Source organism: Ruoffia tabacinasalis, from assembly GCF_042652985.1.
GTDB lineage: Bacteria > Bacillota > Bacilli > Lactobacillales > Aerococcaceae > Ruoffia > Ruoffia tabacinasalis.
In genome coordinates this window covers 1-42,318 of sequence record NZ_JBHSHQ010000045.1, presented here as the reverse complement: position 1 = coordinate 42,318, position 42,318 = coordinate 1, and the positions used below count along the sequence as shown (strand labels likewise).

Below are 42,318 nucleotides of genomic sequence, written 5' to 3'. Positions count from 1 at the left end.
CTCCTGTTACTACTGCAGGGTGGTCCCTTTTTCAACAGCAAGGTGGTCCCTTTTTCAATTGACATATACAAACAGAGATTATGCTCTGGGATATCGCATTGAGCGAGATAACAAAAGAGATGATAGTCATGGGTAAAAGTGAGCAAACGATACGGGATTATAACTAACACTTTAAGCGCATGGTAAACAGCTACGATGGCTTTATAAGCTCATGTAAATTTATTACATGGGACGTATTACTCAACTATTTAGCACTAGGAGATGTTTCAAACAACCCGAGAAGCATTAGACTAAAAAATGTACGTTCACTTTTGAAAGAGATGAACAAGAGAAATTATATTGCAACGGTGTTTTGGGAAGATATTACTATCGCAAAAACAAAAGATGTTCGAAAAGAATCAAAAACAGACGATATTAGCACGCTACTCAACCATCTTAATGCTGATGACTATGTAGAATTCAGAGACTACGTTTTTATCAAGATAGTATACGAAACTGGTCTGAGAGCTGGTACGATGTCACATCTCACATACGATATGTTTGACTTTAAGAATAATGTCATAAATGTATCTGCTACAATAATGAAAGGGCGAGTTGGTACAACTAAGCCTATTCCAGCAATCTTTGAGGAAATGGTGACACAGTTACACATGTGGAAAAAAAGTCTTGGAAGCAAATGAAATGGATACAGCATTTCTATTCTTGACAACAAACGGATTACCTTTTGAGAATGCCCCACGAAGCATTCAAACATAGCTAAAAGGTTCAATAAATACAATAAAAGATATGATATGCTTGTAACAACCCACGGTATACGTAGTAATTTTGCAACTCAATTAGCTTCAAATTGTGTAAGTCTAACTACGATTCAGAGCGCACTAGACTATCAAAGTTTAGAAACAACGCAAAGATATTTAGATATTGACACAGAAACTAAGAATGAAGAGATAAGCCAGTTTTTGAATAATAGATAGGTTGAACGAGTGCTCAGAAATGTAGTGAACCCCAATAATTGAGGTTTAATTGCTCTCTATCTGCTGATGCAACCAATCATTGATGTAAGAAAAAAATTCCTGGTTATTTAGTTCATTTACTAACTCATGCCGAGCATCTTTAAATAACTTAAGTGTTACATTTTCCAAATCTAATTGAACATATTGCTCATATAATGCTTGAACTGCTGTGCCATACTTACCAACAGGATCCATATCACCTGAAACAATTAAAAGAGGCAAATCCTTTTCAATTTTTTCTAGTCGTTTAGTTTGATATAACGATTTAAAAGCATGGAAGAGTTCATAGTAAAAATTTATCGAAGATACGAAACCAGACAATTCGTCTTTCTCATATTGTTCCACAACTTTAGCATCTCTTGTTAGCCAACTAGATGTTGGTTGCTGCTTTTTAAATTTCTTATTAAATGACCCAAAAGATAATTGATCAATCAATTTGGCTTCTTTTTTATCATCAAATACAGTATTTTGAAAGGTAGCTAATATTCTTCCCATTTTTACATCCAATCCATTTTGTTTGGCTGAACCAGAAAGAATCATTCCATCTATTTTTTCAGAATTTTGAATGATATACTCCTGCCCGATAAATGACCCAAAACTATGAGCAAAAACAAATAAAGGTAGCTTTGGATATTTTTTTTATCAACTCAGAAATCAGTTGTTGATCTTTAACAATTTTTTGAAAACCATCCTCACCAATATAGCCAAAAACTTCTTCTTCCGTCAAAGAATGTCCATGACCACGATGATCATCCGCATAAACAATATAACCTTGTTTATTTAAAAAAAGTGCAAACGCTTCATACCGTGCAGAATGTTCAGCCATTCCATGAATAATTTGAACGGCTCCTTTTGGTTTTTCTACTTGGTTCCATATACGTAAAAATATTTTTTGCCCATCATAAGAAGAAATATATGTAGTTGTATGTTCCATTTTCTGACTCCTATCCAACTTAATTTTATTTAGTATAATACAAATCAACTTTGAAATCCTTAAATATGTATTTTGTCAGTGGAGTAGGCAAGCATTGACTAGTATAATTTGTTTCTTCAAAATTCAAGGAACAACAGCTTCAGATAGATTTGGTATTATAGGATTATAAGGAGCAATTACTGGCTTCAGTTTTATGGAAGAAAATATTATGATTCTCTAGTGAATCTTATTGTTAAATATTTGGTTGTTCCATTAGCTATAGCATTTGTAACGTATAATCTATTCACACGCATGAGCTTTTACAGTGATGATGTGTTTAAATGTATTGTAGATGGATACTAATATCTTTTAGAAAGAGGAGATTACATGACTAAAATTGCTGTTTATCAAGTAAGAGAAGAAGAATTACCTATTGTTGAAAAATGGTCAAAAGATAATAATGTAGAAGTGAAAATTATTGACGGCCAAATAACTCCAGAAAATGTTCATTTAGCAAAAGGATTTGATGGGGTAACAACAAGTCAAAACACAAAAGTTTCGAGTGAAGTTTATGAAAAATTAAATGAGTATGGAATTAAACAAATTGCACAGCGAAGCGCGGGGTATAATTACTATGATTTAGACGAAGCAACTAAAAATAACATTATTATAAGTAACGTATCTGTCTACTCACCAGAATCAATTGCTGAATTCGTAATTACTCAAGCTTTGATGTTAATTCGAAAAGTTAATGAAATTGAAGAAAGAACAAAAGAAGGTGACTTCCGCTGGCAACCAGGCATTCGTGGAGGGTTACTTGGTGAAATGACAGTAGGAGTTATTGGTACGGGTCTATTGGTCGAGTCGCAGCAAAATTATTTAAAGGTTTTGATGCTAAAGTAATCGGTTATGATCTTTATCCAAATGACGTGGCGACAAAATATTTAGAGTATAAAGACAGTGTTGAAGAGGTTGTAAAAGAAGCAGATGTGGTGACTTTACATGTTCCAGCAACATCTGATAATCACCATCAATTTGATTATGAAATGTTTAAACAATTCAAACCAACTGCATATTTTATCAACGATGCTCGAGGAGCTATTGTGGATACTGAAGGATTACTCAAAGCTTTAGATGATGGCCTAATTGCAGGCGCTGCTTTGGATATGTATGAAAACGAAGGTTCATATATTCCAGCAGATAATCGTGAGAATGGAATTGATGATGAATTGTTCCAACGTCTTCTAGACCATCCAAAAGTAGTATTCACCCCACATGTTGCTTACTATACGGATGTGTCAGTGCGTAACATTATGAATATTGGGTTAGATTCTACTCTTGAAGTCATAAAAACTGGAGCTACAAAGAATCGTGTAAATTAAAAATGAAAAAATTAATATTTTAACATTAAAGACTATGGAATCTATTTTAAAATCCATAGTCTTTTTTAATGACTTGCGATAGTAGAGTCAAAATGAGTAGATGACTAAAATGTTTTTCTTAGCTGGATTACAGATAGTTGTATGATCTCATTGAACTCCTATTATATTTTCACAAATTATCTAGTAAAGATTGAAAAACTAGTCAAGATTTAATTGGGTATAATATCGAACAGTCTTAAGAGCGTTATGCCAGCCATTTAATTTTTTAATTCGCTCTATTTGAGCCATATTTGGTTGGAAAATTTCGCTCTCAGACACTAAAGCTTTTAATTCATTTAAATCTTTCCAATAGCCAACAGCTAATCCAGCAAGATAGGCAGCACCTAAACCTGTCGTTTCTAAACGTTCAACACGAGTTACCGTTTTATTAAGGATATCAGCTTGAAATTGGATAAGTAAATTGTTTTGAGCAACCCCACCATCAACATGTAAAATATCAAGCTCAATTTCTGTTTCTGATTCCATTAAATCGATAATATCATTAACCTGATAAGCTAAAGATTCAAATGTAGCAAGGACAAGTTCTCTTTTTCCAGTATGTTCATCCATTCCTAGAACAGCTCCTCTGACATCAGGTTCCCAATAAGGAGCTCCCATTCCTCGAAAAGTTGGAACAACATAGACAGGAGATTCTTCATTTGCTTGAAGAGCTAAAGTCTCAGAATCTTCAATGTTCTCAAATAATTCTAAGCCATCTTTCAGCCATTCAATTGCACTTCCAGAAATCAAAGCAGAACCTTCGAGAGCATAGTTAATTTGGCCGTCTATTGAATAAGCAATCGTTGTCAGTAAACGATTATTTGATAATTTTGCTTTGGAGCCAGTATTCATAACAATAAATGTCCCTTGACCATAAGTGCTTTTAACTTGTCCAGATCGGAAAGCGAGCTGGCCAAATAATGAAGCCTGCTGATTCCCAGCTACCCCACTAATTGGTATTTTTGTTCCTTCAAAAAAACTTGGATCTGTTTCACCATAATAAAAAGAACTTGGATAAACATTAGGGAGCATGGCTCTTGGAATATTAAAGAGTTCTAGTAAGTGATTATCCCATTCTAAACGGTGAATATTAAAAAGCATCGTTCTAGATGCATTGGTATGATCAGTAGCATGTAACTTCCCTTTAGTTAATTTCCAGATGATCCAACTGTCAATTGTTCCAAAAAGTAAATTTCCTTTTTCAGCTTCTGCTTGTGTTTCTTCGTTCTGGTCTAGAATCCAACGAATTTTGCTTGCTGAAAAATAAGAATCCATAACAAGTCCAGTATTTTTATGAATATACTCTTCGTTTGTATCGGTTTTCAATTGATTAATAATATTCAAAGATTGGTTAGAATTCCAAACAATTGCATTATAAATTGGTTTACCTGTTATTTTATTCCAGACAACGGTCGTTTCACGCTGGTTACTTATTCCAAGTGCTTTTATTTGAGAATAACTAATTCCTGATTTCTGGGTAACTTCTTCTATTACATTACAAACAGATTGCCAAATGACTTTCGGGTCATGTTCTACCCAGCCAGGATTTGGAATAATTTGTTGGAATTTTTGACTAGCTGTTCCTATGTAATTTCCTTTCCGGTCAATAATAAAAGCACGAGTCGTAGTTGTTCCTTGATCAATAGAAAGTATATATTCTGCCATTTTTTATCACTCCATTTATTCTATAAAAATAATAAATTGTTAATCAATTTGTAATTGGTATTTTACAAGTTTGACAAGCATTGCATGGTACTTCTGACTGTTTGGTCCGCAATTCTCTAATACCCAATGATAAAGGCTTTCAGATAAACCATAGCTATAAAAATCAGTTGCTGTTTGGATTAATTGTTTTTCATCTTGCGAAAGAGTCTGCTCTTTAAAGTAATCATTTGTCAACTCGTTAACTAGATTTTTAATCGAGTAAATAAAGTACTGTTTAAAAGAATCTAGTTTGGTATTCAAAAAAATCTTTTTGTAATAAATTTTATTTGATTCGAGATAAGTTAATAGATGCCACAAAATATCCTCCCAATTTTCCCAAGTCTTAATCGGATAAATAGATTTATTTAACTCCCAATAGAAAATCCAAGTAACTAAATCATATCTATCGTCAAAATAATCATAAAAAGTTTGGCGACGGAAACCAGCTTGCTTCATAATATCAGAGATTGAGATTTTCTCGATTGTTATTTTAGTTGTTAATTCTTGAAAGGCTAAAGCAATAATTTTTTTCGTGTTAGTTTCTTGTTCCATCTATTAAGACTCCTTTCACTAAAGAGTGGCAAGTAATTTATTATCTCAAGTATACGTTACAGAAAATATAAAGCAAAGCGGACAAAGTATAGGTTTTGTCTGTTGAGATGACAACGCTTACTTGATAATATTTATTCAAGAAGAAAGAAAACGCTTCAATTATAAATAGGAGGAATGACAATGAGAAAAGCATTTATTAGTCCAAGTAAGTACGTTCAAGGTGAAGACGAATTATTAAACTTAGGATTCTATATTCAATCTTTAGGAGAATCAGCCCTTGTTATCGGAAATAAAGAAGATATTGATCGAGTACAAGATAAATTAGATAAGACGGCAGAGAAATTTAATGTTAAACTGTATCGCGCAGATTTTGGTGGAGAAGCTACACGAGATGAAGTCGAGCGCTTGAAAAAAATAGCAGAAGAAAACGAGACAGATGTCATAGTAGGTTTAGGTGGAGGAAAAGCGATTGATACTTCTAAAGTGGTTTCAAATGGGCACAATGTGATTGTTTGTCCTACGATTGCCGCTCAGGATGCACCAACGAGCCACTCCGCTGTACTGTATACAGCCGATCATCAATTTGATGACTATGCTTATTTTATTAAAAACCCAGATGTAGTCCTAATGGATACAACAGTTATTGCGCAAGCGCCAAGCCGATTTTTAGTTGCGGGAATGGGAGACACCCTAGCTACTTATTACGAAGCGAGAGCAACCCGCCGATCAAACTCTAATGTGAATGCTGGTTTACCAAATGGTTATCATACAGGGGCAACAGGGCCAGCCAAAGGAACCATTGCAGCCATGACATTAGCCGAAAAAAGTTTGGAAATCATTCTTGAAAAAGGTTATGATGCAAAGATTGCGGCAGATAATAATATTGTCACTCCAGCCTTGGAAGACATTGTGGAAGCGAATACTTTATTATCTGGTTTAGGCTTTGAATCAGCAGGATTAGCAGCTTCCCATGCGATTTATAATGGTTTAACTGTTCTAGATGGCCCAGGAAATTACTACCATGGGGAGCAAGTTGCTTTTACAACATTTGTACAGTTAGTCCTTGAAAATGCACCAAAATCAGAAATTAAAGAACTGTTAGATTTTAGTATCTCTGTTGGATTACCAGTATGTTTAGCTGATTTGGATGTTGAAGAAGTGAAATATGATGAAATTTTAGAAGTAGCTAAAAAAGCATGTATCCCAGAAGAATCGATCCACTCAATGCCGTTTGAAATAACAGTTGAAGCTGTTGCACAGGTAATTATTGCAGCTGATGCGATTGGTCGAGACTATAAAGAAAAAATAAATAAACTGAAAAACTAAGATAGGGGTAGACATAGACATGATTAAGAAAATTTTAAATAATCCAGATTATATTGTTGATGAGATGATTGATGGAATGGTGCTAAGCCATCCAGAATTAATTAAAAGAGTTCCTGAAACAGGAATCATACAACGAACCCACGATAAAAAGGGAAAAGTGGCTATTGTTTCAGGCGGTGGAAGCGGTCATGAACCTGCGCACGCTGGGTTTGTCGGAGCAGGAATGCTGTCGGCAGCTGTCTGTGGAGCCGTTTTTACTTCTCCAACGCCCGATCAAATTTTAGAAGCCATTAAAGTAGCGGACGAGGGTAAAGGTGTATTTTTAGTCATCAAGAACTATTCAGGAGATATTATGAACTTTGAGATGGCTCAGGAACTCGCAGAGATGGAAGGAATTAAAGTAGATAGTATTGTAGTTGATGATGATATCGCTGTCGAAGACAGCCTCTACACACAAGGAAAACGTGGTGTAGCAGGTACTATATTTGTCCATAAAATATTAGGCTATGCAGCTGAAAAAGGCCAGTCAATTGAAGAAATTAAAGAATTAGCTGAAAATTTAATTCCCAATATGAAAACTGTTGGTTTAGCTTTAACGGGAGTGACTACGCCAGGAAGTAGTAAACCAAGTTTTGCATTAGCGGATGACGAAATTGAGTACGGAGTAGGGATTCATGGCGAGCCTGGATACCGGCGAGAAAAGCTACAAACTTCAAAAGATTTAGTTGATGAATTACTTAAAAAATTACTAGAAGAATTTGAAGCAAATTCAAACAATCGCTTTGCAATTATCGTGAATGGTTTAGGTGGAACACCTCTAATGGAGCAATATGTATTTGCAAATGATGTTCACAAACAAATGAAAGATAATAAGTTGGAGATTGAATTCTCAAAGGTAGGAAATCTGATGACATCATTAGAGATGCAAGGTTTATCTTTAACTCTACTTCGTCTAGAGGATGACTTCTATCTGGAAGCCTTAAAAGCAACTGTTGATACTATTAATTGGTAAATTTTTTAAAAACTGAAAGGAAATGTATTTTAATGAATATAGAGATGGGAATTCGTTGGATGGAATTATTCAATGAAAAAATTCAAAATGAAAAAGACTATTTAACCCAATTAGACACACCGATTGGAGATAGCGATCATGGAAATAACATGTCTCGTGGGATGGCGCATGTGGTTAAGGCGATTGAAGAACAAAAACCAGAGACTTTAAATGAGTTACTAAAATTAATTACAACAAATTTATTAAGTAAAGTAGGTGGGGCGTCTGGGCCACTTTATGGATCGGCATTTATGGGAATGATGAAAGCTGAAACAGCTGGTGAAGAATGGGCCAAGATTTTAAAAACAGGCTTAGAAAACATTCAAATGCGTGGAAAAGCAGAACAAGGTGATAAAACGATGGTGGATGTGTGGATAGCTGTTGTAGAAGCTGTTGAAAATGGTGAATTAACGCATGAATTGATTGACGAAGCTGTTGAAGCCACTAAGCCATTGAAAGCGAAAAAAGGTCGCGCATCTTATGTTGGTGATCGCTCCATCGGCCATATCGATCCAGGTGCTTATTCTTCAGGATTATTATTTCACACGATGTTAAGAGCGGAGGCAGAATAATGGAAAAAACAGGGATTATTATTGTTTCTCATGTCTATGAAATAGCTGAAGGAATTCATCGTCTAATTAAAGAGGTTGCAGCAGATGTTGATGTTCAAGTGGTTGGCGGAGTCGATACTAAAGAAATAGGAACAAGTTTTGATACAGCCTTAGCAGCGATTAATAATAGCTCAGCTAAAAACTTATTAGCTTTCTATGACTTAGGTAGTGCTAAAATGAACCTGGAAATGGCAATGGAAATGAGCGATAAAACAATTAAAATATACGATGTTCCAGTTGTTGAAGGGTCATATACCGCTGCTGCTTTATTACAAGCCGGTGTTAATCAGGAAAATATTGATGAGCAGTTAGAAGTAATGCATATCGTAAAGTAAATGATAAAGTAGCCTCTTAAAAATAATTAAATTTCAATACAGAAAAACCGTCCTTATGTAGATTCATAAGGACGGTTTTGATTAAATTACTCATACCCAAAGTCTTATTTATTGAATCGAACGTAGACAGAAGACCAATGGAAACCATTTCTTCTGAAACAAGTGTTGCTATATACGAGCAGTCTGTTTTGTCCGATGAAATAGGATAACCGGATGAAGCTGGCGATTCTTATATCAAATATCACTAGTGTTGCATAAAACTTAGAATAAATGATTTCCATAGATTGTTACTTTCGTCACAAATGGTTTTCGTTAAAATTTCCAAAAAAGTCAATTGCTGGTGCAAGAGATGACTTTTTCCAGAAATTTTTAGGGTTATTCAGTTGTGGATTAGTCCATTTATACTCTCTTTCACTTAACCAGGTGCGAACGATTCTTTGAAATACGCAAACGGTTCATACTGTAACGCTCTGATTTGTCTCAAAATAGTGAAGAGGCTTGATTTCAAGCGTAATTCCAGTTTCATCAGTAACGTCAGTGAGTAGACAATCATCGCAAGAATCACTTGATTCTCCACGCATTGTTCAGACTGTGAATAGTACGTTTTAATAGTAAAATGTTGTTTGATGTGCTTAAAAAACAACTCGATCTGGCATCTTGATTGATACATCTTTCCGATGGGCTTTATCAAATCCAGATAAGTTATTTCAGCCATAGTCTATTAGTATTTGCTTTAACTCTTCCCAAATAGCTGTATACTTGCGAAAATAGTGCAGGATATACGGCTATTTATATCTGCATTTTCGGGAGAACTGCTTGAGCAAACGTATGACTATACCTATAAGAATTAATAATATATGCATAAGTATTATGCACTTACTATCCTAAATCACAATATAAAATTTCTTAATTTCCTTTTTAAATTTATATAGAATTTTTAAGGGGTATATCAAACTCTCTATAGCCATCAACATCATCAGCTTTCATCTTTTATACCTCTTGTCTACAACTATTTATTCGACACTTACAACTTACATTCACAACACTAAAAAATGAATATTCCTTACTGCGAACTATGGGTACACCCCTAATCGACATAAGTGCACTATCTTACTTTTTTATTCCTAAATGTTCTAGTCTTCGGACAAATCAAAAAACTCTCTTTCCATTTTACCTAATTGGAAAGAGAGTAATAAGTGTTTTTATCAGGTTAGTATTGGGCTTAAATTTAATGCCTTATTTACTTCTGAAGTTAAACTGGTTCTTCAGGGGCCACTGGATCTACCGGCTCTTCTGGAGTCCCCCAACGCGGCAACCTTCTTATCTTGGATAAACTGAACAATCATCGCCTGTAATGTTCTTCACTAAATTACCTTAATAAAAAACTCTGTTTCGATACGTTGACACTCAACTGGCGAACTAAACAATCCAAGCTATAACCTTTTTAATTTAACGGCTTTTCATTAATAACTGAATTGCTTGTTCAACGCTTTCTTCTCCAGTACTACCATTTTTGATATTATCCTGTACACATTCTACTAAATTTTCAGCAACAATTAAACTAATCGCACGATCAATACTGGAGCGCACCGCTGATAATTGAGTAACAATATCCGCGCAGTCTTTTCCTTCTTCCATCATATTCAAAACCCCATGCAACTGACCATCAGAACGTTTCAAACGGTTCACAATTTTTTTATCGTATTCCATTAAACGATTTCTCCTCTCCAAGCAGAAATTCCTCCCATTAAATTTATCACTTTGTATCCTTCTTGTGCTAATTGTTGACAAGCCATTGAAGAACGCGCACCGGAGTGACACATTACATAATACTCTTGACTTTTATCCAATTTATTTTTTTCAGCTGAAAGATTACTTAAAGGAACATGGATTGCTCCGTCCAGGTGACCATTTTCCCATTCGTTCATTTCTCTAACGTCTACTAAAGGAAGTTTCTCTTTTTTCCATTTTTGTTCAAATTCTGGCATTGATATTGTATTGTACATTATTTTACCACCTTTTCTGGTTTTACTGTTGAGTAAAGAGCAAATGCTCCATCTAAATTTTTGGCTTTATAACCATTTTGTTTCAGCATTCTTTCCGCTATATAGCTGCGCAAACCACTGTGACAGCTCACAATAATTGGTTGATCTTTTGGCAACTCTGCCATGCGGTCTCGCAAACTATCTAAAGGAATATTGACTGCTCCTTTTAAACGGCCGTTTGTTTTCAGTTCACCTTCATTGCGAACATCCAGCAATAAATATCCTTCTGCTTGCTTGTCTTCTAATTCATACCATTGCACGGACTCACTAAGGCCTTCCATAAGATTTAAGGCTGTATAACCAGCCATATTGACAGGATCTTTAGCAGAACCAAATGGAGGAGCATAAGTGAACTCTAATTCCGGCAAATCTTGCACCGTCATTCCGGCTTTAATAGCTGTAGCAATGATATCAATCCGTTTATCTACACCGTCTTCTCCGATGGCTTGAGCGCCATAAATTTTACCAGTAGTCGGATGAAACAATAATTTTAAAACAATGTTTTTTGCATTAGGATAATAGCCAGCATGGCTTTTTCCTTGGATATGAATCACTTCATACACCTCATCAGCTTGTTGCAATTGGCGTTCATTCAAACCGGTCGCTGCTGCTGCCATTTTGAACACTCGTACAATTGCTGTCCCGATACTGCCTTTATTTTTGCGTTCCAATCCGCTAATGACATCAGCCACTTGACGTCCTTGACGGTTAGCTGGCGAAGCCAATGCAATCATTGTGTCTTCTTCGTTGATTTGTTGTTTAACGACAATCGCATCCCCAACAGCGTAAATATCTTTTTGGCTAGTTTCATATTGGTCATTGACGACTATTCCGCCACGTAAACCTGTTTCGACACCGGCTGTCAAAGCTACCGTTGTTTCCGGTTTTACGCCGACAGACATTAAAGTAATATCACTTTCTAAGCGTTCTCCGTTTTCCAATACAACGATTTTACCTTTTTCTTCAAATGATTCAGCCGCCAATCCTGTATATAATCTTACCCCATTAGCTGCTAATTCTTTCGTTACATAAGCCGCCATTTCTTCATCGAAAGGTGGCAGTACATGTGGCGCTTTCTCTACAATAGTAACTTCCATTCCTCGTTGGACTAAACTTTCTGCCATTTCTAGCCCGATAAATCCAGCACCTATGACAACTGCTTTTTTAGGGTTGTGTATATGGATAAAGTTGGAAATCGCATCGACATCTGGAACAGAACGCAAGGTAAAAATATTCTCTGCTTCTTCTAATCCGTTTGCTGGCGGAATAAATGGCTTTGCTCCTGGAGACAAGATTAATTTGTCATACCCCAGTGTGTATGTTTCTTGATCGGTTTGCACGACCACTTCTTTGTTGTCAGAGTCGATGGAAATAGCTTCACTATTTGGTCGTACGTCTAAATTGAACCTTGCTTGCAAAGCTTCTGGAGTTTGAACTAACAAATCCGTCCGTTCATCAATTTCTCCAGCGACATAATAAGGCAAACCACAATTAGCAAATGACACATAAGGCCCTTTTTCTAACACGATAACTTCTGCTCTTTCATCCAAGCGTCTTAACCGCGTAGCAGCAGACATACCACCTGCTACACCACCAATAATTACAATTCTCATTAATTCTTGCCTCCTTTTTTTGCTCCTGCCCATGCCATCATGCCGCCACGGACGTTGATAACATTATGTCCTTGTTTCAGCAATATTTTCGTCGCTCGTTTACTGCGCATCCCAGATTGGCACACTACGTAAACTTGACCCTTCGGTGTATAGGTAGAAACTTTAGCCAATGGAATATTTTTTGCTCCTGGAATATGACCATTTTTGAATTCATGCGGTTCTCTCACATCAATAATTCGCGGCTTTTCGGATAATTTATTCTCCAGTTCAGTAGTTGAAATCGTAGGTGTTTTTTTGAAAAACATATTTTCCCTCCTCATAATAGTAATTATTTTGCTGTTACTTTTTCCGTTAAATACTCTTTTAGTACTTCTTTTGGTTGGGAGCCAACTATCTTTTCAATCGGCTTACCATCTTTATATAAAACCATGGTAGGAATGCTCATAATGCCTAGTTGACTAGCTATTACATTGTTTTCGTCAATGTTCAACTTTGCAATTTTAATTACAGGTGCAAATTCTGCTTCTAATTCTTCTAATACTGGTCCTAACATCTTACATGGCCCACACCAAGGAGCCCAAAAATCGACTAATGTAATACCCTCTTTTACTTCTGATGCTAATGTTATATCAGTTACTTTTACTGTCATTTGATTGTTCCTCTCCTTTTATCTTATGTCTGTTATTTCTTTTCAATGAAAATGTACTTGGCACGGGATCATATCCGCCTTTAACAAATGGATGACACCGCATAATAAGTGCTGCTCCCATTAGAGACCCTTTTGCTGCTCCGTGTTTTTCAATCGCATCAACAGCATAGTGCGAGCAGGTGGGATAATAACGGCAACTCGGTGGAAACAACGACGAAATTCCTTTTTGATAACCTTTTATACTTAATAAAATGATATTTTACATTTATACACCCCCACGCGTATTTTGATTATACCCCCATACGTATTTTTTGTAAAGCATTTTTCAAAAAGAATAAAAACGACCATAATATGTCGGTATGTCCGAATTTTGTATTAAGAGCTAGTGGATAAAGTTACATGATCTTCCTCCCTATGAGCAAAAAAAACTATAGAGGATACTTTTTTTAGTGTCCACTATAGGGGTCCATTTTAGTTCACGAGAAAGTCTTTTTTATATTTATTTAGCAGCATCCACTACTTCTTTTAATGTTGATTCAACTTCTATAGCAATCACTATAACTATAAACATTGATGTGAAGGGGTTCAGGTGACTCCCCTCACTCCATAGTCATAAGAGAGCTCCACTAGGGAACAGCTTATTCCTGAAGTGGGGCTTTTAAATTTATATATATATTGAATCCTTACTTTTAACTACTAAACATTTTTGATAGCGCTTCAAAAAGATCTCTCCTATGGTATAATTATTAAAATAGTTTCAAGAGCATTAGGAGGACTCAAGATGATATTAATTGACGAATATAAGACATGGTCTAGCGAAAATTTAGGACAAGCAACTGGTAGATGGTACGGTGAACAATTAAGTCGGTTAGGGAAAGTCTTGGATGAGATTGGTATTGCATCCGACTATAAAGCGAATTTTTTTGACTATACAACCTATGATCAATTTAAAGAAGTGTATCAATCCTTAACGGGTGATTCAGATGAGGTCATTGAAGAAATTTTACTTGGTGTCAGTAAAAGATACCCTAAACCGTTCCGGAAGATGGATAAACAATATCGAGAAGGCATTGCTCAAAAAGAGTTTGACGAAGGGGTTCGATCGAGAAAAGATCATTACGGTGGCATACCAGCCCTTGGTACCGTATTAAGAAGTTATTTAAAGTTTCTTTACTATCATGAACATCCGGATAAGGTCTATCCAAGAAAACCACAAGATCAGCAAGACTTGGAATATATCGATTGGTCACAGTTCTATATGGAGTTAGCGGATGTGCTGTTAACCTTTAAAGATAATCGTCAATCGTTACTTGAAAAATTGCAAAATATATACCAATCTATCGATATCGATTTCCCCACATTAGAACGGGATGGTAGACCCATAGATATCGACCCTTTTACCGTATATGGCTTTTTTAATCATCAAGTCCCGAGACAACTGATTTTGAATGGATTTAAAGAAGAATTTAAGTTGGAGAGCTCAGTGCCTGAATCCGATGTGGGGGCGCCGACTGTCTTGCCCTTCAATTTTACCTATTTTAGATATGAAGATAAACGGGAAGAAGACGACATCGATAATTTGTGGGCATTATTTGAAACGGCTCTTAAATATTCTGAAAATCACACGCAGGATTTAGAAAATGATTTAATCGATCGCTTTAATCAAGTGAACAAGCAATATGGTATCAAATGGAACATTACTTGGGGACTCTATTGGATAAGACCTTATACATTCATTCACTTAAATGCCCATAATCGCAAATTTATTGACTTGAGTATGCCAACGATTGCGCATAAATATCCTGGGCTTAAAAATGGAAAAATGATTACTGGTGAAGCTTTTATCGATATTTGTCAGTTGATGCAAGAAGAAATTGATAAAAGTGATGAGTACAATAATTTTATCGAATTTTCGATTGCTGGACATAGCCATCACTTTTATGAAGAAGATACTGATGATCATTGGACGAATTTCTATACAGAATTGGCCGATCGCTTGCTGGAGTATAAAAACAATCGAGGAGAGTTAAGAGATAAGATAAAGTCAGTTTATGATTTGGTAGGTTTTAAGTTTCCGACTGCAAAAGATGGAATAATAATTGAAGATATTGATCCTTACACCATTTATGGGTTTATGCATCAAAAATTAAGTGCGCAAAGTAAAGCCACCATTTTTGAAGGCATTAAAGAGGTTTTTGATTTGGAAAGTCCAGTCCCTGAACGATTTGAAGGGGTACCTATGATTACGAGTTATAGCTTTACACAGTCAAAGTTGCTAGAAATTTTGGATGAAGAGCCTGAATTGAGGGAGCATTTATGGGATTTTCTTGAGACGGCTATTTTGTGTGCTAAAAATAAACACGAAGACACAGCGTCTGACTTAGCAAATCTATTTAATCATTTATGGAAGAACACCAATTTAACGTGGAATTTGACAAAAATCCTTTATTTCGTAAGACCATTTGACTTTATCCATTTAGATGAAGTGAACCAATACTTTATTGAAAGAGAGTTACCGGATTATGTATTTCCTGAAGCTATAGAGGGTGCAGAATATTTAGCCTTGTGTCAGCAAATCCAAGAAGAACTAGAGGAGGATTTTGTAGCCCTCTCCATTAAAGCTTCAGAAGAAGAAACAGTCGTTTTCAATAATGATGTTTATTCGCCCTCTCTAACTGTGGATGAATGGGAATCGCTGATTAAAGATGAAACTATTTTTGTTGAAGAGAGCTTGACGATCATGAGACGTTTTTTAGATTATGGTGGAAAGGCTACTTGTTCACAGCTGGCCAACGAATATGGGAAAACGTATGGGTATTATAATAGCCATTCCGTTCAATTGGCTAAACGAATTGTCAAAGATACTGAGATTGACGTGTACAAAGAAGGGGACGCGATACGTTGGTGGCGTGTTCTTTATTTAGGGGAATATGCGAAAGAAGATGAGGCTGGCATTTTTAGCTGGGAGCTTAGACCGGAACTCATTGAGGCACTGAAACGTGTCGATTTATCGCTTTATTCATTGTACGAAGAAGAGAAGAAAGTCTATGCAACTTATACGGAAGTTGATTTTTTGAACGAAGTCTTTATGTCAGCAGAGGAGTATGAGACTTTAAGAGCACTTTTGAAAGAAAAGAAAAATGTTATTCTTCAAGGGGCGCCTGGAGTGGGGAAAACCTTTGCGGCCAAGCGTTTGGCTTGGTCTATTTTAGGCGAAGCAAATGAGGACCGCATTGAAACCATTCAATTTCACCAAAACTATTCGTACGAAGATTTCATTATGGGCTATAAACCCCAAGAAGAAGGTTTTGAGCTGGAAGATGGGATCTTTTTGGACGTGTGTGAAAAAGCGAGTAAGAATAAAGAATTACCTTATTTCTTAATTATTGACGAAATTAATCGTGGAAATATCAGTAAAATATTTGGTGAACTGATGCAATTAATCGAGAAGGATTACAGAGGCCAGCAAATTCGAATGCCCTATAACAAGAAACCGTTTAGTGTACCAGAAAATTTATTTATTATTGGCATGATGAATACAGCCGATCGAAGTCTTGCTTTAATCGATTATGCGTTAAGACGCCGATTTAGTTTCTATGAAATGACTCCAGGTTTTGAAACTGCCGGTTTTAAAAGCTATCAAGCCAGTATTGATAACGAAAGTTTTAATCGAATGATTCGTTTGATTCAGCGATTAAATGAGGAGATTAGACAGGATACAACTTTAGGCAGAGGCTTTTGTATTGGGCATAGTTATTTCACAGGGCAAACAAAAGAATCCTTTAGTGAAGATTGGCTAAAACGCGTGGTTCAATATGATATTTTACCGATGTTGAATGAATATTGGTTTGATGATGAAAACAAGCTAGACAAATGGGAAACCCATTTGATGGACGTGTTTAGCGATGAAATATAAAAACACCTTTATTCAAAATATCTACTATATGCTGACTTACGCTTTTAAAGTATTAAATCAGAGAAATTATGAGGAAGTAGAAACTGAAACCTTTGATAATGTTTATAATTTATTTGCTGAAATATTGATCAAAGGCGTTCAGAAGCAAGTCAAACAAGGTTTGCATAAAGAATATATTGATAAACAAGAGAATCTTCTGACCATTCGGGGAAAAATAAATATAAGAGAGTCTATGAAAAATAAGATGCAAAAAAGACAATTTTTAATGTGTGAATACGATGAATTAACAGAGGATAATCTTTATAACCAAATCATTAAATCAACCATGCTTGTATTGATGAGGGAATCGTCGGTAGCAGAAGAAAGGAAAATTAAACTCAAGCAGCTGCTCCTTCATTTTTCAAAAGTCCAAGCGGTTGATCTACAAAATATAGAGTGGCGTTATTTGAAAATTCAGCGGAATAATCAGACCTATCAACTGCTCCTTAATATTTGTTACTTTGTCATATATGGTTTGTTATTAACTACCGAAAAAGGAACATTCAAATCTCCTATGTTCTCTGATGAAAACATTAATTTGCTATTTGAACGGTTTGTGTTTAATTATTATAAAGAAGAGTTGCAGGGGATAAAAGTGCATGCTCCACATATTGATTGGCATTTAAGTGAAGAGTTTTTCAATGAAGATTCTTCCTTTCTGCCGCAGATGCAAACAGATATTGTGTTAAGTAGGGACGAGCAAAAACTCATTATTGACACGAAATTTTATAGCTATCCACTGTCTGAACATGACAAACTCTCCTCGGGGAATTTATATCAGATTTTCAGTTATGTGAAAAATGAAGATGTCAACCATACAGGCGAAGTGAGTGGGCTTTTATTGTATGCACAGACTGAAGCAGATATTCATCCGGATTTTAATTTTGAAATGAGCGGCAATCAAATCAGCGTGAAAACACTAAACCTGAATCAAAATTTTGAGGGTATTAAAGCAGAACTCAACCAAATTGTAGTGGAGAGATTTGGAGCTGAAAGTAAGATAAAATCCATATAATTGTGTGAATAATACGTCAGAAATTTATAATAGAAATGTGATATTGATTAGTTTAAGCTAAAGTAGCAAAATAAAAATATAAGGGGTGATATTAGATGATTAAGTCCTGTGATTCATGTGGTAGAAATTACAATAGTAATAATACAATTACTAAGTATCATAACTATTTTAATAATGAAGTAAACTATGGTGATACTTATGAAGGTAGAGATATATGTTATGAATGCGCTATAGATGATACTGAAGATTTAATACAAACGGGTCGAGAATATTTCGAAGCCATTGAAATAAATCATGGAGAATTACCTTATGATGAGGAGAATAGATTTGTACCTTGATAAAAAGAACAAGAGACATGATCTATTGGATACATCAATCATAAAGAACCATATCTTAGAATATAATTGAACCACTTTGTGACTCTTTTTAATAACACAGTGGTATTACTAAAACGCGATTTACACTCAGGAAATCGTGTTTTATGGAACGCTATATTAATTTATCTGTGAATGATTAAAATAAGGAAAACGAGATCAGGAAAACATTTGCTGAAATACTAGTTAAGATATCTAGGTTAGCAGCGGACTTTAGTAAAAATAATCTGTTTTTATGGGAAACCTATCAAGTTAGAATGTCTAGTTTATAGTAAGTAGTACTTAATAGGTTGATGACTTAAATTTGATTATCATTCAAATTATCTTGGATCAGTGAATAAAGTAATGTCAATAAGGAGGTTATTGAAATGAAAGAAGAAAATCATTTAAAGAAAAAGTCAAAAAACATAAAAAGAAAATACTAGTCGGAATTGGTTTAGCTTCTTTAGCTGCTGTGACATCTGGATCCATTAAGTATAAAGAGGAAATAAAAGAGTTCATGACTAATATTCGTAAAACAGATAATTTATCCGTTACAACAGTTCAAATAAATCAGGTAAGTAAGAGTATCGAGAATATTTCTACAGAAGATAATATTGTTAATGTTAGAGGTCATGTAAGAGATTTGCCAACGAATCATAATGCATCTGAACAGCAGCGGAAGTTAGCTCAAAAGAATAATATCTATTTAGGTGCTAATCAAACCTTTGTGAAGGAACACGAAAAAAATATAGCAGCGTAAAAAAATCAAATGAAGCATATTGTTTATGCTTAAAAGAAAGTAGGGATTACGATGGAGAATAGATTTCCTGATGTTGATTGGTTTTGTGATAGATGTGATAGTCATCTAAATAATCAAGTGGGATTTGATGACAATAAATATATATGGCAATGTACAGAATGTAACCATAAAAACAGTATATCCTCAACAAATATTTATGAATCAAAAGTAGATTTTGATATTAGAGATTGATACATGTAGTTGATATATGCTTTAATAATTTCTATAAAACATAGGCGTATGCGTGAAAATTTAGTCTAAACCATTACTATATACTCTAAACGTTGATTCGAAGGGGTTCAGATGAACCCCCTCAACTCCATTATAGCTTTACTATGGTTTCCTAACAGCTTCTAAACGCTGGTAGGGAACCTTTTTTAATTCTAAAGCTTTGCTTACAATTGCTATAAACCATTACCAACCATTACCATTTTCATTACTACTCCAAAAATGGTAATGGTTTTAATTTAACCTTTTTTATTTAGAGGCTATTCGTATCTGCTTCTAACAATTTAACAGTAATTGCTAAAGTACCCCATTCATTTTCTTGATTAGCACTGTATATTTCATAAGTTTGCTGTACCATTAAATCGATAGGATCTCCTACCGTATCAAAGTCCTTTGCGGGTATACGTTCATACATTTCTTTGAATGTTGTAAATTCTCTTAATTCAACAACTTCTACAGTTAAAGTTTCATTGCTTTTTGGTACTTTTGTAAATATTATTGAATCACCTATACTTATTTTTCTTCTTTTTTCATCATTCAATCTTACCTCAACAGTTTTTTTACCAGATTTCATTGAGTTAAAAGACGATTCAAAAAGTCTCATATTATGCTGCATTTTCTAACTCCTTAATTTTCCTTAAACTTAGCAAATTTATCTGCTGTATCTTTCTTTTCTTCTTTTTTAACGTGAGCATAGATATTCATCGTTGTTTGGATATCTGTGTGCCCTAGGCGAGCCTGTACATCTTTTATTGAAGCTCCCATAGAGAAGAGGATACTACTATGCGTGTGTCGTAACCCATGAACTGTAATTTATTTAAGACCATTAGGCTTTTGCACATTTCTCATGCGGTCATTTGGTACATTAATCGAATAGAAATTATTTCTAGTATTCGCAAAAACATGGCGATCGTGTGTATTGGTATTAAATCCAAGTTTCAGCATGAATTGAGCCTGATACATCTTCCACAGCTTTAAAAGCTTCATAGAGTCATAATCCATATCAATCACTCTTCGACCTTTCACCGTCTTCGTAGGTTGCATGATAATCTTATTATTTAAGCCCCTAGTAAGTGTTTTACTAATGTTGAGTGTAGATGTATCAAGATCAATATCCGACCATTTAAGAGCTAGTATTTCTGATTTTCGAGCACCGCTGTACGATAATATCCTAAAGTACGTATATCCGTTTACATCTAAATTATCAACCATTGTATCTTTAGTTATATTCAAATTTAAATTCTGGTTTAGAACGGTGTCTATACATTCAAAGTATTTCTAATAATAACACAGTTTATTGATACGCATCAATTATTACAGCGGTAACCTATTGTAGACTGTAGATGTAACAAAAATACAAATACGGAGGATTTATAGAAATGGACAAAAATATAGCAAATGACATAAATGGAAAATTAAATTTTTTACTGGAAGACCATGGTGTAACATTTGATGATTCTAATATGGCTTTAGACTCTTTAGATACTTTTCACAAAAAAGCAGACGCTTTGTTAGTCGCGCATAACTGTGAGATACCAGAAGCAGCGCATGATATTACTGGCTTGCAGCCGAAATTAAATATGCTGATTCAAGGGCATGGAGCGGAATTTGATGATTCGAATTTAGATCCCAATAGTATAGATACTGTCCTTCAAAAACTTGAGATTCTACATGATGAACATGGTGCATAAAAGAAAAAGAGTCGCTATCTTAACGGATAGTGATTTTTTTATTCGAATGTTTAAATGAATGTAAAAGATTGATATAAATCAATTCGTAAACAAAATATTCGGTCTATACCAATTGTGTAATCAAAACATTCAGAGTAATGACTAAAAAATAAAGGAGAGAGAAGATGATGACGATAACGTTTCAATTAGAAAAATTGACCTGTCCATCTTGTATGCAAAAAATCATAGACAATGTAAATGAATTAACGGGGATAGAAACAATAAAAATTTTATTTGATAGAAGCAAAGCAAGAGTAGTATTTGAAGACAATAAAATATCAGAAGAAGAAATTCTTCATAAGATTGAAGAGATTGGATATTCAGCAAAGAAAATATAATAACGTATGAAAGTTGATTGGGGTCAATTTTAAATGAAAAAGCGCAGGGTATACTGGAGTCAACAAGTACAAACTAGGAGGAGAAAGAAATGGGTTTTCAGCAAAAAATATTAAGCAGTAAAAATAAAATCACACTTATCTCAGGAATTTTAATCGTTATAGGATTTATTGCACACTTTGGTTTTGGAAATACACAAGTTTTTAATATCGCATTCATTATCGCATCTATTTTAGGGGTGGCACCAATCGCCATTCAAGCTTTTGGGGCTTTAAAGGTAAAAGTAATTTCAATTGATGTGTTAGTAACCATCGCAGTAATCGGTGCTTTCCTCATTCAAAACTATGAAGAGTCAGCTATCGTAACGTTCTTATTCTTATTCGGTAGCTGGTTAGAGGCTCGCACATTGAACTCTACTCGTTCAGCGATTAAAGAATTGACAGAAATGGCACCAGAAGTAGCTTTTAAACAAATGGAAAATGGTGAATTTGAAGAAGTTGATGTATGGGATGTTGACGAAGGCGATATCCTACAAGTCCGTACAGGTGGAAAAGTTCCAGTTGATGGAACGGTTGTTATTGGTGAAGGTCACATTAACGAAGCATCAATCACTGGTGAAGCGGATCCGGTTCGAAAAGAAACAGATTCAGAAGTCTTCGCAGGTACAATTTTAGAAAATGGAACCCTACAAATTCGTGCAGACCGTGTAGGAGAAGATACAACTTTCGGTAAAATTATTGAACTTGTTGAAGAAGCTCAAGATTCAAAATCAGAAGCTGAACGCTTTATTGACCAGTTCTCGCAGTGGTATACACCAACTGTCTTAGTCTTAGCGTTTATCGTGTGGATTTTTAGTCAAAATATCGAGTTGGCCATTACAATACTAGTACTCGGATGCCCAGGTGCATTAGTCATTGGAGTACCTGTTTCTAACGTAGCTGGTATCGGAAATGGTGCAAAAAATGGTGTATTATTAAAAGGTTCAGAAGTAATTCAAGACTTTAGTAAAGTTGATACGATTCTATTTGATAAAACAGGAACTCTAACTGTAGGTAACCCAGAAGTTGCCGAATTTAAAACCTATGGGGATGCAGATCAAGCACTAAGCTATCTGGCAAGTGTCGAGAATGAATCGGATCACCCACTCGCAAAAGCGGTCCTTTCACAGTTAGGCGATATTGAAATGCATCCAGTAGATGAAACAAACGTTGTAAAAGGTGGAGGAATCGTCGCAGAAGTCGATGGCCACCGCGTTGCAATAGGAAACGTCGCTTTAATGGAAAAAGAAAATATCCAATTAACAAAAGAAGCTCGTGAAGATTTTGAAGCCTACGAAAAACGTGGAAACTCATTAGTTATTACAGCAGTCGATGGTGAGTTGAAAGCTCTAATGGGGATTCGTGACCAAATTCGCCCAGGGATTAAACAAGATTTACAAGCGATGAAAGCTTTAGGTGTTAAGAACTTAATCGTACTATCAGGAGATAACCAAGGTACTGTTGATTTAGTCGCTGAAGAATTAGGATTAACAGAAGCCCATGGAAACTTACTGCCAGAAGATAAGGCAGACTACCTCAAAGAACTCCAACAAGCTCAGGGTCAAATTGTCGCATTCGTTGGTGATGGAGTAAACGATAGTCCTTCATTAGCCCTTGCGGATATTGGAATCGCAATGGGTAGCGGAACAGACGTCGCTATTGAAACTTCTGATGTCGTTTTAATGAACTCAAATATGAGCCGCTTGCCTCACGCTTTAGGCTTAACTAAAGCAACCGCCAATAATATGAAACAGAATATTGTCATTGCAGTAGCTACTGTACTTGTTCTTCTAGCAGCCGTTTTCTTCTCAGACTGGATGAATATGTCAATCGGTATGTTAGTACACGAAGTAAGTATCTTAGTGGTAATTGTGAACGGTATGAGACTATTGCGCTACAGACTCAAAGGAACGATGTAGAAACGGCGAACGCAAAAGAGGTTCATGCATAAAAAATACAATAAAAACTAAATAGATTACGGTAGAATTTCCAATATAATATAGTCGAACAAATTTCAGAAACAATTAAGAGATTAATACTAATTCTTGATCTACATCAATTCAATCTATCTAGTCTTCGATTAGAATAGATGCATAAGAGGTAAGAAATGAAAATATTGAAATACAAAATACCTCGTTAAATTGATGTAGATCAAGATTAAAAGCTTGAATAGCTGATATACTATAGATGTCAATAAGGTAAATCGAATGAACAAATAAAAATTCAAAGGAGAATGTATCATGCAAAAAGCAAATATTCAATTAGAAACGTTAACTTGTCCATCATGTCTACAAAAAATCGAAAATGGTATTGGTAACTTAAAAGGTGTGGATAAAGACAGCTTGAAAGTGATGTTCAATGCAAGCCGTGTAAAAGTAAGCTTCGACGACACTGTATCAATTGAAGACATAGAAAAAGCCATCCAAGACTTAGGTTATGGCGTAAAAAGATCGCGTGTAAAAGCCGCGTAGGTTTACTTAAAAAATCAAAAAAATAATGGAGGAATGAATCATGTCAGAAAAAACACCACAAGAAAGATTAAAAGAAGAACAAGAATATAAAGATCATGTGCATCATACGAAAATAAATGCAGCAGCCATTACAGACCATCTTTTAGGGAATATTCACACACTACATGTGAAGTTACATCAGTATCATTGGTATGTAAAGGGACCTCACTTCTTTACTTTACATGAAAAATTTGAGGAACTATATGATGATAATGAAAAATGGTTTGACCGTTTAGCTGAACAACTGCTAGTTTCAGGATATAAACCAGCTTCTACAACCAAAGAGCTTGTCGAGCATTCTATGCTATCAGAAGATCCAGCAGATAAATATATAAAAGCCGAAGAAATGGTTGACAATATCATCGATGATTTCAGAGAAACTCGTGAATTAACGATTCGTGCCATTCACTTGGCGCAAGAAGAAGAGAATGTTGTCTTTGAGGATACGCTAATTGAATTTAAAGATGACTTAGATACAAAAATCTGGATGTTGCAAGCCTTTTTAGGAAAAGAAGCCCTAGAAGATGATGATTACCGCGATGAAGAGGAAGACTAATACAATATAGATGAAAAGGAACAAGTAACTGCGAATTTACAAAGTACAGTTGCGTGTTCCTTTTCTGTTTGTCAAATTGTTTCTATAATAGATGGTATTGATGGGCTAATTTTGATTAATTGACACCATTTTTGCTTTTGAAATGAAAAAAGATCAATGAACGCTTATGATTTAGTTACCAAACAAACCATGAGAAATTCACATGACTCATTTACAGTTAATACGAAAAACACTCGGATTTGTTCTGTAATAGATTACTGAAAATAGGTACAAAACACAACGGATTGATAGTAAAGAGAAGTGTTTAGGAAACGTCTCACTATGTGTATAATGTTTCTCGGAAAGATTAATAAAAATTAGTAGACAAAAAGAAAGAAGACCTCTATTCTATATTCACCACAAACACAGAAAGAGGCCTTCTTTCCCATTGGTTTTGAATTGGTTAACCCATTTTTCAATCAAACTTGTCGTTGAAATATGGTGTTTCTTAGCGAGTAAGGTGTAACCTAATGTCCCATTTAAATACTCTTCGACAACCTTTAATTTGAATTCATATGAATACTTTTGTGACACAAAAACGACCCCCGTAAAGTTAGATTTTTAACTCTAACTTTCGGGGGTCACCTCATTTTCGGATAATAAAAGATCTATATTTTATATAATTCATTTTATATAAAGTAGACGAAAAGGTGAAGTTTCATTCGAGGCTATGTGATTCATAGTTTCTTGTAAAGTTAGATATAGGCAGTTATTGATAAATTTATTTTGACTTTCTATTTTTTCAAAAACATAAAAACCCCATAAGAAGACAGAGGCTGTATAAGTCCACTGTCTACTATATAGGGTTTCTTTTTTATTTATCAACTGTGCGGCAGTTAACCGAATTACTGGCTCAATGTATCTTTTTTCAAAGTATTTAGATACCATTTGAATATTAAAATATAAACTACAAATCCTACAACAGTTAAGGCAATTAACTTAAGGTCTAAAGTATCTGCCATTTTTCCAACTAACATGGCAAGCATCTTTTCAACGGGCATAGAGTCAACTGAACTAAAGAGTTGACCATTTGAAAGACCCTCTGGGAAAGTTCCCATTGCGATGGAAGTCTCTGTAAGGAATGAAGCAATCAGAGTAGCTGCCCATAGGAATAATGGTATTAAGACTGTACCGATCAATGTCATTCGAATAACTTTGCCTTTAGTAACAAGTAACAAAGCAGGAGTTAGCACAGTTAGAATAATTCCGCCAAGAGGAAGAACTTGGTTTCCTGGAAGTACCATAGCAATAAGTAATAGAATTGGTGCTAAGATATTAGCCACAGCCCAGATTTCTGCACGAGAAGCTAAAATAGGCCAATCAATTGCGACAAGCAGTTTACGACCGCGTAGACTTTTGCTCATCATAGTAGAAATTCCATCAGATAGTGGTTCAATAGCTGGTCCAAACCACCCGCCGACAAGGCCAAATAATTCAAGAGCAACACCAGCTGTAAAAGCTAAAGTAAATATTTCTGGGACACTTTGCTGTCCTAAAACTCCAATAAATACTCCAAGGTAAACACCAATTGCGAATTTACTACCCCAGAAACCAATTTTCTTGTTAAGAGTTTCCGCATCAAAGTCGAATTTATCGATAAAAGGAATAAATCGATCAATGAATTTATTTAAAATCATAGCAAGAGGTGCCACAAGTAAGGAAGGGTGGGCAGTTGTAGTTATATTATCTTCGTCATAATCTAGTAACTCATTAATTGTCGGTTTAATGGCATCCGCATTAAATAGCATCAAAGCATAGATAAATACAACGAAAATCGACGTGACAAATATATTGTCGCCTGAATAGTAATTAACTAGTAAACCAAGTACAGAAAGGTTCCAAACGTTAAACAGGTCAACGTTTAATGTGTTTGTCACTTTTAAAAACAACATAACTAAATTGGTTATGATACAAATAAAAGCAAAGTAAAGCGTATACACTGAACCCCAAGTAATAACAGCTAAAGGTGCCCATCCGAGATCGGTAATCGATAAATTAACACCAGTCGATGCTACAAAAGCATTTAAAGCAGGTCCAAAACTGGATGTTAAAAGAGAGATAACAGCACCCATCCCCGTAAGAGCAATGGCCATCCTTAAGCCACCTTCGAGAGCTTTTGAAAAAGATACACCAAAGAAAAGAGACAATACTGTAATGATGATGAACATCATAGCAGAGCCCCCCAAACTAATAAAAAAATTGAATCCATCGTTTATAACATCTAAAAACATCAAAATCCTCCTATATAAACTTATACGTTTTCGTAATCGGTTAGGTAAATTAATGGGTGAAACCATATTAAAACATTTTGAAAGGGATTGCAATACTTTAAAACTATTTGTTGACATTTAGTTTTTACTCATGTATATTCATATCGTAATCGGTTACGTAATGGTTGGGGGAAATAAAATGGCAACAATAAAAGATGTAGCAAAGCTGGCGGGTGTATCAACAGCAACAGTTTCGAGGGTTATTAATGGTAAAGGTGAAGCGGCACCTGAAACCATTGAGAAGATTCAAAAAATTGTAGAAGAATTAAACTATAAGCCGAGTAGCGTCGCAAAAAGTTTATCTAAACGAGAATCAAATCTAATTGCTCTGCTAATTCCTAATTTAGACAATCCATTCTTTAGTGAATTAGTCCGAACAATTGAAATTGCTGCAAATAAAAAAGGTTACCAAATCTATTTGTGCAATAGTGAAGATAATCGTGAAAAAGTTGAATACTATTTAGAAGCTATGGCGGATAATTATGTTATGGGTGCCATTATTAACTCGCTTCATGTGAAAGAGGATGACTTAGAAAGATTAGAAGCGAATGGAATTTCGACGATAACAATTGATAGAGCTCAATTTTCACATGCATATTCAGCTTTAGCGGTAGATCATATACATGGCGGATATTTAGCAACGAAGCATCTGATCGAAGTAGGGGGAGCAAAAAAAATTGCTTTCCTATCTGGTCCACAAGACGAAAGTAGTTCACAAGATCGTTATCAAGGGTATTTAAGAGCAGTGGGTGAAATGGACGCAGAACACATTGTCAAACTCTATGGAGCATTTGATATTCAAAGTGGTTACGAAACTAGCTATGCTTATTTAGCTAATCATCCGAACATTGATGGGATTGTTTGTTCGAATGATGCGATGGCATATGGTGTTATTCGAGCGTGTGCTGATTTAGGAATAAATATCCCTCAGGATATCAAAGTGATTGGATATGATAATACTGTTAATGGTAAGTACTCCGTTCCACGTTTGAGTACAGTCAGTCAGTTTCAACCAAAATTAGGGGATCTTATTATTAATGAGTTAGAGCGGGTAGAGAAAAAAAATTGTAAACCCAAAAAGTATGAAGTTGAACCGGAACTAGTAGTAAGAGAGACAACACAAAAGGAGAAAGAAATATGTTAAAAATTGCACCATCATTGATGTGTACGGATTTAGGTAATGTAGAAAAAGATATCAAAGAATTAGATGAAGCTGGAATAGACCTATACCATATTGATATTATGGATGGTACATTTGTACCAAACTTTACATTAGGTCCTGACTTCGTTAAAACAGTGAGAGAATTGACAGATAAGCCATTAGATATTCATATCATGGCAGAAAAACCCGAACGTTTCATTGATTTATTTCATCAAGCGGGTTCTGATATGATTGCCATTCATGCTGAAACAACAAACAACTTGCAAGGAACGTTGACCAAAATTCAAGATTTAGGAATGAAGGCAGGAGTGGCGATTAATCCCTCAACACCTCTGGATGTACTTGATTATGTTTATAACGTAATCGATTACGTTGTGATTATGACTGTGAATCCGGGGTTTGCAGGACAAACATTTATACCTGAGATGTATGATAAAATTGCAAATTTAAAAGCTGAAATAACGAATAGAAACTTAAATATTGAAATCATGGTAGACGGGAATATCGGTAAAGATACGATTCCTAAAAGCAAAGAAAAAGGTGCCACTATTTTTGTTGGGGGAACAAGTTCTGTGTATAAGAGTGGACTTAGCCTAACAGAAAATGTTAAAAATACACGTAATTTATTGAATGGGGGAGAATAAAGAATGTCATATGATGTTGTTGTTTTAGGGAGTATTAATTTGGATGTAAAAACGTTAGTCAATAAATTTCCTGATCATGGGCATACAGCATCTGCCCAAAGTATTGAAATGCTTCCCGGAGGTAAAGGTTCCAACCAAGCTGTAGCTGTTTCAAAATTAGGGGGAGAAGTTGCTTTTGTGGGGGCTGTTGGCCAAGACGGCGCAGGTCAACAAATGCTCCAAAACTTAGAAAAAAATGGAGTAGAAACCGAATTTATCAAACGTACCTCCTCTGAAGGAACGGGAACATTTATAGTCATGCTCGATGAAACAGGTGAGAACACGATGGTCGGAACACTTGGTGCCAACGATACATTGACCAAAGAAGATATTGATTATGCAATGGACAAAGTAGAAGCTCCGGTTTTCTTGCTGCAAATGGAAACCAGCAAAGATTCGATTACCGCTGCTTTAGAAAAAGCAAAACAAAAAGATATGTTTATTATTTTGGATCCTGCACCTGCGGATGGTTATTTTGAAGCGGCGTTACAGTATGCCGACTGTGTAACACCAAACCAGCAAGAAACTGAAAAGATTACAGGAATAAAAGTAGACAGCGTCGAGGATGCACTTAAAGCGGCAGAAATCATTACTGAAAAAGGCGCGAAAAGTGTTGTAATAAAAATGGGGGCACACGGAAATTTAGTATATCAAAATGGAGAATCTGAGTTTATTGAATCACACAAAGTTCAAGCTGTAGACACAGTTGGAGCCGGTGATACATTTGCAGCTGGACTAGCTGTCCATTATGCTAAAAACAAAAACTTGGTGGAAGCAGTGAAGTTTGCTAATAAAGCTGCAGCTATTAAAGTAAGTAGAATGGGTGGGCAGGATGCCATCCCAACGGTTGAGGAATTGGATCAAAAAATTTAAATTTTATTTTATTAAATATATTAAGCAGACAATTGAGTGTCTTGTTTTCGGTCATTTACCGAAGATAAGCCACTCAATTTTGTTTTAATCCATTGAGATTCTTTGTGAAATAGGGTTGATGGCAATTTCAATTTTGACATTAACCCTATTTATTGTAAAACTTTAGTTAAGTGTATTGAAACATTGGTGTTTTTGATTAGGAATTATATTAGTTTAAGGAAATGAATAAACATATTTATATGTAACTAGATCAACTCCAATATTTGAATGAAACGTATCATTTTTTCTCAGATATATCTGTACAAATTCTTTTAAAGCGACTTCTTCTTTACTGTCTATAAAAACTTTTGGTTCATCCGACTAATTAGTATCAATAGATTGTTTTACTGTGGGATTACCGTCAAATAAAAAACATACAATAGATGATGAATTGGTAATCTCAACGAATCAACTCATAGAGATGATAGCTAAGTTGTTAGACTTAGAGATTCAGGAATTAAATATTCAAAAATTTTCATGATTTGTTACTGTAAAAAGAAGGAAGTTGAAATACAAGAAAATAGACCTAAAAAAACCAACTTTTAGTATCAAAGAAATGCAAAGAGATCACAGATAAAAAAACTGAATAGCTAGAAATAAAAAGAACAATTAAGTAAAGCTAGAAAATTACCTCTATAAAAACACACTCTTAGATTAAAAACTTCAGTTCAATACTTAAGAGCGTACTTTTATTATAGCAGGATGAAATTATAATACGTGGCTTTCAAGATGAACGTTTTGAGGCATTAAAGTGTAGTTGCCTTGATTAGTTGAAATCAACTCTAAATGCATGTATAAGCCATTACTTAAAATTATTTTACTGAAAGCTGTTAAAAGAATTATAGGATTAAATTATTTCTCTATGATGATCTATTAATGGTATTAAAAAGAAATGGATAATTAAGTGTATCCTAAGTATAATAAAAGTAAGAATTAACTATGACAGAGGTGATTCTGTGAAAGTAAAGAAATTTTACCGACCCCAACGGGAAGTTGCAGCTATTATTAATGAAATAGTTGATGAATATTGGGTAGATAATCTAACAGATGAAGAGTTAGAAGAAAATATAATTATGATTTATAAAAATAACCAACGTAAAATATTAAATAACGATGATTTTTCTACAATTCTTAACCAATAATGCGGTAAAAATCTATTAACAATAGTAGCAAATATAATTACTAATTAAAAACAAAGGAGGTGGCTTCTTGAAAGAAAATAATAACCTTTCGCTCTCAAATTTAAGTGATTCAACCCTTTTAAGAGAAAATGAATCTCTATTAAGTTTACTACTTAAGGATCAAACCACCGGTAAGAATATAAAATGGGGGACAGATAGCTATATTAATAATGGCCACTCATTCCGAGATGATCAAGAAATTAAAATAGATCTTATTACTGGATGGTATGAAGGTTTTATTCGACCGAGAGTAGATAAAGATATTGATATCCAACTTGAACGCCAACGAAATAGAGCAGAAGTTTTCACGCCATCATGGGTAATTAAATTACAAGTAGATGCAGCTCTAGAGAATATGGAAAAATTACCATTGGCTGATTTTATCCAAACTAAATGGCTTGAAATTACATGCGGGGAAGCTCCATATATGGTAAATCGTTATGATATGGAAACAGGAGAATTAATACCTTTAAAAGAACGATCGGGCTTCATAGATTTTAAATTTAAAAGATTAAATAAAGAAGTAGAATACGAAGAAGAATGGCTTAGGTTGGCACTTGAAATATTCAAAGCAAGTTATGGTTATGAATATCAAGGTGATTCTTTGTTGCTCGCTCGGGAAAATCTACTTCTGACATTTATTGATAACTATTTTTACATGTTCGGAGCTTTTCCAAAAGAAAAATTACTATTAGAAATCACTAAAGTAATTAGTCTTAATGTATTTCAAATGGATGGATTAACTTATGAAGTTCCATATTCAGTAGGTGCCCCTGAAGATAATGGGACTCAACTTAGTCTATTTGAAGAAGTTGAAGAAGTAGAAAACACTACACCTGAATTAGCTAAGATAAAACTTTGGAATAAAAATAAAATTGTGGAAGTTAAAAAAATATCAGAAAGGAACGAAAAAAACATGAAATTTGATGTTGTACTTGGAAACCCTCCTTATCAGAAGCCGTCAGATGTGAATAATAGACAGCAACCTATTTATCATCATTTTTATGATTCAGCGAAAAAAATTGGTACTAAATATTGCTTAATAACTCCAGCTAGGTTTTTATTTAATGCTGGCTTAACACCTAAACCATGGAATTTAAAAATGCTAAATGATAAACATTTAGAAGTTATGTATTACAATGCAAACTCGGCTGAAATTTTTCCTAATACTGATATAAAAGGTGGGGTAGCGGTATTATATCGTGATAGCACTAAAGAGAGAGAACCAATCAAGCAATTTATTCCTGATGAAAATTTAAGAAATATTGCAAATAAATTTGGTTTGAATGCAGAAAAACATCTTACATCTATAATGTATGGTGGTCGTTCAGCATTAAAGTTTAACGAAACATTTTTAGAAAAATATCCAAAATCAAAAAATGATAGATTAAAATACATTCAGAAAACTCGACCTACTGTTAAAGTTTTAAGCAAAAATGAGGAATATGAAATTAAATCCTCTACTTTTGAATCCTTAGAATATGTGTTTACTGAGAATAAGCCTCATGATACAACATTATTTTATAGAATTTTAGGACTATATGGTACTGCAAGAACTTGGCGGTGGATAGAACGAAAGTATTTAGAACCACGTAAATTAGAAAATAATATTGAAAAGTATAAAGTATTTATTCCGAAAGCAAATGGATCTGGTGACTTTGGAGAAATTTTAAGTCAACCGGTTGTTGGTAGACCTGGTGATTCCTCAACACCTACTTTTATTAGTATTGGAAAGTTTGATAGTGAAATTGAGGCTGAGAATTGTAGTAAGTATTTAAGAACTAAATTATTAAGAAGCTTATTAGGCATTTTGAAAATTACTCAAGATAACCCTCCATATAAATGGGCCTATATTCCAATTCAAGATTTTACGGCCGAATCAGATATTGATTGGAGCAAATCAATATCTGAAATTGACCAGCAACTATATAAAAAATATAGTCTCAATCAAGAAGATATTAATTTTATAGAAACAAATGTGAAGGAGATGGAATAATATGCAGACACCGAATATTAATACTAAGGCACGTATTATTCCAAAAATTTATGCTTATCGAACACCAAGTAACCTAGAGAAACATGGCTGGTTTAAAATTGGTTACACAGAGAGAGACGTGGATAGACGTATACGTGAACAAACCCATACGGCAGGTATAACTCCTGAAAAATTGTGGGATTATGTCGCTCGCTTTAATGATGGTTATTATTTCAATGATCATGATTTCCATGCTTACTTGGTTCGTAAAGGTATTCCTAGAGAGAGCGGCACTGAATGGTTTAATTTTGAAAATGATATAAGTAAATCAAAGCGAATGGTTTCGGCATTTATGTTAAAAGAAGATATTCATGAGTTAGAGGGTTATGTACAATCTGAAAGCTACGTTCTAAGACAAGAACAAGCCGAAGCTGTTGAAATGACTGCTGGATATTTCAGAAGTCGTGAGTCAGGAGAGTTTTTGTGGAATGCTAAACCACGATTTGGAAAAACTTTAACTACTTACGATTTGATTAAAGAAATGGAATTTTCAAATGTTTTAATATTAACAAACAGACCAGCAGTCGGAAATTCATGGGTGGATGATTACGAAAAATTTATTAAGTATGATAAAGAACATAATTACTATTTTGTAAGTGATAGTCCTGCAATTGCACACAGAGATATTTTAAGTCGGAATGAATACACAGAGAAATTAATAGATTTAGGGGGTCCAAACCAAATCGCTTTTGTTAGTTTGCAGGATTTAAAAGGTTCTGCTTACTTTGGAGGGGATTATCCAAAATTACGCTGGGTTAGAGACTTAAATTGGGACTTAGTAGTAATTGATGAAGCACATGAGGCTGTTGACACGAATAAAACTGAGTTTGCTTTAGAGAGAATTCAAACGGACTACATATTGCATCTTTCAGGGACCCCTTTTAAACAAATTGCTAGTGATAAATTTGAATCCAATCAAATATTTAACTGGTCTTATATGGATGAGCAGGAAGCCAAAGCGAACTGGGATGAAAGTGAAACTGATGAACATAATCCATATGAAGAATTACCTACTTTAAACATGTATACATATCAAATGTCGAACATGATTGTTAACCGAATTAAACTAGGTGCTGATTTAGATGAAGAGACGAATGTGGATTATGCTTTTGATCTGAATGAATTTTTTTCTACTGATGATAAGGGCAATTTAATTTATGAAGCAGATGTCTTAAATTGGCTAGATTCTTTAACAAGTAATCAAAAATATCCATTTTCTACTCCAGAATTAAGAAATGAATTAAAGCATACTTTATGGTTGTTGGATAGAGTAGATAGTGCCAAAGCCCTTGCTAATATTTTACGAAATCACCCCGTATTTGAGAACTATGAAATAGTCTCTGTAGCTGGAGATGGAAGACTCGAACAGATTAACGGAGAAGAGATAGAAGTTGATGAAGAGAATGTTGACGGTCGAAATAGTGCATTAGAACGTGTAAAAAATTCAATAGCTAATAATGACAAAACAATTACTCTCACAGTTGGTCAATTGACAACAGGTGTAACCGTCCCTGAGTGGTCTGGTGTTCTGATGTTAAGCAATGTGAAATCTCCAGCTCTTTATATGCAAGCAGGTTTTCGTGCTCAAAATCCTCATAAATGGTCGGATAGAGATGCTGAAGGTAATCCAGTAACTTATCGAAAGCAAAATGCTTACATTTTTGATTTTGCACCTGAGAGAACTTTGGACATTATTGATGAATTTTCGAATAATTTAAATAGTTCAACCTCCAGCGGAAGTGGAACAATGGAAGAACGTGAAAATAATATAAAGCGTTTGCTAAATTTCTTTCCAGTTATTGGCGAAGATACTGACGGTCAAATGACTGAATTAGATGCCAACCAAGTTCTCACTTTACCAAAAAGAATTAAATCACGAGAGGTAGTTCGACGTGGATTCATGAGTAACTTATTATTTAATAATATTGCAGGTATATTCCGATCTAAAAAGGCCTTAGATATTATCAATAAGTTTGAAAAAACAGAGCAGGGTAAATTAACGACAGATAAAGATAAAGTAGATTCGAAAGATGTAGAAGATTTAAACGTAGATGAAGAAGGAAATGCATTTGTAGAAGATGAAGTTGTCGATGGGAAAAGAGACAGACTTTTTGGTGACAAGATTTACGAGAGAAAAGAAATCGAGGAGATTGTTCAACCTACAGACATAGGTCTTACAGCCAATATTCAAGTTCGAGAAAAGTTAAGTGATGCCCTAAGCAAAGAATTAGAGCCAAGCTTTGATAAAATGCGTACGGAGTATGGGCTAACTATTAACCAACGGAAGGAAAAAGAGCGTGCTGCTAAAGAAAAGATCGATAAAGCAACCGAAACATTCGAAGCAGAGTTAAAAGCACGTCAAGCAGACCGTAAAGCCCAATTAGAAGATGACGGTGTGTTAAAAGATCCTAAAAAAGTCGAGGAAGAAAACAAAGCCTTTATTGAAGAAACTTATAGTGATCTGAAAGATAAAATAGAGGAAATAGTTTTAGAAACGACTACAGAGATCATAGAAGAACATGAAGTAAAACTAGAAGAGAAGAAAAAGAGTACCGTAGAAGATGATATACGATCAAACTTACGAGGGTTTTCTAGAGCAATACCTAGTTTTATCATGGCATATGGGAATGATGATTTAAATTTAATGAACTTTGATGAGTATGTTAGTGATGAAGTATTTTATGATGTTACAGGTGTTACATTAGATGAGTTCATTTTCTTACGAGATGGAGGTACGTATGTTGATGATGAAGGTGAAGAACAACTATTCAATGGTAACTTGTTTAACGAAGTAGTGTTCAATGAATCTATACTTGAATTTTTACGCAAGAAATCTGAGTTATCAAATTACTTTGAAGAGACGGAAGAGAATATTTATGACTATATTCCACCTCAAAATACCAATCAAATTTATACGCCTAAATGGGTTGTACAAAAGATGGTACAACAATTAGAAGATGAAAATCCAGGTATTTACGATGATTCTTCTAAGACCTTTATTGATTTGTATATGAAGTCAGGTTTATACATCACAGAAGTTGTTAAAAGGTTGTATAACAGTGAAGTAATCAAGTCAGAATTCCCTGATGATTATGACCGTCTAAAACATATCCTAGAGAACCAAGTGTATGGATTAGCTCCCACAGAAATTATTTATAGAATTGCGACAAGCTTCATATTTAGTGAATTGACTGAAGGAATTAGCCAAAAGAACTTTGCACAATTAGATGCTTATCCATACGCAGAAGATGGAACGTTAGAAGAAAAGTTAGATGAAGTGTTTGAATGATTTATTATGTTTTCGTTTATATCTCCAAAAGTATAAAGAATGATGGAAAATTTATAATTGCGGGAGTAGGGATTTAATGTGAAACTGTATTTAGTGTTAGAAAGAAGTAATTTATTCGAAACAGATGGTAAAAAATTTAATTTTAGTAAAGATTTAATTACCTATAGAGAAACAATCTATAATAAAGAAATTGAAAAATTATCATCGAATGAAATTGAAAAATTCAAACATAATGTATTTGAATCAATGAAGTACCCATTTCCTAGAAATGGGTTTGAATATATTAAAGATAAAGGACAAGAGTCATTAAATGTTTTAATTCTTGATTATTCACTTGAAAAAGCTTGGGAAAAAGATGTTAATGTAAAGAGTTTGATAAACTATATCGCATCATATTTTGAAGTAAATGAATACAGCGCTCCTTTAGAGACTTTAGATATGAGTCACGTAGGCTACACGCTTGAAATTGATTATTTAGGTCATTATGAATCCGAAAGTCTAGAATACTTACAGAATCTTTTTGATGAATATAAAATTGAATACAGGAAAATTTATGAAAAAACTTCTCAAATTAATGCCGGTGCATCAGGTGGCAGTATAAAAGTAATATTCGAAATTATCACAGCAGTTAAAGATATTACTACTGTTATAGGTCTTTTTAAAAAGAAATACCCTCATAATTATGATTTTATTCAAAGTCATAATATAAATAAAGTAAAAAAACAAATATCTGAAGATTATAAAATTCATGAAAGTCAGTTAGAATTAGAATCTATTGATTATAATGATGAAAAACGTGAAACCATTTATATATTTGAGTCTCGTAAATACCGTTATTATATAGTTTATGATAAAGGGAAATTAAAAAGTTCTTATCGTGAGAAAAAGAACAACTAAGATATATCTATCAGGCAGAATCCAACCGATTTTCTATTCTGATCCAATAGGTGCAGCATATAAAGAATTGGATGTGGATTGGTGAGAGGAGTGCATTCATTTTATGGAATTTTTTGACGCATTATTTAAAAGAAATAAAGACGATAAGAACGAACTCGTTGAACAAAACAATGAAGTTGCAAATGAAGTCCACATGCCTAATTTTGAAGTGCTTGCTACTGCAGAACAAGAAGTGCAAGCGTTAAAAAGAATACTTGAGCCTTCAGTAAAGAAAGCTGTTAAGGAAATAGTGAGAAAAGGGATAGAACCTGAAAAAATCTATAAGGCAGTCATTCCACCAGAGATGGTTGAAGGAATGAAAGATGGGAAATTGCAATTCATGAAAAGTCTGAATGGCAGTTTATTGCCAAATATTGTGGATGAAAACAATCAGATTGTAAAGAAAGTTCGATTAGAGGAAATGGAACTTTTCACTCAAGATTTAAATGCAGTCAATCAATTAAGTGATAAAATATTAAATCATAAATTAGATGCTCTTTCAGATCAGATGGATGTCATCATTGATCTAGCAAGAGAAATCAATCAACAATTGAAACATAAAACTTATGCGAAAGTTATTAGCGCTGTAGAAACGATTAATCAGTCCAATTTAGACGAGAAGCGAAATACGAGGCAACAGTTACAAAATCACGCACAAGTTTTGCTAAATGAAGCGATAGCTACTCTAAGACTAGAAATAGAAATTAATCTTCAATATTTTAGTGATTGGGAGAAACGAACTCCATTTTTTAATACCTATACAACTAAAACGTTAGAACGTAGATTTAATCAGCTCATGGAAGATTATTTATTTTTTAACAATGCAAAGAGTTCACTAGTTAAGTTAAAAAGATCGCAAGGTATAAGTATTGAACAGCTACGATCAATGACAAATGATTTGAGAGAAATTGACCTTCAATTTAAAGATATAGGTATTAGAAGTTGGCTACCGCCTCAAACCAATGAGAATAGGTGGCAACATGATTTGGTGGGTCAGATGGAGATGAATAATGCTCGATTAGTCATCGAATATAAGGTAGATGAATTCCTAGAAGAAGGAAGTGAATTAGAGAATGGCGAAATGTAAAAAGAAAAATTGTCCGAATCAAGTCGAAGAGGGTAAGAAGTATTGTAAGTTTCACCAGGCTAAAAGAGAAGATTTAGGTAAAAAACTACTCGGATTGGCACCAGCAGTAGTGATGGGTGGAATAGGATTATTTAAGAAAATCAAAAAATAACTATCAGTTGATGATTACTAAAAATAAAAATCTACATTATATTTTTAATAACAAGTTATCTTAGGCAAGGAGTTTGATCATTGAATACAGATTGGAAAAAACTAAAATTATCATCTAGTGGTCTACCAACATGGGATTCTTTTATACCTTATATATTAGAAATATTAAATAATGGCGAAGAAACTACGAGAAAAGTTATTGTAAATCGCGTACTTGATTATTCAGGACTACCTGATGATTTAAGAAGCAAAGAGTACTCGAAAAGTGAGAGTGGCCAGAGTATCTTAGCTAATCGAATAGGTTTTGCATTAGGTGATTTATACAAGGCAAATGCGATTAACCAACCTAAACGAGCAGTGTATCAAATTACAGAAAAGGGAAAAGAATTATTAAAAGAATACCGAGATTCATTAACGACAGAGATTTTACAGAATCAACCCGAGCACAAAGCATACATGGAAGAACTCGAATTAAGAAATAAGAGATCTGAAGATAAGTCGAAAGTTGGTGCTGAGACTAATGTAAGTTTCACTCCTTCAGATGAAGAAGATAATCCTCAAGAAATTGTTGAGAGATTAATTAATGAACGGAATAATGAAGTAGAAATTGAGTTATTAAATAAACTTCACGAAACAGATCCTATCTTTTTTGAGAAACTGGTCGTGAAATTATTAGATACTATGGGATATAGTGGGAAGAATGGTAACGTTACAGTGACTACTCAGTCAAATGATGGGGGAATCGATGGGATAATTAATCAAGACCCTCTAGGAACGAGTACTGTTTATTTACAAGTGAAAAGATATGCTGAACAGAATGTAGTTGGGAGACCAGCAGTACAAGGTTTCTATAGAGCGCTAGCAAGTGTTAACGCAGATCGAGGTGTATTTATCACAACTTCTAGTTATACAAAAGGAGCGCTAGAATTTGCGAGAAATCAAGGGATAGTATTGATTGATGGAATTCAGCTAACAGAATTAATGATTGAATATAAAGTTGGCGTAGAACCCGCACAAGAATATGTGTGTACCAAATAAACTATGATGATTTTGAGGCTGATGAGTAAAAATAAATCTTTACCTCAAAGTGGATGAGGGGTTAAACCATGAATAAATTCAAAAATATATATATCGATTTATATAGGCCTATATTTACTAACACTGGATTATCGATTAAAGAAGTTAAACATTTAAAAAAAGTCGATATATACACAGAAGTCAGTATACAGAAAATCGTTTTTACACTAAGACAACTAATTTTTGATAAATATGGCGATGGTCTGTATATAATAGCTGAAGAATTTGATTCTTTTTGTTATCTAAATGTTCATATATATTTTGGTGAAGATATAAGTACTTTAATTGATTATTTACACTTTATATCTAAGGATGTTCCAGAAGTAATTGAAGATCAAACAAATGAATTAGATGAGACAGATGAAGAAGTATCGTTCTTATCGTTTGAGTGGGCTGCTCCTGAAGAAATAAAAGATTATGAATTAACTATCAATTCAAGTAAATCCGAATCAAAGCGTTACTTAGTAGGGCAAAGTGCATTTGAACGTGGAGCTGGTGACTACCATCAATTTTTTATTTTTATTATCGGTGCAATTGCGACGGGCGCATTAAGTGAAATTGGAAAATGTTCTTATGAAAATATTATAAACTTAATTAAAAATGAAGAACGTGTCTCTGTTGTGGAATTTAATCCTAAGATTGTGATTGACTATGTTGTTTCAATTAGTGGTGTGAATAGAAGAAATCTTAGAATCACAAAAATTTCACCTATTAATAATAAGGAAGTTCAGATTAATGTGTCGAGTCGATATAAAAATTTCTGCCTTGAATATAATAAGACCAGTAAATCAATCACCTCTTACCAGGAATCAGACAAAACTCAAACTATGATTTAAGCAACAGAAAACAATTTGAACAAAGTATAAATCTAATTAATCATTCTAAGTTAACGAACTTCTGTTTTTTTGTTATAACTATTTATTAAGAAAATTAGTATGATTCTATAAAATGTTGGAAGGGTAATTTATGAAAAAGAACAATGAACAAATAGAAAAAAAGCAGTTAGAGTCTTAGAAGATGTACTGGAATCCTCATCAAGTATACAAACCTTTTTTGATAGTAATGATAAAACTCCTATATTTGATGGATCAGTTTTTTTATACGATATTAAAGAAGGTGCAAATAGAACTAAGGAAAATTTTAATAATGAAATCAAAATTCAGATAAAAGGGACTACAAACAAAAGAATTAACAAAAACAATAAATTTTCGATAGATAAATCTGATTTACTAGGATTTAAACGAATTGGCGGGGGACTATTCTTTGTAGTTTACATTGACTTTCCAAATAAAACAGAAACTATATTTTATAAAGATTTACTTCCTTTTGATTTGCAAAATTTTGAAGAAAATAAAAGTAATAAAATATCTTTAAAGTTTAAAAGATTCCCTGTAAATGTAGATGGAATTATTACAGTGTTAAAAACTTTTATACTACATAGAAGTAGACAGTCTCCTGATATACTCAATTTACCATTAAGTAATTTAGATGGTAAGCAATTAACGACTACTTTTATTGGTAGAAAGGAATATATAGAAAACAATCAAAGAGAGCTTTTAAATCAAGAGCCCATCTTATACTATAAAAATGGGTCTGGATTAAGTATTCCAGCCGGAAGAATTATAGCTGATTCTGTTTATTCTGTTAAGGAAGTTGATGCTAAATTATACGATGGAAAAAAGTTGAAGAGTTACATTACCATCAAAAATGAAGAAGAAGCTGAAATAAATATAGAAGAGTTTCTCTTTTTAAATATCCATAAAGAAACAGTTAAAATCACTTTTACAATATCTCGACAAGATACATTAGATCAAATAATATCAGTATTACGTAAAATGGATAACATAATTAGATTTGGCATTTATATCAATGACTACCTCTTTAAAATTGATAAGACAATTACTGAGAATAGCGATGAAACATTTGATGAGACTTTTAACAATATAAAATCTCAATTTATTGATTTAGATCGGATATTTACTAAATTAAAAATTGATAAAAACTTAAATTATTTTGAAATGAGTGATAAGGAAATAGACCAACTTACAGAATTGGTTCATATTTATAAAGGTCATTTTCCAGATGAAGCAGTCGTAAGGACTATTAGTGTATTAGATAATTTATATTATTTATTAATCACGGATAAAGATATACACAACATGTTTTATATTAATGATGAAATTTTTATTAGATATATTTTAGATGACGAAGAAGGAGAAACCTATCCAAGTCTAGTTCCATTTGACAATTTAGAAAAAGTAGCTGACTATAACTATAAACACATATTTGAAGATGTTGAGAGGATTTTTACTACCAATAATAAGCCATATTTTTATATCAATCAATACTTATTGAATACTATATCAACTTATGATCGTAGTAAACAAGAAGAGTTTTACAAACTTTCAGAATTAATTGCGGAACTACTACTTGACAAAGGAAAATCTACAGTAAATTATATTAACTACTTTCAAGTTATACTTAGAAAAAGAAAATTATCTAAGGTGGAAATAAATCTTCTTAATGATTTATTGGACGTCTCTCAACAACAGCTTGAGACTATTAGTCTACGTATACTACTTGAAGAAAATGTAACAAATGAAATAAAAACTCTTAAAAAAGAAGATGAAGATTTATTAAAAACTTGGCCGATTTATAACTTAATTTGAGACGGAAATTTCAAGTTGAAGTTAGCCACTTATCGTAAACAATGTGTTACCTACTAACTTACTGTATTGGTC

The 42,318-nt window shown here is 34.0% G+C and carries 38 protein-coding genes and 4 pseudogenes; 28 read left to right on the top strand and 14 right to left on the bottom strand.

Annotated elements, in window-relative coordinates:
• The first annotated feature begins 179 nt into the window (after nt 1-179).
• Nucleotides 180-974, top strand: a pseudogene (locus tag ACFO5Y_RS07645) (tyrosine-type recombinase/integrase).
• Nucleotides 975-1,019: 45 nt separating this feature from the next.
• Here the strand turns inward: ACFO5Y_RS07645 and ACFO5Y_RS07640 are convergent.
• Nucleotides 1,020-1,839 (bottom strand): annotated as a pseudogene (locus ACFO5Y_RS07640) (alpha/beta fold hydrolase).
• 474 nt (nt 1,840-2,313) lie between these two features.
• Here ACFO5Y_RS07640 and ACFO5Y_RS07635 point away from each other — a divergent pair.
• A pseudogene (locus ACFO5Y_RS07635) lies at nt 2,314-3,308 on the top strand (D-2-hydroxyacid dehydrogenase).
• A 198-nt stretch (nt 3,309-3,506) separates the two neighbouring features.
• On the opposite strand, the gene glpK reads toward ACFO5Y_RS07635, so the two are convergent.
• Nucleotides 3,507-5,012 (bottom strand): glycerol kinase GlpK, encoded by a 1,506-nt coding sequence (gene glpK, locus ACFO5Y_RS07630; protein ID WP_197104958.1) that lies wholly within the window; start codon nt 5,010-5,012, stop codon nt 3,507-3,509.
• A gap of 39 nt (nt 5,013-5,051) precedes the next feature.
• Entirely contained in the window at nt 5,052-5,603 is a 552-nt protein-coding gene (dhaS, locus tag ACFO5Y_RS07625; protein WP_197104957.1) for a dihydroxyacetone kinase transcriptional activator DhaS, read from the bottom strand.
• Nucleotides 5,604-5,783: 180 nt separating this feature from the next.
• Between dhaS and ACFO5Y_RS07620 the strand changes: the two genes are divergently transcribed.
• Genes ACFO5Y_RS07620 through dhaM form a run of 4 tightly spaced genes read left to right on the top strand, consistent with a single transcriptional unit; the run spans nt 5,784 to nt 8,926 of the window.
• Nucleotides 5,784-6,929 (top strand): glycerol dehydrogenase, encoded by a 1,146-nt coding sequence (locus ACFO5Y_RS07620; protein ID WP_197104956.1) that lies wholly within the window; start codon nt 5,784-5,786, stop codon nt 6,927-6,929.
• Between the two features lie 22 nt (nt 6,930-6,951).
• Nucleotides 6,952-7,941 (top strand): dihydroxyacetone kinase subunit DhaK, encoded by a 990-nt coding sequence (dhaK, locus tag ACFO5Y_RS07615; RefSeq protein WP_197104962.1) that lies wholly within the window; start codon nt 6,952-6,954, stop codon nt 7,939-7,941.
• A 32-nt stretch (nt 7,942-7,973) separates the two neighbouring features.
• Nucleotides 7,974-8,552 (top strand): dihydroxyacetone kinase subunit DhaL, encoded by a 579-nt coding sequence (gene dhaL, locus ACFO5Y_RS07610; protein WP_197104955.1) that lies wholly within the window; start codon nt 7,974-7,976, stop codon nt 8,550-8,552.
• Nucleotides 8,552-8,926 carry a dihydroxyacetone kinase phosphoryl donor subunit DhaM gene (gene dhaM, locus ACFO5Y_RS07605; RefSeq protein ID WP_197104954.1) on the top strand — a complete coding sequence of 125 codons (375 nt, stop codon included), beginning with the start codon at nt 8,552-8,554 and terminating at the stop codon, nt 8,924-8,926. The genes dhaL and dhaM overlap by 1 nt, the downstream gene beginning before the upstream one ends.
• A 415-nt stretch (nt 8,927-9,341) precedes the next feature.
• Here dhaM and ACFO5Y_RS07600 read toward each other — a convergent pair whose 3' ends face one another.
• From ACFO5Y_RS07600 to yidD, 7 genes are all read right to left on the bottom strand, one after another.
• Nucleotides 9,342-9,596: a transposase gene (locus tag ACFO5Y_RS07600; RefSeq protein WP_269434936.1), complete on the bottom strand. Its 255-nt coding sequence runs from the start codon at nt 9,594-9,596 to the stop codon at nt 9,342-9,344.
• Between the two features lie 779 nt (nt 9,597-10,375).
• Complete coding sequence (locus tag ACFO5Y_RS07595) at nt 10,376-10,636, bottom strand: metal-sensitive transcriptional regulator (protein WP_076767555.1); 261 nt, start codon at nt 10,634-10,636, stop codon at nt 10,376-10,378.
• Nucleotides 10,636-10,932 (bottom strand): rhodanese-like domain-containing protein, encoded by a 297-nt coding sequence (locus ACFO5Y_RS07590; protein ID WP_197104952.1) that lies wholly within the window; start codon nt 10,930-10,932, stop codon nt 10,636-10,638. The genes ACFO5Y_RS07595 and ACFO5Y_RS07590 overlap by 1 nt, the downstream gene beginning before the upstream one ends.
• Nucleotides 10,932-12,584: an FAD-dependent oxidoreductase gene (locus ACFO5Y_RS07585; RefSeq protein ID WP_197104951.1), complete on the bottom strand. Its 1,653-nt coding sequence runs from the start codon at nt 12,582-12,584 to the stop codon at nt 10,932-10,934. The genes ACFO5Y_RS07590 and ACFO5Y_RS07585 overlap by 1 nt, the downstream gene beginning before the upstream one ends.
• Nucleotides 12,584-12,889, bottom strand: coding sequence for a rhodanese-like domain-containing protein (locus ACFO5Y_RS07580; RefSeq protein WP_197104950.1), 306 nt, complete (start codon nt 12,887-12,889; stop codon nt 12,584-12,586). The genes ACFO5Y_RS07585 and ACFO5Y_RS07580 overlap by 1 nt, the downstream gene beginning before the upstream one ends.
• 23 nt (nt 12,890-12,912) lie before the next feature.
• Entirely contained in the window at nt 12,913-13,233 is a 321-nt protein-coding gene (gene trxA, locus ACFO5Y_RS07575) for a thioredoxin (protein ID WP_197104949.1), read from the bottom strand.
• Entirely contained in the window at nt 13,214-13,489 is a 276-nt protein-coding gene (yidD, locus tag ACFO5Y_RS07570; protein ID WP_331459531.1) for a membrane protein insertion efficiency factor YidD, read from the bottom strand. Before yidD ends, trxA begins: the two co-directional genes overlap by 20 nt.
• A gap of 525 nt (nt 13,490-14,014) precedes the next feature.
• On the opposite strand from yidD, the gene ACFO5Y_RS07565 reads away from it, so the two are divergent.
• From ACFO5Y_RS07565 to ACFO5Y_RS07545, 5 genes are all read left to right on the top strand, one after another.
• The gene (locus tag ACFO5Y_RS07565; protein WP_197104948.1) at nt 14,015-17,149 is read left to right on the top strand and encodes an AAA family ATPase; all 3,135 of its coding nucleotides are present in this window, start codon (nt 14,015-14,017) and stop codon (nt 17,147-17,149) included.
• Nucleotides 17,139-18,203, top strand: a complete 1,065-nt coding sequence (gene mcrC / locus ACFO5Y_RS07560) for a 5-methylcytosine-specific restriction endonuclease system specificity protein McrC (protein WP_197104947.1) — start codon at nt 17,139-17,141, stop codon at nt 18,201-18,203. The genes ACFO5Y_RS07565 and mcrC overlap by 11 nt, the downstream gene beginning before the upstream one ends.
• Nucleotides 18,204-18,298: 95 nt before the next feature.
• Nucleotides 18,299-18,541: a hypothetical protein gene (locus ACFO5Y_RS07555; protein ID WP_197104946.1), complete on the top strand. Its 243-nt coding sequence runs from the start codon at nt 18,299-18,301 to the stop codon at nt 18,539-18,541.
• Between the two features lie 535 nt (nt 18,542-19,076).
• Entirely contained in the window at nt 19,077-19,319 is a 243-nt protein-coding gene (locus tag ACFO5Y_RS07550; RefSeq protein ID WP_197104945.1) for a hypothetical protein, read from the top strand.
• A 51-nt stretch (nt 19,320-19,370) separates the two neighbouring features.
• Nucleotides 19,371-19,550: a Sec23/Sec24 zinc finger-containing protein gene (locus ACFO5Y_RS07545; protein WP_197104944.1), complete on the top strand. Its 180-nt coding sequence runs from the start codon at nt 19,371-19,373 to the stop codon at nt 19,548-19,550.
• Nucleotides 19,551-19,839: 289 nt separating this feature from the next.
• Here the strand turns inward: ACFO5Y_RS07545 and ACFO5Y_RS07540 are convergent, their stop codons facing one another.
• Nucleotides 19,840-20,202: an ASCH domain-containing protein gene (locus ACFO5Y_RS07540; protein ID WP_197104943.1), complete on the bottom strand. Its 363-nt coding sequence runs from the start codon at nt 20,200-20,202 to the stop codon at nt 19,840-19,842.
• Between the two features lie 11 nt (nt 20,203-20,213).
• Nucleotides 20,214-20,798: pseudogene (locus tag ACFO5Y_RS07535) on the bottom strand (site-specific integrase).
• A 167-nt stretch (nt 20,799-20,965) separates the two neighbouring features.
• On the opposite strand from ACFO5Y_RS07535, the gene ACFO5Y_RS07530 reads away from it, so the two are divergent.
• The 5 genes from ACFO5Y_RS07530 to ACFO5Y_RS07510 all read left to right on the top strand — a co-directional run bounded on the left by ACFO5Y_RS07530 (nt 20,966) and on the right by ACFO5Y_RS07510 (nt 24,756).
• The gene (locus tag ACFO5Y_RS07530; RefSeq protein ID WP_197104941.1) at nt 20,966-21,277 is read left to right on the top strand and encodes a hypothetical protein; all 312 of its coding nucleotides are present in this window, start codon (nt 20,966-20,968) and stop codon (nt 21,275-21,277) included.
• A gap of 164 nt (nt 21,278-21,441) precedes the next feature.
• Complete coding sequence (locus ACFO5Y_RS07525) at nt 21,442-21,654, top strand: heavy-metal-associated domain-containing protein (protein ID WP_197104940.1); 213 nt, start codon at nt 21,442-21,444, stop codon at nt 21,652-21,654.
• Between the two features lie 89 nt (nt 21,655-21,743).
• Entirely contained in the window at nt 21,744-23,609 is a 1,866-nt protein-coding gene (locus ACFO5Y_RS07520) for a heavy metal translocating P-type ATPase (protein ID WP_197104939.1), read from the top strand.
• Between the two features lie 321 nt (nt 23,610-23,930).
• The gene (locus tag ACFO5Y_RS07515; RefSeq protein WP_197104938.1) at nt 23,931-24,161 is read left to right on the top strand and encodes a heavy-metal-associated domain-containing protein; all 231 of its coding nucleotides are present in this window, start codon (nt 23,931-23,933) and stop codon (nt 24,159-24,161) included.
• Nucleotides 24,162-24,201: 40 nt separating this feature from the next.
• Nucleotides 24,202-24,756 carry a Dps family protein gene (locus tag ACFO5Y_RS07510; RefSeq protein WP_197104937.1) on the top strand — a complete coding sequence of 185 codons (555 nt, stop codon included), beginning with the start codon at nt 24,202-24,204 and terminating at the stop codon, nt 24,754-24,756.
• A 393-nt stretch (nt 24,757-25,149) separates the two neighbouring features.
• Here the strand turns inward: ACFO5Y_RS07510 and ACFO5Y_RS07505 are convergent, their stop codons facing one another.
• Nucleotides 25,150-25,329, bottom strand: a complete 180-nt coding sequence (locus ACFO5Y_RS07505) for a helix-turn-helix domain-containing protein (protein WP_197104936.1) — start codon at nt 25,327-25,329, stop codon at nt 25,150-25,152.
• A gap of 311 nt (nt 25,330-25,640) precedes the next feature.
• A complete protein-coding gene (locus ACFO5Y_RS07500) occupies nt 25,641-27,026 on the bottom strand; it encodes a PTS transporter subunit IIC (protein ID WP_197104935.1) in 1,386 nt (461 codons plus the stop codon).
• A gap of 178 nt (nt 27,027-27,204) precedes the next feature.
• On the opposite strand from ACFO5Y_RS07500, the gene ACFO5Y_RS07495 reads away from it, so the two are divergent.
• From ACFO5Y_RS07495 to ACFO5Y_RS07440, 12 genes are all read left to right on the top strand, one after another.
• On the top strand, nt 27,205-28,209 hold the full coding sequence (locus tag ACFO5Y_RS07495; protein WP_197104934.1) for a LacI family DNA-binding transcriptional regulator: 1,005 nt from the start codon (nt 27,205-27,207) through the stop codon (nt 28,207-28,209).
• Nucleotides 28,203-28,871, top strand: a complete 669-nt coding sequence (rpe, locus tag ACFO5Y_RS07490) for a ribulose-phosphate 3-epimerase (RefSeq protein WP_197104933.1) — start codon at nt 28,203-28,205, stop codon at nt 28,869-28,871. The genes ACFO5Y_RS07495 and rpe overlap by 7 nt, the downstream gene beginning before the upstream one ends.
• A 3-nt stretch (nt 28,872-28,874) precedes the next feature.
• The gene (gene rbsK / locus ACFO5Y_RS07485) at nt 28,875-29,783 is read left to right on the top strand and encodes a ribokinase (protein WP_197104932.1); all 909 of its coding nucleotides are present in this window, start codon (nt 28,875-28,877) and stop codon (nt 29,781-29,783) included.
• 995 nt (nt 29,784-30,778) lie between these two features.
• Nucleotides 30,779-30,964: a TIGR04540 family protein gene (locus ACFO5Y_RS07480; RefSeq protein ID WP_197104931.1), complete on the top strand. Its 186-nt coding sequence runs from the start codon at nt 30,779-30,781 to the stop codon at nt 30,962-30,964.
• A 67-nt stretch (nt 30,965-31,031) separates the two neighbouring features.
• A complete protein-coding gene (locus ACFO5Y_RS07475) occupies nt 31,032-32,999 on the top strand; it encodes an Eco57I restriction-modification methylase domain-containing protein (protein ID WP_197104930.1) in 1,968 nt (655 codons plus the stop codon).
• 1 nt (nt 33,000) lies between these two features.
• A complete protein-coding gene (locus tag ACFO5Y_RS07470) occupies nt 33,001-36,327 on the top strand; it encodes a DEAD/DEAH box helicase family protein (RefSeq protein ID WP_197104929.1) in 3,327 nt (1,108 codons plus the stop codon).
• Between the two features lie 78 nt (nt 36,328-36,405).
• Nucleotides 36,406-37,224, top strand: a complete 819-nt coding sequence (locus ACFO5Y_RS07465) for a hypothetical protein (protein ID WP_197104928.1) — start codon at nt 36,406-36,408, stop codon at nt 37,222-37,224.
• A 103-nt stretch (nt 37,225-37,327) separates the two neighbouring features.
• Nucleotides 37,328-38,350 carry a hypothetical protein gene (locus ACFO5Y_RS07460; RefSeq protein WP_197104927.1) on the top strand — a complete coding sequence of 341 codons (1,023 nt, stop codon included), beginning with the start codon at nt 37,328-37,330 and terminating at the stop codon, nt 38,348-38,350.
• The gene (locus tag ACFO5Y_RS07455; RefSeq protein ID WP_197104926.1) at nt 38,337-38,501 is read left to right on the top strand and encodes a hypothetical protein; all 165 of its coding nucleotides are present in this window, start codon (nt 38,337-38,339) and stop codon (nt 38,499-38,501) included. The genes ACFO5Y_RS07460 and ACFO5Y_RS07455 overlap by 14 nt, the downstream gene beginning before the upstream one ends.
• A gap of 80 nt (nt 38,502-38,581) precedes the next feature.
• Entirely contained in the window at nt 38,582-39,538 is a 957-nt protein-coding gene (locus tag ACFO5Y_RS07450) for a restriction endonuclease (protein ID WP_231606927.1), read from the top strand.
• Between the two features lie 68 nt (nt 39,539-39,606).
• Nucleotides 39,607-40,413: a hypothetical protein gene (locus ACFO5Y_RS07445; protein WP_197104925.1), complete on the top strand. Its 807-nt coding sequence runs from the start codon at nt 39,607-39,609 to the stop codon at nt 40,411-40,413.
• Between the two features lie 495 nt (nt 40,414-40,908).
• On the top strand, nt 40,909-42,246 hold the full coding sequence (locus tag ACFO5Y_RS07440; RefSeq protein ID WP_197104924.1) for a hypothetical protein: 1,338 nt from the start codon (nt 40,909-40,911) through the stop codon (nt 42,244-42,246).
• The last annotated feature ends 72 nt before the right edge of the window (nt 42,247-42,318 follow it).

What these genes read in the sequence shown, in the direction of transcription:
- ACFO5Y_RS07515 (WP_197104938.1), top strand. Translation starts at nt 23,931, where the DNA reads ATGCAAAAAGCAAATATTCAATTAGAAACGTTAACTTGTCCATCATGT.
- glpK (WP_197104958.1), bottom strand. Translation starts at nt 5,012, where the DNA reads ATGGCAGAATATATACTTTCTATTGATCAAGGAACAACTACGACTCGT.
- rbsK (WP_197104932.1), top strand. Translation starts at nt 28,875, where the DNA reads ATGTCATATGATGTTGTTGTTTTAGGGAGTATTAATTTGGATGTAAAA.
- rpe (WP_197104933.1), top strand. Translation starts at nt 28,203, where the DNA reads ATGTTAAAAATTGCACCATCATTGATGTGTACGGATTTAGGTAATGTA.
- ACFO5Y_RS07495 (WP_197104934.1), top strand. Translation starts at nt 27,205, where the DNA reads ATGGCAACAATAAAAGATGTAGCAAAGCTGGCGGGTGTATCAACAGCA.
- dhaS (WP_197104957.1), bottom strand. Translation starts at nt 5,603, where the DNA reads ATGGAACAAGAAACTAACACGAAAAAAATTATTGCTTTAGCCTTTCAA.
- ACFO5Y_RS07530 (WP_197104941.1), top strand. Translation starts at nt 20,966, where the DNA reads ATGGACAAAAATATAGCAAATGACATAAATGGAAAATTAAATTTTTTA.
- ACFO5Y_RS07565 (WP_197104948.1), top strand. Translation starts at nt 14,015, where the DNA reads ATGATATTAATTGACGAATATAAGACATGGTCTAGCGAAAATTTAGGA.
- trxA (WP_197104949.1), bottom strand. Translation starts at nt 13,233, where the DNA reads ATGACAGTAAAAGTAACTGATATAACATTAGCATCAGAAGTAAAAGAG.
- ACFO5Y_RS07455 (WP_197104926.1), top strand. Translation starts at nt 38,337, where the DNA reads ATGGCGAAATGTAAAAAGAAAAATTGTCCGAATCAAGTCGAAGAGGGT.
- ACFO5Y_RS07590 (WP_197104952.1), bottom strand. Translation starts at nt 10,932, where the DNA reads ATGTACAATACAATATCAATGCCAGAATTTGAACAAAAATGGAAAAAA.
- ACFO5Y_RS07595 (WP_076767555.1), bottom strand. Translation starts at nt 10,636, where the DNA reads ATGGAATACGATAAAAAAATTGTGAACCGTTTGAAACGTTCTGATGGT.
- ACFO5Y_RS07545 (WP_197104944.1), top strand. Translation starts at nt 19,371, where the DNA reads ATGGAGAATAGATTTCCTGATGTTGATTGGTTTTGTGATAGATGTGAT.
- ACFO5Y_RS07600 (WP_269434936.1), bottom strand. Translation starts at nt 9,596, where the DNA reads ATGTATCAATCAAGATGCCAGATCGAGTTGTTTTTTAAGCACATCAAA.
- ACFO5Y_RS07580 (WP_197104950.1), bottom strand. Translation starts at nt 12,889, where the DNA reads ATGTTTTTCAAAAAAACACCTACGATTTCAACTACTGAACTGGAGAAT.
- dhaM (WP_197104954.1), top strand. Translation starts at nt 8,552, where the DNA reads ATGGAAAAAACAGGGATTATTATTGTTTCTCATGTCTATGAAATAGCT.
- ACFO5Y_RS07525 (WP_197104940.1), top strand. Translation starts at nt 21,442, where the DNA reads ATGATGACGATAACGTTTCAATTAGAAAAATTGACCTGTCCATCTTGT.
- ACFO5Y_RS07500 (WP_197104935.1), bottom strand. Translation starts at nt 27,026, where the DNA reads ATGTTTTTAGATGTTATAAACGATGGATTCAATTTTTTTATTAGTTTG.
- ACFO5Y_RS07510 (WP_197104937.1), top strand. Translation starts at nt 24,202, where the DNA reads ATGTCAGAAAAAACACCACAAGAAAGATTAAAAGAAGAACAAGAATAT.
- ACFO5Y_RS07470 (WP_197104929.1), top strand. Translation starts at nt 33,001, where the DNA reads ATGCAGACACCGAATATTAATACTAAGGCACGTATTATTCCAAAAATT.
- ACFO5Y_RS07585 (WP_197104951.1), bottom strand. Translation starts at nt 12,584, where the DNA reads ATGAGAATTGTAATTATTGGTGGTGTAGCAGGTGGTATGTCTGCTGCT.
- ACFO5Y_RS07540 (WP_197104943.1), bottom strand. Translation starts at nt 20,202, where the DNA reads ATGCAGCATAATATGAGACTTTTTGAATCGTCTTTTAACTCAATGAAA.
- mcrC (WP_197104947.1), top strand. Translation starts at nt 17,139, where the DNA reads ATGAAATATAAAAACACCTTTATTCAAAATATCTACTATATGCTGACT.
- ACFO5Y_RS07460 (WP_197104927.1), top strand. Translation starts at nt 37,328, where the DNA reads ATGGAATTTTTTGACGCATTATTTAAAAGAAATAAAGACGATAAGAAC.
- ACFO5Y_RS07620 (WP_197104956.1), top strand. Translation starts at nt 5,784, where the DNA reads ATGAGAAAAGCATTTATTAGTCCAAGTAAGTACGTTCAAGGTGAAGAC.
- ACFO5Y_RS07550 (WP_197104945.1), top strand. Translation starts at nt 19,077, where the DNA reads ATGACTAATATTCGTAAAACAGATAATTTATCCGTTACAACAGTTCAA.
- ACFO5Y_RS07520 (WP_197104939.1), top strand. Translation starts at nt 21,744, where the DNA reads ATGGGTTTTCAGCAAAAAATATTAAGCAGTAAAAATAAAATCACACTT.
- ACFO5Y_RS07555 (WP_197104946.1), top strand. Translation starts at nt 18,299, where the DNA reads ATGATTAAGTCCTGTGATTCATGTGGTAGAAATTACAATAGTAATAAT.
- dhaL (WP_197104955.1), top strand. Translation starts at nt 7,974, where the DNA reads ATGAATATAGAGATGGGAATTCGTTGGATGGAATTATTCAATGAAAAA.
- ACFO5Y_RS07445 (WP_197104925.1), top strand. Translation starts at nt 39,607, where the DNA reads ATGAATAAATTCAAAAATATATATATCGATTTATATAGGCCTATATTT.